This window comes from Bacteroides sp. MSK.20.82, from assembly GCF_019052485.1.
Taxonomy (GTDB): domain Bacteria; phylum Bacteroidota; class Bacteroidia; order Bacteroidales; family Bacteroidaceae; genus Bacteroides; species Bacteroides thetaiotaomicron.
Map to the genome: position 1 here is coordinate 1 of NZ_JAHQUN010000033.1, position 56,783 is coordinate 56,783.

Sequence of the window (56,783 nt, forward strand, 5' to 3'; positions counted from 1 at the left end):
AATTACAAACTTTTAAATCAAGAATCAGAAGATGTTTTCAACTGCTGATTCGCATTAATATTAAAAACCAAATGTATTTTCATCTAAAAAAACTACTTTTGTGTGATACTAAAAAAGATTATCATGAAAGGAACAAAAGGTTCAGAAACAAAAGCTTTAATAAGGGAGACTGCATTCAAACAGTTTCTGACAAAAGATTACAGCATGGTCCCCCTAAAGGATATAGAGAAAAGCCTTAATCTGTCAAGAGGCTGTACTTCTTATCATTATCCGACAAAACAGGAATTGTTTATAGATGTCATCAACGTTTATATTTTAGACGTGCAGCGGGTAAAACATGCGTCAGATAATCTGTCAGGTTTGTCTTTATTCGAATACTTCAATCAATATGTTGACAACATTGCAAAAGCAATGGATAGACTTTCTCAGTTTGTCATGCCGGAAGCTAATATTAATGGTACGCGTGCGTATATGAGTCTGATTTTGCAGGCTGAAAAATATTATCCCGGATTTCACCAGATGCTGAGTGAGATTGAAAAAAATGAGATGGCGCAGTTAAGACAGGTTGTTGTCAAAGCACAAAAGGACGGTGAGATACGCAGCTCTTGCAATACAGATTTGCTTGTTCAACAAATCAGATTGATTTTCTTGGGTAAATCATATCAGGATGCATTAAGAAATGGATTGGATGTGAATTCCTTAAGAGAACAATTGTACTTTATATATTTTCTAATTAAAAACAAGTAAGAAAATGAAAAATGATGTTTTTATTACGGGAACATCTTGTTATTTCCCTAATAAACCGGTCTCTAATGAGGACATGGAAGAGTTTTTAGGATTGATTGCAGGAAAACATTCAAGAGTTAAGCCTGTCATCTTAAAGCAGAATGGTATCAAACAACGTTATTATGCACTCACAAAAAGACAGGAAATAACGCATACAAATGCGGAAATGGCGGCTGATTCAATACGGAAGCTGTTACAGGATTCTTCTGTTTCGGAGTCGGATATTGAATTGTTGGCATGTGCAACCTCAAGTCCGGATCAGATGCTTCCGTCCCATGCTTCTATGGTTCACGGATTGCTGAAAAACAAGCCGATGGAAATCTTTTCTGCTTCAGGTATCTGCTTGTCATGCCTTCAGGCATTTAAAACCGCCTTTTGGGGTATTTTATCAGGAGAAAAAAAGAATGCGATATGTAGTACTTCAGAATTGACTTCGGCTACACTGCTTTCAAAGAACTATGATATTGAATATGAAAAATGTGCCGATATAGGAACACAGCCCTATATGGCACTGGAGAAAGATTTTTTGCGTTTTATGTTGAGCGATGGCGCCAGTGCTGTATTGCTTCAGAATCAACCGGGTAAGGAAAAGACTTTAAAAGTTGAGTGGGTGGAAATGACTTCATTTGCGAATGAATTGCCCACGTGTATGTTTATGGGAGCAGAGAGTAAAGATGACGGGGAGTTGAAAAGCTGGAAATCATTCAGCAGTCAGGAAAGGATAGACCGTTCACTGTTTGTTGTAAAACAAGATGTAAAACTGCTGGGAAACTATGCTGTACGATATTGGGCTAAGCACATTAAGTATTGTCTTGAGAAACATAATGTATTGCCGGATACAATTTCCTATGTTCTTCCTCACGTTTCTTCCATGTTTTTTTATGATAAAATAATAAATGAGCTTGAACAAGTGGGGATTGGAATCGACAAGAGCAAATGGTTCACTAATTTGCCGGAAGTCGGAAATATTGCTTCAGCAGCCATATTTGCGATTCTGGATCAATTCTGGAAGACACATAAGCTCATGCCGGGAGAAAAAATACTGCTGCTTGTCCCTGAAAGCGGACGCTTTTCTTATGGAACAGTGCTATTAAGTGTCGTATAAATTTGGAAATAAACGATAAATAACGTATTTTTGCGCTGTTAAAACGACATAGTATAGTATCATATATCATCTTCCAAACGAAAAGTGGAAAATTTCAAAGAGATAAGATGGAATATGACGGCTTGCGCTATATTAAAATATATAGCACAGGTGCGTCAGCATCATCTCTAGGTATTCCACTACCGCGTTGGGGTGTTGATTGCGTCTGTGCTATTTTTTATAATATAGGCAGTAGGATGGACCCGAATTTGAAACAGCGGATTATAGAGGAGGCATACAGGTTATTCATCACAAAAGGAATGAAGCAGACCTCATTCTGTGATGTGGCTGTTGCCGTGCATAAATCCAAAGGGGCTGTCATACACTACTTTCCTTCCAAAAAGAAACTGATTGATGCGGTTGTCAGAATGCGTTTTTTCCCCGACTCGCAGATTTCTTGTGAAATGTATTCCTTGGCTGACAAGGATTGGAATGAGTTTTTAAGGCAATACAGGAATCCGATAGAACGGGTGATAAACAGTTTTCCAAAACATCTGAATGGCAATCTCCTGATATGTTATATGCAGTTTGTTTCCTCCGCCCATGAATATATGGACGAATTTCCACAAATGTATCAGCAACTCCTTATCCGGGAACAGGACTTTCTTTCCAATGTGGCTTATGGTCATAAAATAAGTTTGAAGGATGCCAAGGCGTTCAGCAGACAGGCATTGAACACTTCTATTGGTAAGACTTTCTTGGGGATGTTCTCAGAAATTTAAGCCCGCATTCCTTTCCTTTTCCTCCCTATCAGTTCATTCCGTTGTCTTTTAGACTGATAAATGATAAAACTTTACTTGCTGGAACCTGTTTTTTTTCATTATTCTTGGAAAAGGCTTATCTTTGCAAAATAAACCGACTAGTCGGTTTATTTTGCAAAGAATTTTAATAGAATATAATGAATTAAAAAGTGAATAATTGGAAAGTAGGAATAAATTGTTGAAATCTTTGCGCCTGCAACCGCTTCTTGCCAAAATAGCGGTAGGATATATGGTCAAGATTGTAATCATAAGTGGTATTGCTTACGTTGGCATCTGCGAATGGAAAGAGACTAAGGCCAGGGAAATGGAAGTACGGATGATTAACCGGAAAAAGCATGAGATAAATGATATATATGTGAGAATGCTCAGGCTTTCTTTCTTCTGTGAAACCTTTATGGAGTGGAGTGAGCAGGATTTTTTATTATTTCAGAAGCAGAGACGGCACATTGACAGCCTGTTGTGTAGCTTGAGGTACTCCTCTTCCGGCTCACATACAGACAGCATCCGTAATTTGTGGAGCGACAAGGAGCGGTATATGCGGGAAATCATATATTGGGTACACAGGCAGGAGGAAGCCGACCGGGAAATTGCAGCGCAGATTCCGGCCATTGCCAGACAGAGTGAACGGGAAAATGCCCAAAAAGGGGGATTCCTGAAGAGGTTGTTCGCAAAACGCCACAAGGCGGATTCTCCTTCTGCCGCCTCCATGCTTCATGAACTTAACCGGAGCGTGGTGGGCAGACAGCAGACGTATGCCCGGAAGCTGGCAGAACGGACGGACAGCTTGGATGGGATGAACAGAAGGCTGAACGTGCAGTTGCGGCAGATGATTGAGAATATGGACGGAACGGTACAAGCGGAATTGAAGAGACAGGAAGAAGAAGTTGCGGAAGCCGGGAAACGGTCATTTGCCACGGTCATCGGTCTGACGGCATTCATGGTTTTGCTGCTGATATGGTCTTACATGGTGATACACCGGGATATGATGCGTATAAACCGTTATAAAAAAAGGCTGGAAGGCACAGTCCGTCAATTGGAGCAGACCGTTCTTGAAAACGAGGAGCTGATTGAGGCAAGAAAGAAAATCATGCTGGCCGTAACCCATGACTTGCGCGCGCCGCTTGCTTCTATCAGCAGCTATGCGGAATTGCTTTCCACGGAAAGAGAAGTGTCGAAGTGCAGGGAATACAACCGGAACATACGGCAGGTGGCGGGACACATGTCTTCCATGCTGAATTCCCTGTTGGGATTTTTCCGGTTGGAAAGTGGCGGAGAAAAGGCCGTTCCTGTCCCGTTCAGGTTATGTTCCGTCACCGAGATTTTGGAAACGGATTTTATGCCGCTGGCGGCAGGAAAAAACCTTTTGCTAAACGTGCTGAGTGCCGGAGATGCGGTTGTTATAGGAGATAGGGACAGGATAATACAGATAGGAAGCAACTTGTTGTCCAATGCAATCAAGTTTACGGAGCGGGGAAGTGTAACGGTTCGCACACAATTTGACCAGGGCGTATTGACGCTTATCGTGGAAGATACCGGCACCGGAATGGACGATGAGGAGCAGACACGCATTTTCACTGCATTCGAGAGGCTTCCCAATGCGATTGCGGAAGAAGGGGTCGGACTGGGACTTTCAATAGTAAAAGGTCTGGTCGGATTGTTGAACGGCAGGATTGAAGTGGCAAGCCGGAAAGGGTTGGGCAGCCGGTTCACTGTCTGTCTTCCTCTGGCTGTGGCAGAGGAAGCGATGGCGGAGAGCGGCAGGAGCCGGATTTCCGTACGGTCCTATACGGTACTGGTATTGGACAATGACACCGTTTTGCTGGCGGCAATCAGGGAAATGTTTGCGTATCACGGGGTGGCTTGCACGGTATGTGAGAACACGCGTGATATGATGGAGCATGTCCGCAGCCGTAGTTATGACCTTTTGATTACGGATTTGAAAATGCCCCGGACAAACGGATTCGAGGTGTTGAATCTCCTGCGCATGGCCAATGTGGGAAACTCACGGAGCATTCCGGTTATCGCGAGTACCGCATCGGGAAACTGCGATACGGGGGATTTGTATGCGGCAGGATTTTCGGGCTGTTTGAAAAAGCCGTTTTCCGCCGAAGAACTTTTGCAGGTATGTACGGAATGTCTGGGAAGTGAAAGGCAGTCTGAACAGATAGACCTCGATGCCCTGCTGAAATATGGGAACAGGAGGAAGATGCTGGATACCCTGATTCGGGAGACAAGGAAGGATATGGAGGCTATGGCTGAATGTGCAGAAAAGAATGATCATGAGGCACTGAAAGAATGGATACATCATCTGACAGGCTCGTGGGAGATCATTCATGCCGGCAAGCCGCTGCGTGAGTTGTTTGCACTGCTTCAGGATTCGGGAGAGTTTTCTGTGGACGAGTTCGGGCGGACTGTACAGCAGGTATTGGATAAAGGAAAAGAAATAATATGTTTGGCACAACAGGCTAAGAAGGCTTATGAGAGTAATTGTTGTTGAGGACAATGTCTTGTTCTGTAATTATATCTGCAATTTTTTGCAGAAGGCGGATTTGGATACTGTAAGGACTTACAGGCTGGCACAGGCTAAGAAGGTCATTGGGACATCCGTCCGTGAGGATGACATCGTATTGGCGGATTTAAGATTGCCTGACGGGGAAAGTACCACGCTGTTGCAGTGGATGAGGGAGAACGGCTATATGCACCCGTTCATCATGATGACTAATTATGAAGAGATACATTCTGCGGTTCATACCATGAAGCTGGGTGCGGAAGATTATATCCTCAAACCGCTGGTTGAAACCAGGCTGCTGCCCGTCATCAAAAAAATAAGGACGGTGAACGAGGCTTTCACCAAGGTAATCTATGAACGCAAAAGCACCCCTTTTTGCGAGTTGAACCGGTACATTCACATGGTAGCGCCGACGGATATGACGGTACTGATATTGGGAAGCACCGGAACGGGAAAGGAACACCTGGCAAAAAAGATTCACAGGCAGAGCCTCAGATCCGGCAAGCCGTATGTAACGGTCGATTGCGGCAGTTTGTCCAAAGAGCTGGCACCTTCCGCCTTTTTCGGTCATGTCAAGGGGGCGTTTACCGGAGCCACAGAGGAAAAGGCAGGATATTTTCAGGAAGCGCAGGGAGGCACCCTGTTCATGGATGAGGTGGAGAACCTTTCGATAGAAACGCAGCGGATGCTGTTGCGTGCCATGGAGGAACGGCGGTATCGTCCGGTAGGCGGACAACGGGACAGGCTGATGGATGTGCGCATCATTGCGGCCACCAATGAGGATTTGCAGGAGGCTGTTGCGGAAAAGCGTTTCCGGAAGGATCTGCTTTATCGCTTTCAGGATTTTACCATCACCGTACCTGCATTGCATAATTGCCTGGAGGACATACTGCCTTTGGCGGATTTTTTCCGGGAGCAATCTTGCGGGTTGCTCCGGAAAGAGGTCTTGGATTTTGACGAACCGGCAAAGAAGATGCTGCTGGGATACAGTTGGCCGGGAAATGTACGGGAATTGAAGCAGGTCATTCATGCGGCGGTATTGATATGCAAAGGAAAACTGATTACCCCCAATTCCTTACGGCTCCAATATACGGGAGAGTCCGTTTCTGACCCCATGGGGAAAGAGAAGATAGACAAGTGTTTGCAGAAAGATGAAAGAAGAAACATAGAGCAGATCAAGACGGCTCTTTCCATCTCTAAAGGGAACCTGACACAGGCAGCGGCCTTGTTGGGAATCAGCCGCCCGACCCTTTACAAGAGAATGAGCCTGCACGGAATTTCCAGATAGGTTTGTTTGCGATACAGTTTTCCCCCTCATCAAAGGAAAATCGAATTTGTCTTGCCGGCCGCATTTGCCGAATCTTTTCGTGGAAATTTTCCTTGCGGCTTCGCCGTGGAAAATTTTCACGAAAAAGAATGCGGCGGCAATCCAGATTCGATTTGAAAAACGATTACAGGGGCAAACTGCGACCGACGTGACGCATGGATAAAGGATATGGGCTGCTTGAAGAGGCCGTGTTTCATAATCCATGAAATTCCACATATCCAGCCGGAATACAGGTCTTATGAAAGTCTTGCTGTAAAAAAGCGGAAGGCATGAGAAGACAGGGGGCTTCAGCTCCCTCTGTTCTGCATGGTTTTGTCTTGCCTGCCCGCCCGCTCTTTTTCTGGTGTCGGATGCGCAGGCTTTTTCCCTTCTGCCTCACGTATCTTCTCTCTTTCCGTTTATTCACTTCCCTTCTTCTCCGTTCACGGTTTAGCCGTTGGAAACAGTTATGTTTATGACATCTGACGACATTTGATGACATCTGATGACACCTTTTTGAAAATCAGCATATTATTTGGAAATACCCCATACCTTTGAAGCGTCAAAGCAATTCATTAACCCCTAAAAGAAAAGGTATGGCACAAGAAAAGACCCCGAACGAAAAGCCCAAACGGACCCGGAAGCCGAAGGCCGGAAGTGATGCTCTTCCGGTGGAACAGATTACGGAATTGATGCTGGTTCATAACAAGAACGATCCGAAATTCGGAGTACAGGCTGTCAGTGAAATTGACAAGGACGGAAAAGCGAAGACGGTTCCGGCGGACGAGAAGAATGAAAACTCATTCCTGAAATTCGACAAGAATTCGAGTATTCTCGAAAACTTCATCAAGAATTTTTGGAGCCAGCTCAAGGAACCTACCCATTTCCGCCTGCTCCGCATGACCTACCACGACTACAAGGTGAACAAGCAGGCCATCAGGGATTTGTCGGAGGGAAAGCAGACGGATGCGGTGAAAGAGTTCCTCAAACGCTACGAAATCCGTCCAAGAGAAAACAAGAAGGAACAAAGTGTAAACCCAAAAGAAAAAACAGCTATGGCAGACAAAGAGACACAACCGCAGGAACCCCTGCAACAGAGCGAAGTACAGCAGGCGGCACAGCAACAGCAGCAGCCCCAGGCTCAACAGGCAGCGCAGGAGTCGCAAGGACCGCGTTACCGGTATAATGAGAACATGGTCAACTGGGAGGAGTTGGAAAAGGTCGGAATCTCAAAGGCTTCGCTGGAACAGCAGGGACTCCTTGATTCCATGCTGAAGGGCTACAAGACCAACAAACTGGTGCCCCTGACCATCCATCTTTCCGGTTTGCTGACAGCCAAACTGGATGCAAGGCTCTCACTCATCCCGCAACAGGACGGACAGGTGGGACTGGCCATTCACGGCATACGCAAGGAACCGCAGTTGGAACGTCCTTATTTCGGGTTTAACTTTAACGAGGAGGACAAGAAGAACCTGCGTGAGACCGGCAACATGGGGCGTGTGGCGGAACTCAATCTGCGCGGCAGTGAATATACCCCCTGTCTGATTTCCATTGACAAGAGCACCAACGAGCTGGTTGCCGTCCGTCAGGAGCACGTTTACATCCCGCAGGAAGTGAGCGGGGTCAAACTTACCGCAGAGGAAATCAGGCTGCTGAAGGAGGGACAGCCTGTCAAAGTGGAGGGCATGACTTCCAAAGCGGGCAAGGAATTCGATGCCACACTCCAGTACAGTGCCGAGCGCAGGGGACTGGAATTCATCTTTCCGAAAAACCAGATTTTCAACGAACGTTCCATCGGAGGCGTACCTCTCTCGCCCACCCAGATAAAAATGCTCAGCGAAGGACATACCATTCTGGTGGAAGACATGAAGTTCAGGAACAGGAATGACACCTTCTCGTCCTTTGTAACGATAGACAAGGTAACGGGGCGCCCGAACTACACGCGGCACAATCCGGAAACCGGAGAGATTTATATTCCAAAGGAAATCTGCAACGTGCAGCTGACCGCCGAAGACAGGGAAACCCTGCGCAAGGGACAGCCGGTCTATCTGGAAAACATGATCGGGCGCAACGGGGAGGAATTCTCCTCGTTCGTCAAGCTGGATATGAATACCGGCAGGACGATGTATTCACGCACGCCGAACGGATTCAACGAGCAGCAGGCACCGCGTATTCCGGCGGAGGTTTACGGGCACGTGTTCACGGCACAGGAAAAAGCGAACCTCCAGGATGGCAAGACTTTGCTTGTCGAAGGGCTGAAAAACAACGGGCAGACCTTCAGTTCCTACCTGAAAGTCAATCCCTATTCCGGGCAGTTGCAGTATTTTCAGGAAAATCCGGACATCCGCAGGGACACTTCCCGCCGTGCCGCACAGACGGAGACCGCACAGGGACAGCAGCAGGAGCAGAAGAAGGGTGCATCGCAGGCGGTATAGACCTGCCCGGAGAGAAACAGAATCAATCATACAAACCTAAAAAAACGAATCGTATGAATACGGATCAGAATACCCGTCATATTTATAAGACGGAAGATATCGACTGGGACGGTCTGAAGGCCGCAGGTATCAGTAAGAAACAACTGGAAGCGGAAGGCAACATGGAACTGTTGCTGCAAGGAAAGGAAACGGGCATCATTCCGCTGAAACTCCATATTTCGGTCCTCAGCCTGACAATGGATGCCACGCTGAAGCTGGTACCCGACGGCAACGGCAGGCCGGTCATGGAAATAAACGGTCTCCGTCAGAAGGAGGAGGCAGTTTGACCGGGAAACAATAAGTATAACTCACGTTCCGTGCCGTTCCTGACGGTACGGAACATCAAAAGGAAAAAGAATATGATAGCGATAGTGACTGACAAGCCCAATGTGGGCAGAGAGATAGCAAGGGTTTTGGGAGCTGACAGAAAAGAGAACGGATATATGAGCGGAAACGGATACATGGTAACATGGACATACGGCAACATGCTTTCCCTGGCGATGCCGAAAGATACCGGTACGGCATGGGTGGAGCGGGAGAACTTCCCCCTGCTGCCGCCTCCTTTTCTGACGGTACGGCATGTAAAGACGGACACGGGATGGAATCCCGACATCAATGCGGTGCTCCAGTTGAAGGTGATAGCCGGGGTGTTCGATGCGTGTGACACCATTGTTGCGGCAACCGACGCTTCCCGCGAGGGGGAAATGCTGTTCCGGTATCTTTATCGTTTTTTGGGATGCAGGAAACCTTGCCTCCGCCTGTGGATCTCCTCCTTGACGGACGAAGCCATTGCCAAAGGAATGGAAAACCTTCGTCCCTGCAGCCTGTTCGACAACTTGTTCTTGGCGGCAGACAGCCGCAACAAGGCCGACTGGCTTCTTGGAGTCAATTCGAGCTATGCCGTCTGCAAGGCGGTCGGTTTCGGCAACAACTCGCTTGGAAGGGTACAGACCCCTGTATTGGCAGCGATAAGCGGACGGTACCGGGAAAGGGAAAATCACATTCCCGCAGACAGCTGGCCCGTATTCGTCAGCCTCTGCAAGAACGGGAAGATAATAAAGATGCGGCATGTGGAAGATTTCTGCAACCGCCGGGATGCCCTGGAACTTTACGAGGACTGCAAGGCGGCAGGATATGCCCGTATCACGGCGGTCAACAGCCGGACTGAGGAAATCACCGCACCTGCCCTTTATAACCTGACCGGGCTTCAGAAGGATGCGAACCGTTACCATAACCTGACAGCCATACGGGTGCAGGAAATTACCCAAAGCCTGTATGAGAAAAAACTGATCTCCTGCCCGCGCACTTCCAGCCGTCTGCTGCCCGGAGACGTGTATGACATGTTGCCTCCGGTTATGGAAAAGCTGCTGTCCGGCAAGGAATTCCGTCAATATGCCGGTATAGTCGACCTTGCTGCAAGGAAAGGCGTAACCGGAAATCAGGACACGGCGGAGCATCATGCCATTGTCATCACCGGCATACAGCCGGGGGAACTGGACAGGGAGGAAAGGCTGGTTTACACCCTTGTTGTCGGCAGGATGCTTGAAACGTTCATGCCGCCCTGCAAGGTGGAATATACGACGGTTGAAGCGGTCTGTGCCGCACGCAAGTTCCGCATCCGTACATACCGTATTCTGGAAGCGGGGTGGCTCGGTATCTTTCAGAGGGAACGGCTTGTCGCGGAAGACAACGACCTCTGTCCCGTACCCCCTGAACTTTTTCGGGAGGAGAAGCTGCCGGTAACGGGATGCAGCCTTATACACAGGAAATCGCTGCCCGCTGCCCCTTATACGGATGAGGAACTGGCGGACTATATGGACAAGACCGGTCTGGGAACCGCATCCACGCGCACGAATATCATCCGTACGCTTCTGGAGCGTAAATATATCCGGTATTCGGGCAAATACATTATCCCGACCCCGAAAGGTCTTCTTTTATATGAAACGGTACGCGGAATGAAAGTGGCTGACGCCTCCCTCACCTCCGGCTGGGAAGCGGAGCTGGCACGGATTGAACAGGGAGAACTCACACAGAAAGAATTTCTGGATGGCGTATTGGAAACGGTAAATGAGGTTACCGGTGAGATTTTCCAGAAACTTTCGGAAGATGGACAGCCGCATGGTTCCATATAGACGGCTGGGCGGAAGGTACGGAACAGAAGAGGTGCAGACTGGGGTCTGTGCCTCTTTTTTATATATGTACAAGATACGTTTTTCCGCTTTTAAGCGGCAAAGGTCTTGGATTGCCTCGTTTTTGCCGCAAGGCGGCCCCTTTCAGGGGCTGGTCGGCTAAAAGAAAATCATCCTCGCTTCGCTGCGGTATTTTCTTTTGCCAAGCCTTGCGCAAAAAGGCAATCCAAGGGCCGGAGGCCTATAAAATCGGGAAAACATATCCCGATGGGATTATTCATTCTTAAAAATTTAAAGACATGAAACTGAAACTCATCGAAAACATCTGCAGGCAAGTGGTCGCACTGGTTCTGCTTACGGGAATATGCCTGCTTTACTGCAAGGGCGTCATTCCCGTGTACCTGTCTGTCCTGTTCCTTATGTCCGGAACACTGGTCCGTCTCGCCTTCAGGACATTCACCTTTGTCTTGAAAACAATCCTTGTCCTGATTGTCATGGGCATGCTTGTATAACCATCAAATACAGAAGATATGAGAACTTACACATTTACCTCCTCGGCTCCGGTCATGCCGGCTGCATGGCCTGCCACAAACCGGACAACACCTGTCAAAAGACAGCCTCCCTGTACGACAGACGGGCCCAGACGTATCGGCTACTATCTGGAACCGTTGAAAGGCATCGCCTCGAATCCGGACAGGCAGAGAATCCTGAAGGATTTTTTCAAGGAAACTTATGTATAACATTTTAAATTTTACCATTATGTTTTTTCAAGCAATCAACCAAATGATTACGGCAGGCACAGACCTGAGTATCAACATCAGACGGGTAAACGACAATCTGACGGTAGCCGTCGTTCCCAGACGGTCGGGAGTAAAGGCCGGAGAACGCATTGTCCCGCTCATCCTGAACGGTACGCCGGAAGAACTGGATGCAGGATTCCTGCAGGCTGTCGGTGCACCCGTACAGAAAGCGCAAGGTATCCTTACCAACCTGGAATCGTTCGAGAAGCAGGCAGAGCAGGCGGTTTCACAAAGCAAAACCTCCAAGCCTACGGTGGAAAAGGAGTCCAAGGAAGCCCGTGAAAAACGGGAAAAGATGGAAAAACTGCTGAAGAAAGCTGAGGATGCCACGGCAGGAAAGCATTATTCCGAAGCATTAACCTGGCTCAGGCAGGCTAAGGTACTGGCACAGCCGGACAAACAGGCGGACATTGACAAAAAAATGGCGGAAGTGCAGAAGAAGGCATCCGAGGGAAGTCTGTTCGACATGGTACAGCCGCCGGTAACTGCTCCACAGCCATCCTTGCAGCAATCGGCTCCACAACCGATGGCAGCCCCGACGCCACAATACCGGAGCGGAGAGCAAGTTCCGATGTTCATGCCCGAACAGCCTGCTCCGGCTCCGCAACCCGTTGCACAGCCGCAAGTACAGCCCGTACAATATAGGCAACCTGCACCGCAACCGGTTCCTCAGCAGGCTGCTCCACAACCGCAAGACATCCAGTTCCATCAACCGGTACAGGTGCCGCAACCGCAATTGGCGGACAATCGCTGGATGCAACAACCGGCTCCGTCACAGTATGCAACGGTGCAGGAGGCTGCAATGTATAACTTCGACAAGGATTACGAGGATGACCGGGAGCTGCTCAGGGAGGACCCTTATGCGGAATATCCGGACTTTCCGAAGGAATGCCGCATGACGGATATGGCACAAATGGATATGGTATATTGTTAAACCCTATAAAAGAAAAATAATATGGCACTTGAAATCAAAGGATTGCAGAGAGTATTCAAATTCAAGAAGGACTCCGTGGAGCTCGTGTTGGATGATCCGAACAGCGAACTGTCCGTAAACGAGGTGATGGACTTCTATTCCATGACCTACCCTGAACTGACTACGGCAACGGTACATGGTCCTGAGTGGGAGGACGACAAGGCGGTTTACCGCTTCAAGACAACCATCGGAGTGAAAGGGTAAGCGGTATGAACAAGAAAAAAAAGGATAAGGAAACATGCAGACAGCTTTCAGAACAAGCCAAGGATGGACTGGCACGGCTGATTATTCTCTCAGTAAGTTCGTCCCACATCCGAAGGGGAACCTCGGAACGGAAAAGAAGGATACTTCTGCCACCGGGAAGCACAATGCTTTTCTGACCGGTAGAATCACACCCCTTGCACCGGATTATTGGCATCAGGATATGGATAATGATTCTCCGGTCAATCTCACGACTCCGGAAAATTTTGACTATCTCTACCGGTCGGCATCAAGATATGCGGAACTTATGGGCATAAAACTCCCTTTCCGATACAGGAAAGGGGGGTGCCCCCGCCTGAATATTGCCGAGTTGTACAGAGTTATGGAAGAGTGTGTACCGGAGTGTATCAATCTGGAAAAGAAAAGCGGAAGGCTGCATTTCTGTCTGTTCCGCCATCATGACTGGCCGGAACCTGCTTTGTTTTGGATTCCGGTTGATTTTACGGAACGGCTTCCGGTACCATTAAAGGACATTGTCAGGGAGTTCATCCGGCAATTTGTCCGGCATCACGGGCTGTACGATGTTACCGAGACATTTTATTATGACTTGGCCATAGAAGAGCTGGAAGACTGGGGAAACCGGGATTCCGATGCTTCCCCGAAGGAGATCAGGGCGAACAGACGACTGGCGGATTCCTATCAGTCTGGAAAACGGATGAAAGCACTCAGACGGATGTCGGGCAAACCGTTCTGCAAGTCTTTGGAAGAGGCTGTGCGGAATTACCGGACAAAAAAGGAAAAAGAGCTGAAGCTGTTGGAACTGATAGAGGACGGCATGGCATTGATTACTCCGGAAAGCCCGGTCCTGACAGGCTACCAGTACGATTGGGCTTATGAAGAGGAATGCGATTTTCCCCCGGTGGGAATGGAAAGCCAGGTCATGCTGGTCTATTCTACTGGTGATACGCTGATGGAGTGTGTCAAGGAGTATATGAATTCGGACTACCGGGAGGTCTATGCCCTTACTCCGGTCACTTACAAGCTACTGACACCGGAAACGGACTGTCTTTTTCAGATGGATGACTATCCGGAAAGGCTTTCCAGATGGTTGGTGCGTTTTACAGACTATATTGATGACAACTTTTAAAACGAATGAAATGAATGAACTGACTAAGAAACTTCAACAGGTGATGGTTCCCAAAGCGGCACTGATTGCTTACGAATACAGTGATGGCCGCTATGGACACGGGACATATTATCTCGAACTGCATCCGATCAACGACAGAGGCCGGATGGAGGCTGCCGTCCCCGTTACGTATGAATTTATGGACTCCCTTGTGGAATACTATACGGATAACCGGCAGGATGTACCGCATGGGAAAATCCCCGCCAATATGCTGTGGTGCGATACACGCAAGGGACACGAGAGGTACATCTGGTACAATCCTCCAGGAAAACGGCAGATGTTCTTTTCCGAAAGGCTGAATATTCCGGACGGGACATTCCATGTACCCGGTGTCATTTACAGGGTTTCCGGTGACAGACTGGAAATTTTTGCCTATAAGGGAGAAGCACCGGCAGAAGACAGCCCGCTTTTCCTTGCCCCGTTTTTCAATGTAACGGGAAGCAGTGTCTGTCTGGGAAATGCCTCGTTGACTCCTCCGGAAAACATGACTTTCTCAAAACTCCTTGAGTATTGGGAAAAACGCTTCTGGCTCAGTGAATTTTCCCATTTGGGAGGAAGCAGGAATCCCACCGAAAGCAATCTGGTTTCGGTGACGGAAAAGGCACGGACCAATCCGTTTGACTATAACGAATTGAAACCTATGGACAGACAACTTAAAGACTTATTGGTATGAAAAAGATTCATTATACAGACAGATACCTGCTCAATCCCCACCATCCCGTAACCGTTTTCGTAATCGGTGCGGGCGGAACCGGATCGCAGGTGGCCACCAATCTGGCAAGAATGAGTATCGCATTGCAGGCACTCGGACATCCGGGCCTGCACGTGACGGTTTTTGACCCCGATACTGTCACGGAAGCGAATATCGGACGCCAGTTGTTCAGCGAATCCGAGCTCGGACTGAACAAGGCGGTGGCACTTGTAACCCGTATCAACCGCTTTTTCGGCTTTTCATGGGAGGCAAAAAGGCAATGCTATCCGTCAGGAACATCAGATTCCGTTTTGGCGAATATCATCATCACCTGCACGGATACCACCCGTTCACGGACCGGTCTGTGGCGTTTTTTGAAAAAGCATAGGGAACGTTCATACGATGACGAGAAATCACCGATATACTGGATGGATTTCGGCAATGCCCAGACCACCGGACAAGTACTGATAGGTAATGTCAAAAGCAAGATACCGCAGCCCTCCTCCACTGAATACCTGCCTATACCCAAGATGAACGTCATAACGGAGGAAGTCCCTTATTCCACCATCAGGGAGAAGGATTCAGGACCGAGCTGCTCGCTGACTGAGGCATTGCAAAAACAGGATCTCTTCATCAATTCCATGTTGGCACAAATCGGATGCGACGTCCTGTGGCGCATGCTCAGGGAAGGAAGAACGTTCTACCGGGGAGCCTATCTCAATCTTGACACGTTACGGGTAAACCCCATCCCGGTATAGAACACAAAAAGGCGTTTTCCTATTGTCTGGGCAGACAAAGGGAAACTGCCTTTTTTATATTTCCCTCACTTTCTTGTATATATGTGAAACTATTTTTGTATAGTTTTTGGAATTATCCCTTATTTTTCATTACTTGCAAACGAAACAAAATTGTGGTTTATGGCTGGATACAAAACAATAATGAGAACAGGCAGCATTTATAATACAAATTCTGACGGTGTGCCTTTTTTCACGGATGTCTTTGAGGTGGAAAGTATGGAATACTCTTTCGACAGAGGGATCAGCGATAACGGCAAACCTTCCACTCCTATCATTGGCGGTATGGTTACCGTTGCATTCAGGGGATTTCCTCCCCAATATCTTCATAAATGGATTCTTGGAAGTGAAGAAAGGATGAATGTGCAGCTGGAGGTCTTGAATCTATCGGAAGCAAGAATACCCGAAGAAACATTGCAGTTACTTAATGTAGCTTGCATTGCAATGAAGTTTTCTTATGAAGGGTTTGGCAAACAAGGTCTTGTCACAACCATACTCACATTGCAAGGTGAAGATGTTACATTAGGCTCGGACTCTCTGTTTTATGAATGGCAGGAAAGTCGGGATAAACCGCAACGGACAGCAACCATATTCAACTCGACCTATAATGCAGACAAGGCAATTCCCATTGTTGTTGACCCATGTATCAAGGCATTTATGGAGATTGACGGGGACAGAGAACTGAATTCGTATAGTCTGGACTCTTTCTCCATAGAATTTATGCAACGTGTGAATCACAAAGGAGAACCCGCATGGGAAGAGAAAGGAGGATTGTTTTCCATATCACTGAACCATCCTTCAAATTTTCTGTTCAACCATTGGGCTATGTATAAATACAAGCAGCAACACTCCGGTTACATCATTTTCAGGAATCCTGATGGGCTGTCCAGTGCCGTTCTTTCCATTCGTTTTGAGAACGCATATTGTATAAGCTATAAAAAATCCGTATCAACTGCAACCGATGGAATCCTTTTGGAAATGATTTTCACACCGGAGTTCCTGAAGTTCGGAAATATAGATTTCAATAATGGTAAATGGGCAGAAGAGTGATATGGAACATAAGAATACAAATGACAAGAATGAATACCACTTCCAGCTGCCGGAAGTGGTAGTGAAAGGTAAAATGCCGGGATGGATGCGCAGGCAATTGGGTATGGTGCTTCACCGTAATCCTGCATTGTTCAGAAAATGCATGAAAAATGCCACTTCATTAGAGGAAGAACAGTTTTATTTTAATCTGGCTTTCAATGCGGCAAGGGAAGAAACCAGTCAACAGTTTGTTCAAGCCGCTTTGACGGCAGCAGGGATTATTTCCGCCATATCCACCGCAGGAGCTTCACTCGGTTTTACTTCCTTGGGAAAGGTTGGTGGCAGATTATGGGGAAGTTCTGTTTCCCATAATGCAACCTTGACATCACGGCTGACAGCAGCTATGAAAGATATCGGCACTAAAGGAGTGCGTACAGTTTCAAATGCCATAATGAGAAATGCTCCAGGACAGCATACATTGTCAAACATTACAGCAAAAATGCTGTACCCAAAACATACAACACTGAAAATGATACTGAAGGCAGGAGTGGGTAATGCTTCTTGGCAGTATGCTTATAAAACAATTTATAACATTTATATTGAAGATATGAGTTTCAAAGTCGCACAAAAGGAAGCTATGAAATCAATCAATTTTGTAGAAGTAGAAGCTAGTGCGTTGGGATTGCCACTTGGTTTTAGTTCTGCGTTATCGTCTGCCTTTAATTACAGTATAGAAAAACAAGAAAGTGTTTTTGATTCAATTTCTACAGAAAGGTTCCTTATTAATTGGGGATTAGGATATGCTTTCAGTAAAGTGGAAAGCAAGATTCCTTTTGAGATACAGAACAAAAGAGAAATAGTTCTTTCAGTAGGACTGAATACGGCAACTCAAATTCCACATTTAACAGAGACAGCAATGCAAACGGTCTATCGAGGATTAAGATTTGGGGAGATCTTAGATCAAGGGGCTATCAAGTTAGAATTTTCATTAACTCAAGATTTTTTTCAGAACAAGATTGATATTATTTTTCCAAAAACTAATAATAAAGAAACAAATGGTAAATAAGTATATAAATTGGATAAAAGATAATTGTTGGATAATAGTAGGTATCTTATTGGCTGTAAATATGACTTACATCTATTTTTCTGATAAATATTACTTTTATAGTTCCGAAAATGTACGCTATACTATAGCTAAGTACAAAGGTAGTAAATACTTTATAGGGAAAACTTCTACTATGCGTTATAGTTTTTCATATGAAGTCTATGGAAAAAACTATAATACATATACAGAAGCCACTCTGAGCAATTATAATCTTGCAGAAGATAGGCTACTGATTAAGTATTCTGAAAAACAACATGAATATGGTGATGTTATAAAAACAATTGTTCCTAAATGGGTATTATCCCCACCCAAAGACGGATGGAAACAATTCCCTCCCGACATAAACTGGAAAGGTGCTGAGCTGGATACAGCGTATATGAAGAAAATGAATATAGAGATACCATGATTGGTAGTGCCGTGCAGCTTTTCAGCTGCACGGCACTTGCCCATTTGTCTGTCATGACCTGCTCATATCGGTTCAGCTTTTCATAAAGTTTGCCCAATGTTTTTCACCTATATCTTATGGCCATTAATTTTGGCATCATTCTTTTCAAAGTACCGCCGATTAGGGAAAGGGAAGCTTCTTCTTTGCTGTCAGTAGCATAACTTTTCAGGGATGGCATTCACGCTTTTATCTTTTTTTTCCCACGTTTCTGTAAAAACTCCTGTATTTCCGAGCTTCTGTAGAAGTTTTTCCCGTTATCGTCCGTCTGGTAATAACGAATCAGCCCTTTTTCCCTGTAACGGGCGACTGTCCGCAATGACACGTTTAGCAGTTTGGCAATGTCATAGTTGTCCAAAAGCTCGTCTCCGTTCAGGCAGTCCTTCACGCGTCCCATCCTGTCCAGTTTCTTTTCTATACGGTCAAAACCTTCCACTATGGTCATTATCATTTTTTCAAGCACTTCATTGTCTATATACATCATGGCAATTTTCTCCTGTCTTTTTAAAGGTTATTACTGGAATACCCTTTTCTTGTGCGCACTTTCAAGAGTATATGCCATGTTCAGTGAAAAATGTATGCCACATTATCCGTTTATATTGGACGGGGAATTATATAATGCTGCAAATCAATAAAATACAGATATAAAAATAGTATAGGGGAAATTGAAATGTAAAAATTCGAGGTGTAAAATTGTAAAATCCGAATGTAAACTTTACAATTTACAGGTCGTCAGACCTTCTCCGGATCAGGACTGATAGATGGCGTTTCCATACCAGGCGTTTTACTTTTGTCGGCGAAGGCATCTGAAAGGTACGGGCAAGAAATACAGCACCTTCCACTTTGGCACCGGCCCTTTCCAGATTATGGGCGTATTCCATCAGGCTGGATCCGCTGGTCAGCAAATCATCGACAATCACCACGCGCTTTCCGTACAGATCGTTTGACATCATATAGTTGGCGGTATTTATTTCAGAGCGTTTTTCTGAGGTGTGTTTACACTCCCTGCTTTCCGTAATGCATATTAAATCCAGTCCTGAACGGACATAGCCATGCGTTTCCAGAAAACTGGCAATACCTGAGAAACGTCTGTAATAGCGGTCTGATGTGCTGCACGGCATAAACATGGCAGTAATATCCTCATCAGTGGAAAGAAGCAGGAATGCTTGTGAAAAATATTCCGTACAGCTGTCTTTTCCATCCTTGAAATCATATACTTTTTGCACGAATGCCAACTGGTCATCACAAAGCCAGCTTTCAAAGCGTTTGGGAAAATAATAGCCGGCAAACACGCAGCGAATGCTCCCGAATGAGAACAATCGCAACGGACGGACTTTATCAAACAGCTCAGGACAAGTCAGCGCATATAACAGCGGTGCATGAGGATTTCCTGCTATGATGGCTTGACGTAGCGGTTTCTCCCTGTCTTCCCGCTCATCGTAGGCTGCTGCATATTGGCATAGCACCTTGCCGCACTTTTTCCTCCAGTATTGTCCGTATATCCAGAGAACGATAGCCGCTAGTAATAATGTTGCATTGATTATCAGTTCCATATTTCCTGTTTTTTTATTTTCGGACAGATTGCCCGGGATAAAAATACTGTTTTTCCGGTAAAGAAACAGACTTTTAGCCATTCTTTTAATTTGCTTCCCCAAACAGAGCGGTCTCTGACATCTGATGACATCTGATGCCGTTTGATGACATCCTTTTGCCCACGACTTTTACTTCCCGTATTTTCGTGCCGGACAAAAAAAGCAGAGTTTATGGAGTTTGTATGTATCGAAGCTAAGGCATTCATGGAAATGAATGAGGCTTTGGAAGCCGTTGAAAAGAAAATGCGTGAAACATGCGGAGGAGGCATCTGTAGTATGGATGACTGGATTGATAACCAGGAAGCGTGTATGCTTATGAATGTCTCGCCCCGAAAGCTGTTGCAACTTCGGAGAAGCAGGATTATCCCTTACAGCCATATAGACCGCAAGGTATATTACAGGCGTCAGGATATTATACGTTATTTGGAAAACAGTATTCACCATGTAACCCCCGAATCCTTATGACTCAATTCATACTGACTAAAGAAAGCCCTGAGATTATACGTTTTTTTCGGAACATAAGCACCCTGTCCAAAATGCTGGATGATCAGGAAAAAAGCCTTCGTCCGGTTCTGAACGGAGAGCGTTACATTACCGACAGCGAGTTGGCGGAGAAATTGAAGCTGACACGAAGGACGCTGGCTGATTACAGAATGAACGGCAGGCTGCCCTATTACAAAATAGGAGGCAAACTTTTATATAAGGAAAAGGACATTCTTGTTCTGTTGGAAAAAAACAGGGTGGAAACATTTGATCATTGGTAATATGGGGCATAGAACGAAGCGGTTTTTTCAATGGTCGGGAAAAATGGGCGAAAGGTTTTGAAAACCAAAGGGTTTAGGCATGATCGGGAAAATGGGCTGAATATTTCGAAGCGGTTTTTCTCTTTACATGGGATTACATCTGCTTTACGTTTGAGGGGCTTTTCTTCGGATATTCGGGGGATTGCTTTACATCGGGCTTGCAGATGGGGCTAAAACGGCCTGGAAGGGCTTTGTTTTCGGCTGTGTGGCCGTTTTATGGCTGGGTTGATGGATTTTGTTATATGATGGTGTGAACGGCTGTATGGCCGTTTTTTTATGTCTATTTTCAAATATGATGCCTTGAAATTCTTCTAAATAAGCATTATTTGGTATATTTGCAGCATAATATAAACGAGTATGGCAAAAGTGATTCATGTGCATTTGCTGCATAAAATAGACGGGACGAAGCAGAAAGACTGGTATTTCAGCAGTATATCGGCTGTTTATACGGTTCTGACAGCAGATCAGGTGGGGGCAACCAAGAATTACCTGCTTCATGCCGGACTGTCTGGTAACGGCACAATATGCACGAAAAAGGCTATAATTAAGCAATCTACGCTCATTTCGGGCGGTAGTAAGGGCAATGGTTAGAACGATATAATAACGCCGTTAGAAAGGCTTGTAGGCGTTATTTCTTTGAATGCTGATTGGGGAGCTTATGGCTCCCCTTTTTTTATGTCTGTACGGGTGGTATTTTTAGTTAGGGGTTACTATTGGGGTTACTGTTAGGGGTTACTACTTCTTTAAGTTAGGGGTTACTTTAGGGGTTACTTTTTCGGATTTTGGAGGGTTCGCCCGAAATAGGAAAGAATGTAGCAAATGTAAATAAGTGCCGTTTTTCGCTGTTTTCAGATAGGAAAAACGACACTTTTTTTATTGATACACATTATATATATAGCGCGAAACATTTGATTTACAGTTGTTTTTGTGTCCTGCTACCCTGAAAATTCCTTGAAAAGTGTGTGCGTGCGTCTTATTGTGCATGTTGGGTGATATGACGCATGTGCTTCCTCATTAGAAGAACTTGCTGATGCTTCCAATGACTTCAAAGACATTCATGATGCGTGATTTGTCGAATTCCTGCTCATCGTAGTCCTCTGTATTAATGGGAATGAAGCGCAACTTGCTTGGATCCGGCGACCTGCGCAGTATTTTGATGGTACGGATGGTGTCCAATACCACTGCATAGATCTCTCCATACTGGATGTCGTTGAGTGTGCATTGTCGCAGGGCGATGATGTCGCCATGGTTTATTTTGGGTTCCATGGAGTGCCCGGTGACATTGCACCAGAGGCTGGCTTTCTCGAATCCCCTTATTACAATGTTGGTGGCAGGTATGTTTACCTGTGAATTAAACACTTCATCAAAGCCGCCGATGAAATCCACATCGTAATACGGTGTGCCGATGCCTGGGTTCATGGACGTGGTTGGCATAGCTGAAGTGGTTGTATCATTCGATATTTGAATATCGGTAGAACCATCTTTTATCATACTTCCTTTGCTGGTAAGAAGCCATTCGATATTTACATCTGGAGCATAAGCGAGAAATCTTGCTATGTTATCTTCGCTGATTCCATTATTTTGTTGTAGAATTCCCCTTGTAACCCCCGATTCTTTATAGAATTCATAGGGGGTTACACCTTTGTTTTCTAAGTAAAGCAAGATATTTTGCTTTATAGGCGATTTTTCTTGTTGTTTTTCTTTCATAATCGAGAAATCTTGTCTATATTTGCAGCGTGTTTAAGATGTAAACAGCGCGCCAAATATACAAAAAAGGCGTGTGATTAGCGAATTTTAAGGATTAAAGAAAATGAACGAAGAAATAAAAGAATGGCAGACACAGAGCGTGAAGCACAAGGTTGCTTACGTGTTGATGATGGACGGTATCAGCTTCAGATACACCGAAGAGAATGGGATTGTGTTTTCAGCCCCCGATTTTTATGTGAGGAACCTTATTCGCCGCTTGATGAGTTGCTACGGCGTGAGTTTGAAACCGATTATAAACGAATTTAAATAAGTGAGACTATGACACAGCAAGAATTTATGGAACGGACGGGAATAACTCCTACAGCAGAGGATTTTGATTACATCCATGCGGTTTATTTGAACACTTCGATGAACAAGGATGAGTTCTGCAAAGATTTCAAGAAACATGGGGACAGCCGGATTATCCGTGATGTTCATGTACGGGTGCTGAACTATGAGATGAAATGTGAACGGCAAAAGGAAGTTATCGGCAACCTGACCGACTTCCTGATTGGCAAGGCGCATGCGTATGACGATACCGATTTCCGCAAAGAAGCGGTAAGGCTGGCCGGTGAGGTGGAAGTGGTGAAACGGACCATCGAATTGGGGCTTCCGCTTTGGGATGAAGACAGAAAGGTTGTCCTTTCGATGATAGAAGAACAAGGCAAATAGATTGTCGGATAACTGGCAGCCCGGAAAGACGGGCAGGGGCGGCAGGCACGGCCGGAGAGTTGGTAAATCGACAATGAGAAAGCGTAGAAAGCCGCCGGGGTTCGATTCCCCGCGCCCCACGATATTAACCTCTAAAATTTAGATTATGGCAAAGAATTTCAATCCGAGAACAGCAGAGAGTCTGTTCAAACAGAAGTTGCGCACAATGATAGGCAATACGGCACATACGCAGAATATTGCTGACCAGGCGATGGAGCTGGCTGGACAATTCATGACGGAGGATGAGATAAGCAACTCGGATGCCTACCGGGTGATAGAGAATGTGAGCTGTGTGTGTGAGGAAGCGATGCAGGTGCTGGTCGAAGAACTGCAGAAAGGGACACGCCTTCATGAAATACTGACGGGTGATTAGGAAATAGCGGAAGCCGTTGAAAACCTTTGAACGAACGATAACGATTAAAAAGTATGACGATATGAGAAAGCAGATTTTGACAGATAACGAGACCAAGACCTTCTTGATGAAGACATTCGGATGCAGCCGTCAGGCTGTGTGGCAAGCACTGAATTTTGTCCGTGACAGCGATCAGGCGCGCCGGATACGCACTCTTGCCCTGAAGCGAGGCGGCAAACTGACTGACGGGAACTTCATTCCGAACTGCGAAACCACCTTCGAGGAGTGCGAGAAGACCATGACCTGCACTTTCGGTCCCCGTGTAAAACTCGTGGTCCACAGAAAGACCAATGATGTGGATGTGTACGTGGACGGAAAACGGACTGAAACCTACCAATGTGAATTTGTATCGGATTTCATGCAGCTGCAGCACGAGACCCAACAGATGGCATCTGCCTTATAAATAGAAATGAAATGGAGTATTATGGAAAGATATTGTGCATATCCTACAATGACCTGACTTACGATGACCGACCGGTGATGGTGAACGGAAAGGCAGACTATAGCAGAAGCCGCACGCTGAAAGGAGTTCATCCTTCCACTCTTTCCGAAGAAGAACTTGCTCCCATCATGTCGATACCCAATTACAAGAAGTTAGCGGCAAAGGAGAAAATCAATGTAGTTCGATCCGGAAGAGGTCTGGGAGGTTACGTTTTGGTAGAAATAGCCACCATGCCCCTACGGTTTCAGGAAAGGATAAAACTAAAATACGGAGATATGAAAGAAGACGTAATAAGAAACTGGCTCGGCAGCCATTATCACATCGATGCGAAAGCCCGGGAATTTTACACCCGGTTTCGTTTTGACAACGGAGATGCACTGCCACCGGAACACATCCAAGAATATACGGTAAACGCTTCGGTAATTGAGGCAGTGATGCGTGCCATGGAGGATGCCACGTTTATGCGAAAGGCCATGAAGGCAGGACCGGTGAACTGGGGAGAACTGGCTGGAGCCATCAGTTACTACCAAGCAGAGTTCGGACATACCTTGCCTGTCAGTTCCAACCGCTTCAAGAAGCGTGTGAATGACTTCAAGGCCAACGGCTATGAAAGCCTTATCAGCCGCAAGTTCATGAACCAGAACCGCCGGAAAGTGACCTATGACATTGAACGCCTGCTGCTGAGCATCGATGCCCAACCGGAGCAGCCCTTCAATACCACCGTGTGGGAACAGTACAATCTATTTGTGCAAGGAGAACTGGAGCTATATGACCCCGAAACCGGCGAGGTGTTGAATCCGGCAGACTTTACCGACAAGGATGGAAATCCGCTGGTATTGAGCCCGGCCACAGTAGCCAACTACCTAAACAACCCCAAGAACAAGGCCCTTCGCGGTAAGCTGCACATGAGCCAATGGGATTTCAACAACGCCTACCGCCCCTACCATCTGCGCAGCATCGGTGAATATTCCTTGAGTAAGGTTTCGCTTGACGACCGCGACCTGCCGCGCCCAATGAAGGACGGCAACCGCGTGAAAGCCTATTATGCCTACGATGTGGTGAGCGGTGCTGTAGTGGGATATGCCTACAACCGGTACAAGACAGGCGAGCTGTTTTTGGACTGCATGCGAAACATGTTCCAGACTCTGGACCGGAACGGCATGTATATCCCCGCCGAGTTGGAAGTGGAACACCACCTGGTAAGCGACTTTGCCGACGGATTGATGCAAGCCGGTACCGTCTTCCCCCTGATCCGCTGGTGTAACCCCGGGAACTCGCGTGAAAAACGTGCCGAGCACAAGAACCGCGAAAAGAAATACGGTGTGGAGAAACGCACGCAGGTAGGCATTGGCCGCTGGTGGGCCAAGCTGGAAGCCAACCGCCCGAAGGAAGAAAAGGTGTATGACGAAAAGAACAACACCTACAAGGTGAAGACCTATAGTTATGAAGAACTGGTAGCCGATGATATACGCGCCATTGAGACCTTCAACGCACAGCCTCACCCCAACCAAAAGCGCTATCCGGGCATGAGCCGTTGGGATGTGCTTTGCGCCCATCAGAACCCGAACCTTGCCCCTTGGGACAAGGCCGTTCTTTACCGGTTCATCGGGCAGCATACCGAAACAACCATCCGGCAGAACACCTACTGCACGGTGATGTACAACCAATACGGACTGCCCAGCCCGGAAATCATCGAAAAACTGGAGCCGAGAAACTACAAGGTAGATGCCTATTATCTGCCCGATGCCGACGGAACCATCAGCGAGGTATATATCTACCAGAACGGACGATATATCGCCACCTGCAAGGCCGTAGCCCGTTACAATGAGAATACAGCCGAGCAGACCGAAGCCGACAGGGCAGCCTATACCGAACAGGCCAAGTATGTAGCCAAATTCGACAAGATGATGAAGGACGGAAAGATCAAGCGTGTGGGCATCCTTGCCAAAGAGGAAGCGAAACTGATAACAGAGGTACAGGCTGAAGCCGTTCCCCTTCCTGCACAAGCCGAAGAAGACGATTACTCAGCCTATATGGACATCAGTGCTTTCGAGCATGATGCAGTAGCCAAGATATAATTAACGACGTTAGAACGAATTTAAAACAGCATTCAAATGGAAATAACAAATGAAGTAAAGCAACGTATTGTGGCAGCGATAGCCGCCGACCGTGAAAATTATCCCAGTGACAACCGCCATGCTACGGCACTGGGCATAGCCCCAAGTGTGTACAATACCATCAAGCGGGGCAATTATGAAAAGCAGGTCAGTGATGCCAACTGGGTAGGCATAGCCCGAAGACTGGGCGTGCAACTGCGCACGGAAATGCCCTGGCTGGCAGCCCAGACCCCGACCTACGTGTTTGTGAGCAAGCAGCTGGAAGTGTGCCAGGGCAGCGGTCTGAGCGCCATCCTGTGCGATATGCCCAATATCGGCAAGACTTTTACGGCCAAAGCTTATGTAAAGCAGCACAAGCACGCCGTATATGTGGACTGCAGCCAGGTAAAGACCAAGTTGAAGCTGATACGCTACATTGCCAAGGAATTCGGTGTGACCAGCAACGGACGCTACAGCGACGTGTATGAAGACTTGGTAGCCTACCTGCGCACGATTGATACGCCCCTGGTTATTCTGGACGAAGCCGGCGACCTGCAGTATGAAGCCTTTTTGGAACTGAAGGCCCTGTGGAATGCCACCGAACGCTGCTGTGCCTGGTATATGATGGGTGCCGACGGGCTGAAGGAAAAAATCAACCGCGCCATCGAAGGAAAGAAGGTAGGCTATACCGAAATGTTGAGCCGTTACGGAGATTCGTACAGCAAGGTGACCCCGGATGATGCACAGGAACGAGAAAAATTCCTGAAGGCACAGGCTGCCATCGTGGCCAAAATCAATGCCCCGGACGGGGCTGATATAGCCAAGATTGTTCACAGCACCGGAGGCGGCTTGAGGCGCGTTTATACCGAAATCGAAAAATTAAGGAGGGTGCAGGCATGATAAGCAAGATAGAAATGCAAGCGATGGATGCTGTTATCGGTATCCATCGCGAGATGAGAAAAGCGAATGAGATAGACTGGGAACAGCGCAGATATGAAATTGCCAAAAGCATGCTTCCGGTAGTAAGAAGCAATTCATCAGGTATAATGTCTATAAAACAAGTTGCCGGACTTGCTGTGGACTATGCTGATGCTCTTATTGAAGAATTGAAAGGAGGTAGCCGTGAAACTGAAGAGAGCCTACAGCCCCGGTGAGGTGCTGAACATGAAGATTCCCCGGTTCGAGTTTTCCGGGGACTGGCAAACCTCGATAGGCAACCCTGCCAAGAGTGGCGTGTGGATTATCTGGGGTGCCAGCGGAAACGGTAAGAGCAGCTTTGTGATGCAGCTGGCCAAGTACCTGTGTAGCTTCGGACGCGTAATTTATGACAGTTTGGAAGAAAGTACCGGTTTGTCGTTCCAGATGAGCCTGAAACGGCACAAGATGGGTGAAGTGAAAAAGAAGCTGATTATCCTTGACCGGGAACCGATGGAGCAATTGGAGGAACGGTTACGGCGCAGAGGCAGTCCCGGAATCGTGATTATCGACAGCTTCCAATACAGCGGCTTGAACTACAAAACCTACAAGGAGTTCAAGGAACGTCATCCCAAGAAACTGTTTATCTTCATCAGCCATGCCGAGGGACTTCATCCGGCAGGTAGAAGCGCCCGCAAGGTGGAATATGATGCCGATGTGAAAATCATGGTAAGCTGTTTCAAAGCCTGGTGCAAAAGCCGCTTTATGGAAAAGCCCGGTGAGCCCTACGTGATATGGGAAGAAGGTGCTGCCAAAACATTGAAGGACGATAATATGGAGGATTATTTGAATGATGGAATGGGAGAATAAGCTGTACCAGATACTCCTGAAAGGACAGGAGGCGGAGGCCGTGGTGGACGATTGGGTAGAGCGTAACATACAAAGCGACCTCCGTCTGCGCAGGGCCAAGACAAAGGGACACGTAGTGATAGAAACCAGGGATGTGATGTTTGCCCGGAATATCCAGGTATGGCATCCGTCCTGCCAAATAAACATTAAAGATTTGAAGTGATGGAAAAGAAAGAAGAAAAGAAAGTGTGCTGCATCTGCGGCAAAGAGTATGAGGGCTACGGATACAATCCGTTCCCGGTGAAAGAAGAAGGCTGCTGCTGCCAATCGTGCAACTACAGTGTGGTGGTTCCGGAACGGTGGAAACGACACAAGGCTTTTCAACATGGTGAAGCGACCGATGCCGGGAAAGTGTACATCAGCGGAGCCATCGCGCACTATGATATGAATGAGCGCAAGGAAGCCTTCAGCCGTGCCGAGGAGAAACTGATGACACAAGGCTATGATCCTGTAAACCCTTTCAAGAACGGATTGCCGGATGAAGCCCATTGGAGAGTCCACATGCGGGCCGACATTGCCCTGCTGTTGGCTTGTGACTATATCTACATGCTGAAGGACTGGGAATTGAGCAAGGGAGCCAAGCTGGAACTTGATGTGGCCAGTTCGTGTGGCATTAAAGTGTTGTTTGAATAACCTTTTAGTTTTTGAATTATGGCAAAAGAAATTACGGTACTTGTAAAGTTTAGAGGATCAGTTCCTGAAGATGCAAGCATTGCTGACATAGAGGAACAAATAGATTGCAGCCTTGAGAACAGCCTTCGTTTGAATTTCTCGGATTCCAAAGAAGATGATGATGATTTGAGAGAACCGTGGATAGAACGTGAGGATATGTATATTACGGAAAAAGGATTCCAATTATTAATAGAATAAAGATGGCACAGGAAGTAACCAATTTCGCCCGATTTTACACATTGTTCAACAAGCTGCCCTGTACAGGAGACCGGGAAGGGCTAAAGAAGCAAATCGTTCTGCAGTACACGTGGAACCGTACGGAAAGCCTCCGTGAAATGACATCCAAGGAATATGAAGCCTGCTGCTGTGCCTTGGAGAAACTGACCGGGCAGGATGAATGGCGGCAGAAACTTCGCGAGGAACTGCGACGGAAACGCAGCGTCTGCCTGAAGCTGATGCAACAGTTGGGTATAGACACCACCGACTGGAACCGGGTGAACGAATTCTGCAACAACCCCCGGATAGCCGGCAAGCCCTTTGTTCAGGTTAGTACAGCCGAGCTGGAACAACTGGCCATCAAACTGCGGGCTATCCAACGAAAAGGAGGTTTAACCGATAAATAGAGCAATATGGATAAAAAAGCACATGAAGCGCTTGAGCGCATAAGAAAAGACGTGACCCTTACGACATCCGATATGGAGAACCAGGATGCAGCGGAGTTTTTCAACGAACTGGCCGACTGGGCGTATGCCAATGGGGAGGCCATGCTGATAGACGATGAACCGGAAAAGCAGGATGATTATGAGGATAGATGACCAAGACAAGCTGATAAAAGCGGGGTTCTGTATAATACGAAAGGATGATTATCCAGGCCCGAGGATAAAGATGTGTACCGGCATAAACGGTGGCTGGAAGACATACAAGAAGTTTGAAACCAAAGCAGAAAGAGACAGGACATTCGCTTTGCTGCTGAAGGATGACAAAGTAATAGCTGATTAACAACTAAAATGATTTAAAATGGAAAAGAACAATCAAAGTGTGGACATCAAGTCCCTGAGTAAAGAACAGCGAGCAGCCCTCATGGCCCAGCTGCAGCAAGAAGAGAAAGAAGACCGCATCGCCCGTCGTGAAACTTACGAGGCATTACGCGGTGAGTTTATGCACGAAGTAAAGACCAACGTCCTTGAGATGGTGAATGCCGTGACCGGGTTCCGCGGATGGCTGGAAAAAGAAGCCGATGCCTTTACCAAGGTGATGAAGGAATACGGCCAGGTGAAAAGCGACGAACAGCGCAGCTACACCATTACGGACGGTGACTTCCGTCTGGAGGTGAAAAGCAACAAGGTGAAAGGCTTCGATGAACGAGCCGACATGGCAGCCGACCGTCTGATTGACTACCTGAAGCGCTACATGCAGAACAGCGAGAAAGGTTCTGATGATCCGATGTATCAGATGGCCCTGACCCTGCTGGAGCGCAACAAGATGGGCGACCTGGACTACAAGAGCATTTCAAAGCTGTATGAACTGGAAGATAAGTTCGATGAAGAGTATGCAGACATCATGCGCCTGTTCAAGGAAGCCAATGTAGTGCAGCGCAATGCCACCAACTACTACTTCAGCCGCCGCAACCCTGAAAACGGCGTATGGACCCGCATTGAACCCAGTTTCTGCCGTTTGTAGCCGAAACCCGTTAACCCTGTAAACAGAAAGCGCCGCAGTTGTTATAATTGCGGCGCTTTTGTTCTTAAAATAGATGGAAATCAGTTATTTTTGTAAGAGAAATAAAATGTATGGGCAAAGGACGGGATAAAGAACTGATCAAGCTGCGTGACGAGGCACTATGCCGTCGTTACTACTATTGGACAGAAATACAGCGGTTGCGGTTCGACGATGCTTTAAAAGTGTTGTCGGAGCGCGAATTCTTTATATCCGAGGAACGTATCATGACCATCATCCGCCGGAAATCACGTGAGGGAACAGACTATAATCTGAAGCCTGTACCCAAGGTGAAAGCCCCCCGTCTGACTGCCGCCCAGCTGGAACTATTCCCCATAAGATGACGGCATGGCCGATTCATCGTGCAGTGTGAATGAGAACGTCATTTCATATACCTTGATGTAATGCGGCATGGCATACGAACGGCTTTTCTCGCGTACCAGCGGCGAAGCGTTGTCCGTGCATTGCAGACACTGCAGCGACTTGTATAATTTTTTGGCCAGCTGCTGCCTTTCCCTCACCTTGTCATACGTGCCGGATGCGTAGCTTGTATCGTCGTAACAATCGATGGCCAGCCGGACGGTCAGTGCGGATTCGCTTTTCTGTGCCCCGTATCCGAGGTCGTGCCAGTCGGAGTTTGTATTTCCGATTAATACACAAGGGAAAGTGACCGGGTACTGGTCTTCTTCTGCTCCCATTTCCAATTGTCCGTAGTCCTCGTCGATGAGAGAGAGTTCCGGCATTTCCTGTGCAATCTGTTCCATGATTGCGATAAAAATTTCGTCCATATCGTTATTGGTTTAAAATGTTGGTAATTTCTTGGTCCACCTTTTCCCGGATACGCCGGTTCAATTCTTCGCTTTCGCCCATGAACTGGCGCTGCGGGATGCGGATGTGCAGTTTCTTTTTTTGGGTAAGCGCCATGTTCCTCCAGAACTGTGCCTGCGGATTCAGTTCCTTCGGCTTGGAACGTCGTTTGACGCGTTTCTTTTGCCCTGTGCCGGCTTTTTTTCTTTTTCCCGAAGCCTTGTAGAACTTGGCCCATGCAAAGCGCCTCATGCGGTCTGTGACGGTGACATCGATTTCCCCGCCCCAGTTGTTGATGGGTGCATAGACCACCTCGTTGAATACCCTTACCCGGTAGTCTGCAGGTGTATATCCGATTGATTTGAACAGATGCTTCCTACCGGAGAGCAGCGTGCCGTAGTTGCTGGCGGCATCGGAACCTCCCGAGGACAGCCGTTTGGCTTTGGGCCAAGGGTGAAGACCGCCATTGACAAATCCACCCTGCCGGAAGTTGTCCTGAAAATGGTCTTTGGCCATTCGTCCTACCATGACCGGCATTTTGCGTCGCATCATGCTATCTAGTCTGTCACGTTTCCGCTTTATCAGTTCTGCAAAATCTTTTATGTCCATAATCATCAGTAATTCAAGAATAATTTATAACTTTGCAACCAAGGCTTTCAATATGCCTTTTATGCGTTATGAATATACCGGAACAAGTAAAGAACGAGGCGCGTACGCTTATTGAGCAATACGGTGACACCTTCGAATACCTTGGTATTTATGAAGGCCAGGAAGCCTATGTGTTCAAGTTTCCGGAAGACTCCTGTACCGGTTATCCTTTCGTCTATCTGTATGACGGTAAAGACGCGACCGAAATAACCGGTCCGTTATCCCTTGACGTTATCGATTCATGTATCGAAAATATCGAGGAAGGAGACATCGAATAATTTATTGTCAATTCTCAGGACTCCCCTGCAGCTGTGGGAAGTCGCAGCTCCTATTTCACATAAATATTTCACATCTTTCCATTCCATTCCGGAACCGGCAGAATTGTCGCTTTGGGGTTCTATGTACCTTAGTTCGCCGTCTGCGAACCGTTGCAGGATTGTAGCATGCCCGCCCCCGCTTTTCCAGCCGATACTCAATTCATACACGCCTTCTTCCTTACATACCTCATTGAAATACTCCATGTACCTTTTAGGGGTCATTTTCAGGTACCCTTTGTGCGCAAGCCAGCTGTTTATACTTATATGTTGCGCCGGAGTACCGTCGGTGTTTTTCCAGACTTCAAAAGCACGTCCATTACTCAGGTATTCAAGTTTAGACCCTGCGACATTGCCTTTGGCGGTAATATCCCATCCACGTAATCGTAAAGCGTATGCCGGTGCGCAAGTCTGGCAGTTGATACTGTATGGAGTATCCCGTTTTTTATCGTAATCGCTGTTCTTCCGGTATCTGTTTCCCCTTTTATCACGATATATCCCGTTAGGATCAGGAATATACTCGTCCACGTGTTTGGGATTCGCATTCTGTTTATCCGCCTTATCCACATCCATAGGTTTTCCTTTTTTGATTTTAAGAGCCTTTTCCATTTCGAGGTTGTTCCGGGCAATGGCCATTTTTTCCTCCCCGGTAAGGTAGTCCGGCATTTCCGCAATCATCTCGTCAATACGGGCCATAAGTTTATCCACCGCTTTTTGGGCACCTTTGTGGGCTTCTGCCTGATATGGATGATTGTCGGAAAACAGTTTGCCGTCCGTTCCCGGATTGTTATCCAGTCCGGGCTGGGGCTTGTTCTTGTCGTCTTCGTCCGGAAGTGGTGTCGGCTCCTCGTCGGTGGCAGTGAGGTCGCATTTGCAGTTCCACCGGTCGCCCGGTCGGTGGATGTTCCAGAACGTGTCATCAATCGGCCGGATGGTATTCCAGAACGGGCGGTGGTCAGCCCCCGGATGAATGGAGGTGGACGGTAGCCATTTGAGGTTGGGCAGAATATCGCGTTCGCGCAGGAACTGTTGCCAGTCAGCCGCCTGATGCGCCCGGATGACCGCCGTATCATACTCCGTCCGCAGCCAGTGACGAACCTGATGGGAAGCAATGGGCAAGACTTCCTGTACCCATTTGTCGAACGGTTTTAAAATGCCGTTTGAATCCAATAAAAGTCGTGCCATGTCATTCTGCATACGATGTACCTTGAATGCCGAGAATACGGCATTGTTCCGGAGTATGGCATTTCTGAAATCCTCGTCCGGAGTAATGGCCTTGGATTTGCTGAACCCTTCCTTTGCCGCCTTGTCCATCTTTGCCCATATTTCATTGAACAGGTTGATTTCGATTTCGGTTGCCGGATGAAAGTCCCTGCTGTATATGTTCAGCAAGGCACGCCGCAGCACCTCTTCGGAGAAGTCAAACTCCATGGAGATGCTGCCATTATCAGCCGCATACAGTCTGTCGACTACCAGTCTAAAGCTGCCCCGTCTGCCGGGGCTTTCACGAAAAAACCTTTGAGCCAGTTCCGGAAGTTTCTTTTCTGTTTCGGTGTCGGTTCATCATCCCGTCCCTTATTCGCTGGCTCCGGCTCCTTCTTCGGGCTTGTAATCTGGTCGGCTTGTTCAGCCGTCTTTTGTTCCGCCTTCAGCTGCTCGTAATTGGCCGGTTTGTCGATACCGAATTCCTCATAGAGATAATCGTCGTCGATGGGGATGTTGAAGTTCTTCTTCAGCTGCGTGAGGATGGATATTTTGGTACCGGCATCCGTTTCTTTCGGTTCCGGAAAGCAGAATGTCCCCCCTTCAGTATTGATGCCCATGCGCAGCAGAATGTCCGTCATGTCGTAATTCAGCACGTTGAGCACGTATTTCCGGTCAGCCTCCAGTACCTTGTCCTCTACTTTCTTATGAACCGTACCCAAAGCCTGTGTGCCTTTTTCGGACGATTCGGTTGTCAGCGTATTGCCCAGTATCAGTTTGGAAATTTCGTTGTTGCACCGTTCGCAGAGGCGTTCATAGACATCGGCAGACCCTGTTTTGTTTCCGGCTTCCGTAAGTTTGAGTTCCGTGTCCTTGGCATGAAAGAACTGCGCCAGACTTCCGGCGTTGGCCGCATCCTCCATGGCCCGCTGGCGGGACTCGTCGTCGTCGGAGTCATAGATATATTCCTGTATGGGCATGCCGAATACCTCGGAGAACTGTGCCCAGTCGCCCGTGGTGTTACGTTTGTAGATGACCCAAGGTGCAGCCTTGGCCAACAGCCCCAAATCGGACGGTGAACCCACAAAAAGCAGGTCGGTATATTCATTCCAGGAATGGCCGGTAATGTCCGTCTGGTGGCGCAGGATGAGTTCCCTGACCGGATCCACATGCTTGCGCGGTACCAGGTCATAATCCACCCACTCCTGCAGCTTGTAGAACTGGCAGAGCGAGAAGCCCCAGAATTTCGCATCAAGGATGTCACCCACCAGCCGGTTGAACCAGGGCGACTGTATCTGTTCGTTGATTTTATCGTCGGGCTTCCCGTCCACCCGGAATTCCATGTTGGAGCACAGCACGGCATTCTTTCGCTTTTCGAGCACACAGGAAAGGTGGGTATCCATCAGAATGTCCTCGTAGAGGTCATAAAGTTTGTAACGTCGTGAGAAATCGACATTCTCGGCTGCCTTGACGGCTGCCATGTAGTCGGAAATGTCCAGCCCGAAGCGTTTGGGCTGTGTGAGCACAATCACATTCGGTCTCTTCTGCCCCGGCAACGTGAAGTTTCCCCCTACGGTGATGATGCCGGCTTTGTTGTTTTTTCTGTTTTTCTTTTTCATGATGCTTGCTTTTTACCAGTGGTTCGTTCGTTTGCGGTTGCTTTGAATGCGGAAATCCGACCTGCCCGCCCTTTGTTCCTCGGGCAGCAGCGGAGCCCCTTCGATTGAAATGTCCTCGTCGGCCACCGCCTTCATCCATTCCACCGCCCGTTCGTAGCGGTCCTTGCGTACCTGGGAAAGTTTCTGCGGGTTGTGGATGCAGAAGATGTGATAGACAGCCATGTCAATGACCATCATCAGCACGAGCTGGTTCCGGTTGTCCCCGGTGGCTGCAAAAATCTTGTTGCAGTCGTAGCGTTTGCTCAAATAACACCGCATTTCGGCAATGGCCCTGTCTTCACATACTTCAATGACCGTTTCGTCCTCTCTAACCAGTGCGTCGAGGATGTCGCGGTGGATGCTTGCATCGTAATCGGTGAGTTCTACAAACTTGCTCATAATTTCTTGAATTTGTTTATTGTAGTATTTTTATTGAATAGAAGCATGATAATTAGTGCTAAAGAGACCTTTAACAGTTGCTTTTTACCGGCAATAATGATATTGCTGCGATTTAACCCATCGTAAGTCATGATACTGTACCAATTATTATAAGGTGATTGTACTTTGTAAATAGATGTTTTATGAATTATCTTTTTCATTTATCTGTTGTTTTAAAGTTGTCATAATCTTTTCTTATTCCGCTTTCTTACATCCTTCCGTGAGCGGAATACGGGCGGTTCAATGCGCCTGATCAGTTCGTCGATGATGCGGTTTGCCCCTTCGACCCCATCCGGTCCATCGGCCGGGTAGCGCATGGTCAGGGTGAACAGCTTGAACTGGTCCTCCAGTTCCTTCATGTGCGGATTGTCCCGTTCAGCCTCGTTGAGGATAAGGTTTCCTTCGCGGTTGAGCGGTTCAAGGTTGGCCTCGATACGCGTAGCCTTGTCCGTCTTCTTCTCCTCGTCGCCCCGGATGAACAGCGCAATCTTCTGTTCTCGTCGCACCTTTGCCACCAGCGGTTTGAACACCTGCTGGAAGAAAGGGTCCTGCAGCTTGTTGTTCTCCATGTAGCAATAGACATTGGTCTTGCCCCCGACAAATTCAAGCATCCGGACATACCAGTCAATGAACTCCGCATTGAGTGCCTGCGCCAGGAAAGTCTTGATGACATAGAGCCTGGTGCCCAATTTGCCACAAAGCGAAACCGTCTTGAATGATTTTCCTTTCTTCCCCTTGCTTTCACCCGGTGCCGGGTCGCCATACACCACGAGGAACTTGAATTTGGAGAGAGGCGGTATCTTGCCGTATGAAATGTTCTCGAAGACCTCGCCCTCGGAAATGGGGTTGTTGTAATATTCACCCTGTGCCGCCTTTTTGGATATTTTGGACAGTGTACGGTCAATGTCCTTTTCCGAGTTCTTTTCCGGCCATGTGGAAAATCCGTTTTTGTCGCGGATGTTCACGATGTCCCAGGAGTCGGCCATTTCGCCCGCCCTCACCACGCAGCAGTCCTTGGCAATGATGTTGCCACAGAAGATGACCAGTGTAGGTTCGGAAATGGACCGCGTGGGGTACAGTGCATTTTCCCACCAGTCCCAGCGCTTCTGGATGATGTCCGGATTCTTGGTGTCCTCGTCCGTATCAAAGTCATCGACTAGCAGCACGTCGGGACGTATGGCCTCGTTACGCGAACCACGCGGTGACTGCCCGGCACCCAGTGCCCGGAACGAAACCTTCCCTTTGGTGGTGAATTCGTCCTCCGTCCACGAGCCCGGCAGTTCCTGTTTGCCGTAGTATGCCATGATGCGTCCGTTGGCTTCGAGGTTTGCCCGGTAGGGATCAAGCAGGCGCACCGCATTGTCCTTGCTGTTGGAGGTCAATATAACATTCTTTTTGCGTCCGGTAAGCGTGAGATACATGACGATGAACATGGTGACGGTGGATTTGGCCAGCTCACGGCTCCATGACAGCACCTCGAACCATTCATCGTGTGCAATGATCCGCCGGATAGCCTTTTTCTGGAAGTCGGCAAATTCATATTTGGCATAATTCGGGAAAAAGAACCTGATCCATTCTATGGGGTGCCTTTCGAGGTAAGCCCGGTGTTTTTCCCGTTCGGCTGCCGTCATGTTCCGGTCAACCGGTGTTGCCCTTGCGATGTCTTCTTTGTACTTCTCCCAATCGAGGAGAGCGAGTCTGTCAGTCTGTTTCATTGTCTATCCCTTTATAATTTATCTTTAATGTACGCATCGGCCAGCCGGGTGATTTCCTTGGCCTTTTCGAGGTCGGCCGCCCGTACCCAGTCGATGAGCCCGGTTAAAACACTGATGATGTCGGCAATGCCTACTTCCTGCTCCATGTTGCGTATGGCCGCCGACAGTTTCCCGAGGATGTCAGCCTCCTTGGATGAGGGGAACCGTTCCCCCTCGGGCCGTTCGGCGATGGCCTTGTTTATTTCGGCCACCTGCCGGTAGAGGTTAGCCACCTGTTCCTGCCTTGTGAGCGTAAGCCCCACCTTCTGTTCCTCCCACTTCCCGGCCCGTACCCAGTTGGACACGGACACCCGAGACACCCCCACACGGTCGGCGATTTCCTGCTGTGTGAGGTTTTCCTTGAGGTACAAAGTTTTTGCCCATTCCTTTTTCTGGGCATTCGTCAAATCTGCCATAAATCGTCCTTTTTAGTTGTAAATCACGTTACAAAATTGCATGAAAAAGCGGGGTTTGTAAAAGCGCGTACGCATGATGACGGGTTACAGCGTTATGATAATGCCAGAAAACGTTATGATGCGGACGCGGTTTCTTGGTGCCATGGGAATGTTCTATTTTCGCACCATCGAAAGGCGGGGAAACCGCTGGTAAAGACATGACGATGAGCAGATTTTTCAATATTACAACGAGTGACGACGGCACCAGTACGATATTCCTGTACGGGGACATCGGAGACTATACGGAGGTGCAAAGCGGGCGCATAGCCCAGGAACTGATGGAAGCCGAACGCGTGAGCCGACGCATCCATGTGCGTATCAACAGCAACGGCGGGGAAGTGTACAGCGGCATTGCGATATTCAACGCCCTGCGCCATAGCCAGGCCGACATCCGCATTTATGTGGATGGCATAGCCGCCAGCATGGCCAGTGTGATAGCCCTTTGCGGCAAGCCCGTAGAAATGAGCAAATATGCCCGTCTGATGCTGCACAGTGTGAGCGGCGGGTGTTACGGCAACAAGCAGGACCTACAGCGTTGCATGGAAGAGATAGAAAGCCTGGAAGGCAGCTTGAGTGAAATCTATGCCGAGCGGCTGGGCATGAGCAAGGAAGAAGTGAAACAGACCTATTTTGACGGCGAGGACCACTGGCTGACCGCCCAGGAAGCCCTGGATCTCGGTTTCATAGACGGCATTTATGATGCAGACCCCGTGCCGGCCGACAGTACACCGGCGCAGATATATACTTTATTCAATAACCGGCTCGTTGAGCCACAAAAAAACAGAGAAGACATGAATCTGGAAGACGTAAAGAAACGCCCGCGCTTCAAGGACTGCGCGAGTGATGCGGATGTGTTCCGCCTGATGGACCAACTGGAGGAAGAGGCAGGCAAGGTACCTATCCTTACGAAAGAGAACACCGACCTGAAGGCCAAGGTGAAGACCTACGAAGACAAGGTTGCAGCCGAAGACCTTGCCGCCCGCAAGCAGCTGCTTGACGCAGCCGAGCAGGACGGCCGCATCGATGCGACCACCCGCCCCATCTACGAAAATCTTTTGGCCAATGACCGCGAGAACGGCGAAAAGGCCCTGGCCCAACTGCCGGTAAAGCGCCGTGTGATGGAAGACCTGCATCTGGAACCGAATGGAGATGAGAGTCCCTGGGCCAAGCGCATGCGAGAAATTAAGGACAAACGTAAAAAGTGATTGAACTATGGCAATAATTGTAAGAAACACGAATTACAGCGGCGAGGTACTGGAACAGTTGCTGACGCTTGCCGCTACGAACAACGAGATTGTGGAAAAGGGGCTGATCATGGTGATTCCCGGTGTGGAAAAGAAAATCAGCCTGCCGCGCCTGAAGACCGGCAAGATGCTCCAGAAGCGCAAGGAGAACCCCGGCGTGGAGGATTCGAAGGGCAACTTCAACTACGACGAAAAGAGTCTTGACCCGGTGGACTTCATGGCCTTTACGGTGTTTAACCCCCGCACGTTCGAGAACATCTGGCGCAAATGGCAGCCGAAGGGCAACCTGGTATTCTCGGAACTTCCGCCCGAAGCGCAGAACGCCCTGCTTGCCGAGTTGGCCAAGCGGGTACAGTTTGAACTGGGTGACCACTATGTGAACGGTGAATATGGGGATGATGACGACCACTTGTTTAACGGCATCCTGACCCAGATGGCCAAGGACAGCGAGGTGATTGTGGTGGACAGCGCAGAATCGACCATGCTGGGCAGACTGAAAGCCATGCGTGCGAAGATTCCCGTGGCCATCCGCAACAACCCGGACCTCCGCATTCTGATGAGCGTGAACGACTTTGACAAGTATGATGACGAGCTGACCCAGCGCGAGTCCAAGAACACGAGCGAAACCGATGTGAATGCCCGCCGCTACAAGGGCATTACCATCGAGACGCTTGCGGCCTGGCCCGATGATCTGATTGTGTGCACCCTCTGTTCGCCCGATGCCGGCGGCAACCTGTTTGCGGCTGTGAACCTGCAGGACGATGAAGACGTGATTCAGATTGACAAGATTTCGAACGCAAGCGAACTGTATTTCTTCAAGATGCTGATGAAGGCTGACACGAACATTGCCTTCGGCGAAGAAGTGGTGGTGCTGGACAAGCGAAGCAACCCCGTGTTCAAGGCGAGCGAGAAGAAGATTTCGGTAAGCCCTACCAGCGTGACCCTTGAGGCTACCGGTGGCAGCGAAGAAGTGACCGTGACCGCGAGTGGAGAATATGAGATTGGCAGTGCCCCTGCCGGCTTCAAGGTGGAAGCTACGGATAACGGTGTGAAGATTTCGGCCGGTACGAACAGCGGCAATCAGAAAACCGGTACACTGACCCTTACGCTCAATGCCGATCGCAGCAAGACGGCCAAGATTACCATTACCCAAAACCAACAAGGATAAAGCGCTATGGGAAGACTGAAATATTTGGTGATTCACTGCACGGCCACTCCTGAAGGCCGTGAGGTAAGCAGCGCGGACATCCGAAAGTGGCACACATCACCCGTGAGCCAGGGTGGCCGAGGTTGGAAACAGGTAGGCTACACCGACCTGTTCCACCTGCAGGGAGGTGTGGAACGTCTGGTGAACAACAACGAAGATGCGAAGGTAGATCCGTGGGAAGTGACCAACGGAGCCAAGGGGTACAACAGCGTGAGCCGCCACATTGTGTATGCCGGCGGTGTGGCCAAGGACGGCAAGACCCCGAAGGACACCCGCACCGGCTGCCAGAAAAAGGCACTGGAGAAGTATGTGAAGGACTTCCATCGCAGATTCCCGGATGTGCGCATTGTGGGACACAACGAACTGGCGGCCAAAGCCTGCCCCAGTTTCGATGTACAGAAATGGCTGAAAGAAATAGGTATTAACCAATAATAAAAGAAGCAATCAATGAAACGAATTATGCTGTTTATGATGCTGATGCTGGGAACAGTATCGGCTGTGATGGCCCAAGGGGCCGATGTTCCGGCAACGGACTATGACGCAATGATTGGCACCTTTGCCGGTTTCGTCGGCGGTGTGGTGGTGCTTACTGAAGGGTTGAAAGGTTTGTTCCCCAACATGAAAGGCTGGGTGACGCAGCTGGTGAGCTGGTGTGTGGGCCTGGTGTGCGCGATGCTACTGTGGTGGCTTGATGCCGGATTTGTGAGTGATGTGAGCTGGGACATTGCCTTGCTCTATGGTTTTGGTGCCTCACTTGTAGCCAATGGGGTAGCCGACACGGGACTGGTGCAATGGGTTATCGGACTATTCCGAAAGAAACGCGAGGAAGCAGAATAAAAGGTTGACTGACTAAAAAACGGGTGGTATGGACTTTAGCGAGATCATGAACATTATTCTTAGCGGCGGCCTTGTGGGCACTGCAGCAGCCATCGGTTCCCTGCGTGCTACGGTGAGGAAAGCGAAAGCGGAAGCGATGAAAGCCGAAGCCGACGCAGAGGGTGTGCGTGTGGATAACGCAGAACATGCCACCCGCGTTTTGGTGAGCAATATTGTGGTACCCTTAAAAGAAGAACTGAATGCAACAAGAAAAGACCTGCAGGCCAACAAGCGCGAAATGGCGCGACTGCGCAAGGCCATTGACACTGCCAACAGTTGCCGCCATCATGATGACTGTCCTGTGCTTGGCGGGCTGCGCAAGCAGCAGGAAGAGCACGACGGTGGAGAAGACACAGACGGAATCGGCAAGCGCCGACAGCGCGAGCGGAAGCCGACGGGCGGGACTGGTGATGGCGGGGATACCGGCGAGTTCGGTGAAGCTGACCATACCGGCGGACAGCCTCCGTAAGCTTCCTGAAGGTGCCGTGTACCGTGGCAAGAGCGGACAGGCCAACCTGACCGTAGGCAGTGACGGCAAGGGAAACCTTGTGGCCGAAGCCTCGTGCGACAGTCTGCAGCAGCTGGTGCTGTGGTATGAAGAAGAGCTGACGCGCATCCGCAGCGAGACCAGGAACGAAACTTTGAATGACGTTCAAACGGAGGAAAAACGCCCTCCGAACCGGATACGGGTGTTTGTTACAGGTATATTGGCCGGCTTATTGGCCGGTGTGTTATTAACCCTCAAAGTAAAGAGACAATGAACAAGAATTTTATTTATGGCATTGCCAGCGTGAAATTTGGCGATGAACTGATAGGCTACATTGAGAAAGGCAGCTGGGACTGGGGCGGCCAGAAACCGGAGAGCGTGGACATTGAGGCGGAACAGGTGCCGGATGCCCCGGTGCTGACGCTGCTGCAGAAGAACGGTACAATCAGCCCCACGTTTAACCTGATTCAGCTGAACTACAAGAACCTGAAGGCTGTGCTTGGCGGCAAGCTAAGCCCGGATGAAGAAACACCCACCTCGTGGGAAGCTCCGGAGGATTTGATTCAGCTTTCGGGCAAGTGGGAAATCAAGTTTGTGAGCGGGCAAACGATGACGATACCCAACGGCTTGATTCTGGCCAACCTGGGCGGTAAGTTGACGCTGACGGAAGTATCGAAGGTGGAATGCCAGCTGAAAATCAACAAACCTACGGAAGGCGGTGCCCCGTATAAGATTGCTGATGCTGCAGGCTAAATTTGAGCGGAAATGGACAAACGATTGGAACAACTGATAGAAATGGAGTGTGCGGACGCGCTGCTGGACAGCGGCGTGTCCGTTCCTCTTAAAAGGTGGAAGCTCCCGTGGCTGAAACGCCCGCTGGAGGTGCGTGTGACGATGAAGCGCCCGCGGCTGCGCGGACAGATTCTGCTGGCGAGGGAATACCTGAAGATGGGCGTTGCGCCCGGCTGGCAGCCAAAGGACAAGACCGAGGAACTGGCCTTTGTAGCGGAACATGGCAAGGCTGTGAGCCGTTTGCTGGCCTATACGGTATGCCGGGGGTATGTGTCGTGGCATGTGGGTATCGGTGTGACGGCATGGGTGCTGCGTAACTTTGTGGAGTGGAAGTATCTGATGGCGCTGTTCAGAACGTTTGAACGATTGATGGGCACGAAGGATTTTATGCGTATTATCAGTTCGGCGGCGCGGGCGAATCCGATGACCCCGAGACTGAGCCAGGCAAGGATGGGGAGTTAAGGACCCGGTATGAGGGTTCCCATAGCCCTTTCGGCTTCGTGTGGCAGATTGCATCGGCAACGGGCTGGAGTGTGGACTACATTCTGGACGGTGTGAACTGGCAGACACTGATACTGATGCTGAGCGACGCACCGCGATATGTGCGGCAGAAGAGAGGCAGCGGTAAGTGTGACAGCCACCCGGAGCGCAGCGCCGAGGATGAAGCGAACGATATAGTAGGATTTTTTCAAAGCAAACTGGAATGAGTAAACCTGTAGAAGTTGAATTTTTGATGAAGGATAACCTCACGCCCGGCATGAATAAAGCCGAGCGTGAGGCACTGGAACTGCGTAATACTGTAAGGCTGTTGGAGGCTGAACTGGAGAGGTTACGCCTTGCAGGTGAGACAGCTGCCCCCAATCTGGACCAGAGTGCCAATATTGCGCAGATCCATGCGCTGGAAAAGCAGCTTGAGGAACTGCATGCCCAGTTGAAACTGCTGCAGGAGGAATCGGAATCCGTGCAGGTCACCCCTGCAGATGTACCCAATGCACAGCGGCAGTTCAACGGTCTTCACAACAGCATCCAGCAGATGGCGCGTGAAATGCCTTCTTTGGCCATGGGACCGCAGATGTTCTTTCTGGCCATATCCAACAACCTGCCGATTTTTACGGACGAACTGGCCCGTGCCCGTAAGGAATACGATGAGCTGCAGAAGTCAGGCAAGAAAGGCACACCGGTATGGAAACAGGTCCTGTCCTCGCTCTTTTCCTGGCAGACGGCCATGACCACCGGCATCATGCTGCTGGTAATGTACGGTGACGAAATCTGGGATTGGACGAAAGACTTGTTCAGTGCCAAAAAAGGCGTGGATGAATTCAACATATCGCTGAAGGAAATGACCGAGATCGAGAAGGACGGCCGTGCCCAGATGGTGCGTACCCGTTTTGAACTGAAATCGGTTATCAATGAAATAAAGAACTTCACCGGCAGCAAGGAACAGGAAAAGGCCAAGGTGGAGGAACTGAACCGCAAGTACGGGGAATCTTTCGGATATTACCAAACTTTATCCCAATGGTATGATACCCTTATCCAAAAGAGCGAGGACTATGTACAGGTTCTGCTGCACCAGGCCAATGTCCAGAACCTTGTAAAAAAAGCTGCAGAAGCCGATGAAGAGGTGAATAAAATCAAGGCGCAGAAACCGGAAGAGGCTGAAAGTGCCATGGGCTTTTTCGGGAAATGGGGACAATATATCATGCAGTCAAGCATGGCAGAATCCGGGCAGTTCTATGACGCACAGGCTGCCATCAAGAAACATGATCAGGAAGCTTATGACATACTGCTGAAAAATGCCGAAAACAAACGCGACGGTTATCTGAAAAAAGCGGAGGAAGAGGTAAAAAAAGCGGCAGAAGCAGCCAAAAAAGGAAATATCGGCGGACATACCGACCCCGAACAGTCCGGGAAGAATCCGGAAGCAGAAGCCAAGCAGCGGCTTGCCACAGAGCGCAGGCTGGCGCAGGATCTTGCCGCCCTGCAGGCCGAGAACCGGAAGGAAGAGATAGACCGTATGCAAGCCGGTACCGAAAAGAAACTGGCACAAATCGAATATGACTATAACGCCCGGAAAGAAGAGATAAACCGGCAGGAAGCCGACTGGAAGCGTGAGAACAAGGAAGCCGGTCTTTCCACCGGAGATAACGGACTTACCCGGGAGCAACAGGATGAACTTGAAAAAGCCCGTGCCTCAAACACCGAGTCCCGGAAAAAAGCGGAGGCGGACGTGTACAGGGAAGAGGCGGAAGCCATGCGTGACTATCTGAAGGAATACGGGACCTTCCAGCAGCAGAAACTGGCCATCGCTGAAGAATATGCCGAGAAAATCCGCAAGGAGGAGTCCCAGGGCGAAAGGCTGACTTTGGAGAAGCAGCGTGATGCGGCTGTGCACAAAGTGGACATGGAAGCCCTTACCCAGAAGATAGACTGGGGAGCAGCGTTCGGGGATTTGACCGGCCTGCTTGCAGACCAGATGAAGAACCTGCTTGGCGAACTTAAGCAGTATGTCAAGACGGATGAGTTCAAAAAATCAGGAGCCGCAGACCAGCAGGTCGTTTACGATGCCATTGAACGCATTCAAAGCATGCTCCCCGGCGGCAACGGTACATTGGATTTTTCCCGGCTGCAAACGCAGATGCACGCTTTGGGGGATGCCGTCACACGTGTGCAAAATGCGGAACTGCAGCAGGAAGCGGCATTCGCCCGGTTGAAAGCGGCGCAGACCGATTACAACAAGGCTCTTGAAAGCGGTAACCAGGCAGAAATAGAACGTACCAAAATCGCTCTTCAAATGGCTCAGTCGTCCAGTGCTTCAGCTGACGAAGAATACCTGAACGCCACCTCTGAGATGAAGGCGCTTGCCGGGGAGGTGAAAAGTGCCTCGCAGGACACGGTTGACGGATTGAACATGGTATCCGACGGATTGCACGGCTTTGCAAGCGGAACCTTGCAGGGATCATTTGAAGGAATACAGAATATGCTTACCGGTCTTTCAAAACTGAATATCGGAGGCAAGGTCGGTGATGCCATCAGCCGGATGTCCGAGACCCTGTCAAGTGCCGGAGTCATCGGGCAGATCATATCGGCCATTCTGTCCATATTGGATTTGCTGAAAGACGGTATTGGTCCGGTTATCTCATCATTGATAGATACCATCTTCAATGCGATAACCGGGATACTTGACAATATCCTCAGCGGGGACCTGTTCAAACAGATAGGAGGTTCACTTGTGAAAGGAATCGGAGGACTGCTGAATACGGTGTCTTTCGGAGGTTTCAACAAGCTGTTCGGCATCGGCGGAAACGCCAGGGAAGTGCAGGCGGCTATAGACCGCCTTACAGACCGGAACGAGAAACTGCAGACTTCCATCGAGGACCTGACCGATACCATCAAGGCGAGCAAGGGGACTAAATCGGTGGAAGCTTACCGGGATGCGTACAAGATGCAGCAGGAGACGAATTCGAACTACCTGCAGATGGCGATGACACAAGCCGGCTACCATGGTAGCCACCACAGCTGGAACTACTACTGGGGAGGTTTCAACCAAGCACAGATAGACAAACTGAGCGGACAGATCGGCCGCCAGTGGGACGGGAACCTGTGGAGCCTGAGCCCGGAGGAGATGAAGGCGCTGCGCAGCAACGTGGACATGTGGACGCAGATACAGAATACCGGTAAGGGCGGCTATGGCGGGCGACTGACCGAGAAGCTGGATGACTACATAGACCAGGCCGGCAAGCTGGAGGAACTGACCGACCAGCTGTATGAAGGGCTGACGGGCATTTCATTCGACGGTATGTACAGCAGCTTCATTGACAACCTGATGAACATGAAGTATGGCGCGAAGGATGCGGCGGAGGATATATCCGAGTACTTCATGCGGGCGATGCTAAGCAACAAGATCGGTGAACTGTACAGCGAAAAACTGAAAGGCTGGTGGGAGAAGTTCGGCAAGGCCATGGAGGACAACGAACTGACCGAGGCGGAACGGAACGCGCTGATGGAAGAGTACATGCAGTATATGGATGAAGCCCTTGCGCTGCGTGACAACCTGGCTGCCGCCACGGGCTACGACAAGACCGAAGCCGGCGGCACCAGTCAAAGCGCGAAAGCGGGCGGCTACACGGCCATGACGTATGACCAGGGCACGAAGCTGGAGGGGATGTTTACCGGCGGTTTGCAACATTGGTCGAGCATGGACGACCGGCTGGAAAGCGTGTCGGAGAAGATGGACACGGCCGAAGGCCACCTGGCCCGGATAGCCGAGAACACCGGTGTGAGTGCCGGCCACCTGGGCGAGATAAAGGATGAGATAAAGAAAATGATACGTGACGGACTAAAAGTGAAGTGATATGGGCAATATACTGAGCGGACTGGTGCTGGTGAACGGCACGGACATCTGGACGGAATACGGCGTGTTCCTGGTGGAAGAGCGGCGCGGCGGCATGGAGAACCTGACGGCCATCCTGACCCCGAGCAAGGCCAAGAAGGATACTGCCGTGGACATACGGGAAGAGGACGGGGAGAAATACTCCGCAGTTCTTAACCCCAAGAACGAGGCGCGGGACGTGACGCTGCACTTTGCCCTGTACAACAAGACCCAGGCAGGCTGGATGAAGCAGTACTTTGCCTTTGTGAATTTCCTTAAACAAGGAAAAGACGGCTGGCTGGACATCCGTTTCCCCCAGCTGGACCTGCAGCTGCATGTGAAGTATGCCGACTGCACGAAGTTCACCCCGCTGACCTATCTGTGGACAGAAGGTGTGCATGCCGGAAAGTTCAAGGTAAAGTTCCGGGAACCGAAACCGATTATATAACCATTCAAACGCTATTAGAATATGCTTCTAACGATATATGACAAAGCCGGAACCAAGCGTGCGGACGTGGCTGTGAACGACAGCTCGACGCAAAGCAAGGAGGTGCAGGGAGAGAATGTGCTTTCCCTGTCGTTCAGCTATTATGCTTTCCTTCCCCTGGACGTGAACGACTACACGGACTATCTGGACGAACGGTACTGGCTGACGGAACGCTACACCCCGAAGCAGGTGAATGAGGGTGAGTGGGACTATGACCTGAAGCTGTACGGCGTGGAGAGCTTGATCAAGCGGTTCCTGGTGCTGGAGACGACGGACGGGGACACCAACCCCCTGTTTACCCTGACGGCCACGCCCCGCGAGCATGTGGCCATGGTGGTGAAGGCAATCAATGACGGCATGGGCCACATTACCGACTGGAAAGTGGGTACGGTGGAAGGTACGGAGCTGATCACGATAGACTACGAGGGGATGTACTGCGACGAAGCGCTGAAAGCCATCGCGGAAAAGGCCGGCGGCAAGGTGGAATGGTGGGTTGAGGGGCAGACTGTGAACGTGTGCCGCTGCGAACACGGGGAAGAAATCACCCTTGGCTACGGCAAGGGGCTGACCTCCCTGGAAAGAGATACGAGCAACACGGCCAAATTCTATACGCGCCTGTTCCCGGTAGGCTCGACCCGCAACATCGATGCGGAGAAATACGGCAGCCCGAGATTGATGCTCCCCGGCGGAAAGAAGTACATCGAGCAGGGCGTGGATGAATACGGCATCTATGACCATTACGAGCAGGATGCTTTCAGCGGCATCTTCCCCCGTCGGGTCGGTACGGTGAGCTCGGTTCGCAGCGAGGAGGTGGCAGACGATGAAGGGAACAAATTCACCGTCTATTATTTCCGGGACGGGGAACTGGACTTTGACCCCAACCTGTACGAGCTGGCCGGAGAAACCAAACGTGTGTCGTTCCAGACGGGCGACCTTGCCGGACAGGGAGAAAGCGATGACCACTACTTTGAGGTGAACTACGACAGCTCGGCACGTGAATTCGAACTGATCACCATCTGGCCCTACGATGACGACACCCAGCTGCCGGGCGGCAAGCTGGTGCCCCGAGCAGGCGACACCTATATCCTTTGGAATATCCGGATGCCGGATGAGTATTACCGGCTGGCCGAAGAGGAGTTTGCGGTTGCGGTGGACGAGTACAACAAGGAGTACTGGCTGGACATTGCCGCCTACAAAGCCCCGACAGACCCGGTATACATCGAGGAGCACGGCATCGACCTGTTTGTGGGCAGACGGGTGAAGCTGGAGAGCCGGAAGTATTTCCCGGAAAAAGGCTACCGTCAGAGCCGTATCACCAAAATCAGCCGCAAGGTGAACGAACCCGGGCAGATGGACATCGAGATAAGCGATGCGCTGCAGGTGGGCAAGTTCGACAAGGTGACGGACAGCATCGGTGCGCTGAAAAGCTATACGAAATCAAAGACGGAAGGCGCATCCCTTCCGGACATCATACGGAGCTGGGACAAGACGCTGCCCACGGACAACAACCTGTTTTCCGCCAGGCGCAGCCAGAAAGAGTTCCTGAACAAGAGCAAGCCGGATACGGCCAAGGAGTCTATCCGCTTTCTGAAGGGCGTGACCTTTGGCGAGGCTGCCGGAGGCAAGCCCTGCGGCAGCGTGGACGGTGAGGGCAATGCCGAGTACCTGACCGCCGTGATCCGTGAACTGCTGCGCAGCGTCAGGTTTGTTGACGGGCTGACCGGTGAGGGCTGGCAGATCTGGATAGACCAGCTGACGGGACTGACGAACCTGACCGTGGACAAGATTACGGCCCGTCAGAGCCTGGTGGCGATGGAACTGCTGATACAGCAGATCCGCAGCGTGTGCGGGCAGATTGTGGTGTCGGCTGCCAACGGCAAAATCAAGGACGTGGTGAAACAAGGCGACAACTACCGCATCCTGTTCGAGCAGGAAAGCGGCTTTGTGGCCCATGACCAGATGCGCTGTGCCGTTACGAGCGGTTCAAAGCTAAAATCCTACTGGGTGGAGGTGGCCTCGGTGATAGCCGGCGGTGTGCTGGTCCCGGTAAGCGAGTTTGGCGGGGTGAAGCCGGAGGCAGGCGATGAGTGCGTGCTGATGGGCAACACCGAAAACCCGCTCCGGCAGAACCTTATATCCATTGCGGCCACGGAGGACGGGCAGCCCCGTATCGACATCCTGGACGGTGTGAAGGCCAAGCACTTCAACGGTTGCCTGCGCTGCCGGCTTGGCAATCTGGACGGGATAAAGAGCGACGCTTTCCCGGCAGACAACCAGCCGCACGGCAACGGCCTGTGCGCGGATAACGCCTATATACGGGGCACATTCATCCTGATGACGGGTGAGGACATCCTGACGCGATTTGAGATAACCGAGGGCAAAATCCATTCAGCCGTGGAAGGCTTGCGCAAGGAGATACGCGAAGAACAGAGCTATCTGGACAACAGCAGTTTTGCCGACGGCATGGACAAATGGAAGACGGGCAGCAAGGCCACGCTGTTCACCCTGGGCGGACGCTGGATCTGGGCGAACGGCGGTCCTTACGGCACGAAGCCGGACGGGCATGCCGAGATACGGACAGACGGCAAGGTGCCTTATGCTTATATCCGGAACAATTACATCATGCAACGGCTGAAAGACTTCCGTCTGGTACCGGAGTACCGGCAGACGAACAGCCAGGGCGAACGGGTGCCCGGCGTGGTGTATCTGTCGTTCAGCTACCGGGTTATCAAGGCCGGAAGGTTGAAAATAGAATTTGTGAACGCCGACAAGACCGGGTTTGAGAACTTCAACATGTTCGGCCATGAAGAGGACCTGCCCGTTGGCGGTGAGAAGATGTTCACGCTGGACGGACTTTGGAACGGCACTGGCGACTTCAAGCTGTCGTTTACGGGCGTGATTTACATTTCGCTGCTGGTGTTCAGCACCAACAAGGCGGACGCACTGGCCTATAAGTACCGTACACTGTTCGAACAGAGCGACCGGCTGGTAAAGATTTCAGCGGCGGTCTTCGACAAGGACGGTAATGCGCTGAAAGAGACCGGGCTTGTCATAAAGCCTGAAGGTTCCGGTCTGTATGCGCAGGACAATACAGGAAAGATTGCCCTTATCGGGGTGAGCGTGGAGGAAGAGGACGAGTACGGAAATACCGTGAGCAAAATCAAGCTGACAGCCGACCATATACAGCTGGAGGGACTGGTAACGGCCAACGGCAACTTTAAGATACTGGAAGACGGCAGCATTGAAACGACCAACGGTAAGTTTACCGGAGAGATAGACAGCAGCAAAGGGAAAATCGGCGGCTTTGAGATAGGGAACGGCCGTATCGGTTCTGTGGCCGACTCTCACGGGAGCGGTGGCGGTCTTGCCATTTATGATGATTTTTTCCGTGTCGGCGGCAGCAAAGGATATGTGATGTTCGGTGATGATGTGATACCGTCTTCTGCAGGAGGAGCTTTTACCGCTGTCGGTCGTATCGTGAACTCAGCCCCCAATATATACGGGAATTACGGCTTCGACCAAGCGAACTATGGATTGTTTATAGATGTTACCGGCGGTACGAAGAACTACGGTATCAGCAGCAATGCGGCATTACTTGCCCCGGCGTTTATCAATACGAAAGCCAAGCTGCTTACCTTCGGAAGTGGAAACTACACGGTGGATTTCTCACAACACAATATCATTTTGATGTATTACAATGAACCCAACTACAGTAAGGTAGAGGTTACGCTGCCGTCGGAAAGTTCTGTGGCATACAAGTTCGGCATGAGTTACTTGCCTACCGATTTTGCAGCCATTGTCACGTTCAGGGTCAGACCCGGTTCAAAGAATATCATACTAAAAGGTATCTATAACCACAATGAAGATTTGCAAAACTACGAGATGGCATCCGGGGACTCCGTAACGGTACTTATTACAAAAGCGGACGGATTCCGTTACCAGATATTGAATCATTCATCCTAAAAAACAGATATATATGAAAAAGTTAGATTTCAGGAATTTCAGCGTTCCCACCGGAATAACCCGTCAGACGAGGGAGGTTTTCGATGCACGTGAGCAGATAGCCGATTTGCTGTATACGCGTGTCAGTGGCATCAAGGCCCATCGGCTTGCGTTCAAGATTTTCGAGAGTACCGGCGAGACCGAGTTCAGCGATGAGGAAACCGGGATGATACACATGGCGGTGGAACGCTATTGTCTTCCCAATGTGATAGATGCCCTGAACGAAATCCTGGGCGGGTCAGAAACCGATAAAAACGAATGAGTATGGCAGAAATGACACAAGAAGAACTGGTTCAGGAAGTGCTGGACCGTGTACTCCAGAGTTCTACCGGCGTGGAGGACTTGGAGACCGTCACCTCGCTGAGCGGTGTGAAATCACTGCCCGGGGAGAAGGACGGCAAGATGGTGAACGTCCCCCTGGAACTGATAGGGAAGCCTGCGAGCGATGCCGCCGCCCGTGCCGAGGCTGCCGCCAAGAAAGCGGAAGGAGCCGTAGCCGGACTGGAGGAAAAGACCCAGGCCGCCACGGAAGCGGCCACCAAGGCCAACGAAGCGGCAGCCAAGGCAGAAAACGCCGCTGCCAAGGTGGAACAGACTACGGCAGCAGCCATCGGCGGGGCTACCGCACGCTTTTCCTCATGGATGGAAACAGGCAACGTTTTACCTGACAAGAGTACCAAACCGGGCGGCAGCGTAGTGTATGTAGCGGATGCCGGGAAGTTCGCCTACCACATGGACTCCACCCTGTACGGGGACTGGGATGTGGCGGGTGTGCCTCCTGCCGGCATATTCATGAATGCGGACCGGACAGCCATCCTGCCGGACAAGCTCTACCTGCTGGGTGATGCCGTATATACCGGAACAGGCGGCAGCCTGAGACTGCTGGCCTACCGGCATGAGGTGATGAGCGGGGAAGCTTACGAGGCGCTGCAGGACAAGGATGCGAATACGCTGTATCTGATTTATGAGGAGGATTGACGATGATAACCATAGGCGGTAAGGAAATAACGGCTGCGTATGTGGGGAAACGTGCCCTGTCGGCAGTCTATGCCGGGGCAAGACTGGTGTGGTCTGCGATAAGCAGCTGTTTCGGACTTGGATACTGGAAAGGCGACGAGCCGTGGAACGGATCGGACGCATGGAACGGTAGCAGTAAAACTGATAAATGAATGATTATTATAAAAGGACAGTATTATGGCAAAAAGGAAAATAAGCGGAATCATCAACGCGACTGAACATCCGATGAATCTTGAAACACCATGGAATCAGAAACAGCCGGACGGCACCTATCATGCCTATGCAGGCGATGACATCGAAGCGTTCCTGAAGAAGGAACTGTCAAACCGTACCCCTACCGAGGAACTGGTGAGCGGCGAGACGAAACCTCCTACATCCGGAACGGTGTTCGATGCGATGGTGGGTACGGTGACGGACGTGGATGTGCAGGACAGCGAGGACGGCACCCAGTACGTGATGACCGTCAAGCAGAAGGACAACCAGGGCGGCGAGAGCTCGAAGGAAGTGCGCTTTTCCAAGTACACGGACGATGACAAGGTGGTGGTGAACATCGACCTGACGGACAGCGGCGGTGCGGGACTTCCCGCCTCGCAGTATCTGGCACTGGGCAGCGGCTTTGTGGTGAAATACTCCGTAGGTGTGGGCACTGCCGGTGGCGGTACGGTGGACGGCTACAGCGACCTGAAAGCCCGCGTGATCGTGAAACGCGGTTCGACCGTCATCAGTGAGTTCCGGGATGCGGAGTTTGTGGGCGTTACAGCCGGACAGAGCTATACCTTTGACGCTTCGCCCTACCTGAAGGATGCCACTGCCTATACCGTACAGGTGGAAGCGCAGGCAACTTACCAGGACGGCACGCTGATGAAGACGGCCACGGCCAAGGTGACCATGGTGGCCATGGAGCTGGAGACCACCTACTCGGCGGGCAACGGGCTGGCCGACGGGGGATATAAAAATGACGTGAACATCCCCTTTACTGCCAAGGGCACGAGCGGTGAGAAGAACATCTACTACCGCGTGAACGGCGGACAGGCCTTTACCCTCGGTCTTTCGGCCGGCAGCGGTGTGCAGCAGAAGAACGTGACCATCCCCCTGACACAGATGCAGGAGGGTACGAACGTGGTGGAAGCCTACGCGCAGCATGAGAACTCCGGTGTGGTGAGCCGGGTGCATTACATTACGCTGCTGAAGGCAGGCGGAGGTGTGACAGCGTATGCCGGCCTGATGTTCAGCCACCGGGCAGCGGGGTTCCAGCGTGACTGGAAACACCCGGTGCTGGAGGCAGAGCAGTTCACGGCATGGAACTTCACGTATGCCGGCTATGACCGCGATGCGTATACGGCCCGTGTGAAAGTGACCGACCGGGGCAGCGTGGTGAAGGAAGACCTGCTGCAACGCGGTGAGACCGGCAGCTACGGACGGACGAACGTGAACGTGGAACCGTTGGACTACCGTGTGTCATGCGGCGATGCCGTGCTTGAGGTGCAGGTGAACACCACATCGCACCCGGACATTGAAGCCACGCTGGCACCGGATGCCGTGTGTACGTTTGACGCCTTCGGGCGAAGCAACACGGAAAACAACCCGGCAAGCTGGGTGAGCGGTGACAAGCGTATGGAGTTCCGGGACGTGCTGTGGAGCGTGAACGAATATGGTGCCGGTAGCGGCTGGCACAAGGACCGCCTGCTGCTGGCCGGTGGTGCAGGTATGACCCTGACCGCTGACGGCGGTTACCGCCCCTTCAACGAGGCGGAGAAGCCCGAAGGGTTTGCCATACGCGATGTGGGCATGACGCTGGAGATAGAATACAGCACGGCCAACGTGACGGACACGAATGCGGAGCTGATCACCTGCCTGGGGCAGCTGGACAACGGCAACCGGTACGGGCTGATTGTGACCCCGGAAGAGGCCAAGTTCCTGACCGGTGTGGTGACCGAGGCGATGGATGCCGGACAGGTGCTGCGCTATGAGGACTCGGTGGGTACGAAGTTCCAGCCGGGCACGAACATCCGCATTACCTATGTGTTCTACCCGAACGTGCAGACGAACGAACAGCGCACGCTGATCGGCTTCTATGTCAACGGTGAGGAAAGTGCCGCCTCGAAGTGGCTGGACAAGGTGAACTTCAACATCCAGAGCCAGCTGGAGTTCAAGTCAACGGGTGCCGACCTGAACGTGAAGAGCGTGCGCATCTACAACAAGGCGCTGACCTCGGACGAGGTGCTGAACAACTACATCGTGGACCGCAACCACCTGGAAGATGCCGACGGGGAACCGGGCGTGCGCTCGCTGGATGAGGACAACCGCGTGCTGAACGAGGGGGACACGGTGAGCATGGAGAAGCTGATGGGACTGATGAAGAAGCGCCGGAACTCGATCCTGGTACTGATAGGTACGGGCAGCGTGGGCAGTGAGGTGCCGAGCGAGAGCGACACGCTGAACGTGATGGATGCGCTGGCCCAGCTGAATAACAAGAAGGCCAACAAGCTGTGCCGGGAAGTGAGATTCTACAACGGCGAGAACCGGGCGCTGGACTGGATAGCCCGTGACATATATCTGCGCATTCAGGGAACCAGCTCGGTGAACTATGCCCGCAAGAACCTGCGCTTCTATTTCCAGAAGACAGCCAGTGGCTACACGGCACGGATGAGCTACGGCGAGATAGACGGCAACGGGCAGCAGAGCAACCCGACAGCCACGGAGGGCAAGAAGAACCTGTTCCGGCTGCGGGGCAACTCGGTGGGCGCGAAACTTGCCTGTGCGAAATGTGACTTTTCCGACTCCTCCATGACGACCAACACCGGTGGCGCGAAGTTCATCAACGATGGCATGAAGGAGATGGGTATCCTGACCCCGGCCCAGCAATATGCAGCCGACCATAGCGATACGTGCGGGCAGGATATACGCTCGGCCATTGACGGCTTGCCCTGTGACCTGTTTGTGGCCAGGAGCGTGGATGAGGATCTGACCTATTACGGCCAGTACAACATGAACAACGAGAAGAGCGACAGCTACCCGATATTCGGCCAGGACAAGACTATCGGCGGCGAGCAGTGGGGAACCGGCGACACCCTGAACTACCTGCAGGCAACCGGCGACCAGCCGAAGGAATACCTGCCCATCTGCATCGAGACGCTGAACAACTCGAATGACCTGTGCCTGTTCCGCTGGCTGCCGTCCACGGAGCCCGACCATACGGACTTCATGGATTTCAACTTTGACGGCGGTTTCGAGTTCAACCATCCGAAAGACGTGTTCTGGAACGATGGCGGAGGTGATGCCGAAGAAGAACCGAACATCAAGGAACACCTGGGCACCGGTGACAAGTACGACAAGATGTACAAGGCGCTTGACCGCATGATGAGTTTCCTCTATAAATGCGTGAAGGAAACGCCTGCCGGCAAGAATCTGACCTATAACAAGGAGTCGCACACGTTTGACGGGGTGGACTATGAGGATGACGGCAACAGGTTCCCGACCGCGAAATGGGTGAGCCCGACCTTCAGGAAGGAAGCCGGGAAGTATTTCAACCTGCCCAATCTGGCTGCCTACTACCTGTATGTGCAGTTCAACCTGGGCGTGGACCAACTGGCAAAAAACATGCTGGTGCGGACGTGGGACGGCGTGATGTGGTGGATTACCTATTACGACGGGGACTGTCAGCTGGGTTCGGACAACAAGTCGTTCCTGACCGGGAAGTATGACGACAACCGGCAGACGAAGCGCGACGGTGCCTACGTGATGCAGGGGCACAACAGCTGGCTGTGGAACCTGATACTGGGCAATATGGGCAATCTGCTGGAAGAAGTGATGACCAAGGGTGTGAACGGCGGAACCAGCTTCATGAGTGCCTTCAGCATCCAGAAGGCCGTTGACCATTTTGACACCGAACAGATGAAGAAGTGGTGCTCGCGCCTGTACAACAAGTCCGGTATCTTCAAATATATCTACCCGTTCTTGAACGAAATGCCGGTGGGTGCGGACGGCGCGAAACAGACCTATCCGCAGATTTACGGTTTGAAGGGTTCATTGAAAGCGCACCGGAACTACTTCATCCAACGCCGGTACGACCTGAAGCAGGTGGAGTATGGCTATGTATCCACGTTGGGTGCCCAGTTCTACCAGAGTACGGCATCGCTGGACAAAGCATACAAATTGAAGCCGATGCAGTACCGGCTGACCATCCCATACCGTGTGCAGCTGTCTACCAGTAACGGCGTGCAGGCCGACAGCGGTGTGGTGGATGCGGACGTTCTCCACTCGTTGCAGCTGACCCGTGCCTTCGGTGAGAACGACCCGCTGAAAATTATCGGTGCAGCCAAAATCAAGGAGCTGGTATGGCACGAGGATGCGTTCGCAATCGGCTTCAACTTCGGTCTGCTGACCTCACTGGTAAAACTCGACATGAGCGTGGAGAAAGCCAGCGGTTACCGGAACGGCTCGTTCATGGCTTCGACGAACGGCATGCTGCTTCTGGAAGAAGTGAACATGCGGAACAACCGGCTGGCCCGGAACGGGGACAACGGGAATGTGGCTACTTTAGACTTGAGCTGGCAGGGACGACTGAAGAAACTGGACGTGAGGGGTACGGGGCTGACCTGTGTGAAACTGGCCACCGGTGCGCCCGTTGTGCAGTTATACCTGCCGGACACGATTGAGGAACTGTTCCTGGAATATCTGA

Annotated in this window: 63 protein-coding genes and 1 pseudogene (1 of these 64 running past the window's edge); 53 read left to right on the top strand and 11 right to left on the bottom strand. The window is 50.2% G+C overall.

The window, feature by feature from the left end; genetic code table 11:
- The first annotated feature begins 123 nt into the window (after nt 1–123).
- From KTR07_RS20100 to KTR07_RS20185, 18 genes are all read left to right on the top strand, one after another.
- Entirely contained in the window at nt 124–747 is a 624-nt protein-coding gene (locus KTR07_RS20100) for a TetR/AcrR family transcriptional regulator (RefSeq protein WP_007832805.1), read from the top strand.
- Between the two features lie 4 nt (nt 748–751).
- Nucleotides 752–1,891 (top strand): beta-ketoacyl-ACP synthase III, encoded by a 1,140-nt coding sequence (locus KTR07_RS20105; RefSeq protein WP_005802583.1) that lies wholly within the window; start codon nt 752–754, stop codon nt 1,889–1,891.
- Nucleotides 1,892–2,127: 236 nt separating this feature from the next.
- The gene (locus tag KTR07_RS20110) at nt 2,128–2,652 is read left to right on the top strand and encodes a TetR/AcrR family transcriptional regulator (protein WP_117943186.1); all 525 of its coding nucleotides are present in this window, start codon (nt 2,128–2,130) and stop codon (nt 2,650–2,652) included.
- 196 nt (nt 2,653–2,848) lie between these two features.
- Nucleotides 2,849–5,188: a hybrid sensor histidine kinase/response regulator gene (locus KTR07_RS20115; RefSeq protein ID WP_217290544.1), complete on the top strand. Its 2,340-nt coding sequence runs from the start codon at nt 2,849–2,851 to the stop codon at nt 5,186–5,188.
- Nucleotides 5,169–6,488 carry a sigma-54 dependent transcriptional regulator gene (locus KTR07_RS20120; protein WP_004288700.1) on the top strand — a complete coding sequence of 440 codons (1,320 nt, stop codon included), beginning with the start codon at nt 5,169–5,171 and terminating at the stop codon, nt 6,486–6,488. Before KTR07_RS20115 ends, KTR07_RS20120 begins: the two co-directional genes overlap by 20 nt.
- A 614-nt stretch (nt 6,489–7,102) precedes the next feature.
- Nucleotides 7,103–8,941 (top strand): DUF3945 domain-containing protein, encoded by a 1,839-nt coding sequence (locus tag KTR07_RS20125; RefSeq protein ID WP_057098227.1) that lies wholly within the window; start codon nt 7,103–7,105, stop codon nt 8,939–8,941.
- 53 nt (nt 8,942–8,994) lie between these two features.
- Nucleotides 8,995–9,267, top strand: a complete 273-nt coding sequence (locus KTR07_RS20130) for a DUF4099 domain-containing protein (protein WP_119193985.1) — start codon at nt 8,995–8,997, stop codon at nt 9,265–9,267.
- Nucleotides 9,268–9,339: 72 nt separating this feature from the next.
- Nucleotides 9,340–11,112 (top strand): DNA topoisomerase, encoded by a 1,773-nt coding sequence (locus KTR07_RS20135; protein ID WP_217290790.1) that lies wholly within the window; start codon nt 9,340–9,342, stop codon nt 11,110–11,112.
- A 296-nt stretch (nt 11,113–11,408) separates the two neighbouring features.
- Nucleotides 11,409–11,621, top strand: coding sequence for a hypothetical protein (locus KTR07_RS20140; protein ID WP_005858548.1), 213 nt, complete (start codon nt 11,409–11,411; stop codon nt 11,619–11,621).
- A gap of 18 nt (nt 11,622–11,639) precedes the next feature.
- Nucleotides 11,640–11,849: a hypothetical protein gene (locus KTR07_RS20145; protein WP_005858546.1), complete on the top strand. Its 210-nt coding sequence runs from the start codon at nt 11,640–11,642 to the stop codon at nt 11,847–11,849.
- Between the two features lie 19 nt (nt 11,850–11,868).
- Entirely contained in the window at nt 11,869–12,843 is a 975-nt protein-coding gene (locus tag KTR07_RS20150; RefSeq protein WP_036631737.1) for a PRTRC system protein E, read from the top strand.
- 21 nt (nt 12,844–12,864) lie between these two features.
- Nucleotides 12,865–13,086 (top strand): PRTRC system protein C, encoded by a 222-nt coding sequence (locus KTR07_RS20155; protein ID WP_005858542.1) that lies wholly within the window; start codon nt 12,865–12,867, stop codon nt 13,084–13,086.
- Between the two features lie 34 nt (nt 13,087–13,120).
- Nucleotides 13,121–14,230: a hypothetical protein gene (locus KTR07_RS20160; RefSeq protein WP_151853339.1), complete on the top strand. Its 1,110-nt coding sequence runs from the start codon at nt 13,121–13,123 to the stop codon at nt 14,228–14,230.
- A gap of 10 nt (nt 14,231–14,240) precedes the next feature.
- Nucleotides 14,241–14,942, top strand: a complete 702-nt coding sequence (locus KTR07_RS20165; protein ID WP_057098230.1) for a prokaryotic E2 ligase family D protein — start codon at nt 14,241–14,243, stop codon at nt 14,940–14,942.
- A complete protein-coding gene (locus KTR07_RS20170; RefSeq protein WP_146265065.1) occupies nt 14,939–15,718 on the top strand; it encodes a PRTRC system ThiF family protein in 780 nt (259 codons plus the stop codon). The genes KTR07_RS20165 and KTR07_RS20170 overlap by 4 nt, the downstream gene beginning before the upstream one ends.
- A 159-nt stretch (nt 15,719–15,877) precedes the next feature.
- Nucleotides 15,878–16,804 (top strand): type VI secretion system tube protein TssD, encoded by a 927-nt coding sequence (gene tssD, locus KTR07_RS20175; RefSeq protein ID WP_151853338.1) that lies wholly within the window; start codon nt 15,878–15,880, stop codon nt 16,802–16,804.
- 1 nt (nt 16,805) lies between these two features.
- The gene (locus tag KTR07_RS20180; RefSeq protein WP_151853337.1) at nt 16,806–17,849 is read left to right on the top strand and encodes a hypothetical protein; all 1,044 of its coding nucleotides are present in this window, start codon (nt 16,806–16,808) and stop codon (nt 17,847–17,849) included.
- Nucleotides 17,839–18,294, top strand: coding sequence for a hypothetical protein (locus KTR07_RS20185; protein ID WP_151853844.1), 456 nt, complete (start codon nt 17,839–17,841; stop codon nt 18,292–18,294). Before KTR07_RS20180 ends, KTR07_RS20185 begins: the two co-directional genes overlap by 11 nt.
- Nucleotides 18,295–18,313: 19 nt before the next feature.
- On the opposite strand, the pseudogene KTR07_RS28815 reads toward KTR07_RS20185, so the two are convergent.
- The 3 genes and pseudogenes from KTR07_RS28815 to KTR07_RS20195 form a co-directional block, all read right to left on the bottom strand.
- Nucleotides 18,314–18,490: pseudogene (locus tag KTR07_RS28815) on the bottom strand (NYN domain-containing protein); the annotation flags it as partial.
- A 21-nt stretch (nt 18,491–18,511) separates the two neighbouring features.
- The gene (locus KTR07_RS20190) at nt 18,512–18,814 is read right to left on the bottom strand and encodes a helix-turn-helix domain-containing protein (protein ID WP_151853419.1); all 303 of its coding nucleotides are present in this window, start codon (nt 18,812–18,814) and stop codon (nt 18,512–18,514) included.
- A gap of 238 nt (nt 18,815–19,052) precedes the next feature.
- Complete coding sequence (locus tag KTR07_RS20195; RefSeq protein ID WP_192914061.1) at nt 19,053–19,883, bottom strand: phosphoribosyltransferase; 831 nt, start codon at nt 19,881–19,883, stop codon at nt 19,053–19,055.
- 210 nt (nt 19,884–20,093) lie between these two features.
- Between KTR07_RS20195 and KTR07_RS20200 the strand changes: the two genes are divergently transcribed.
- The 3 genes from KTR07_RS20200 (at nt 20,094) to KTR07_RS20210 (ending at nt 21,316) form a co-directional block, all read left to right on the top strand.
- Nucleotides 20,094–20,387: a helix-turn-helix domain-containing protein gene (locus KTR07_RS20200; protein ID WP_004288683.1), complete on the top strand. Its 294-nt coding sequence runs from the start codon at nt 20,094–20,096 to the stop codon at nt 20,385–20,387.
- Complete coding sequence (locus KTR07_RS20205; RefSeq protein WP_151853417.1) at nt 20,384–20,686, top strand: helix-turn-helix domain-containing protein; 303 nt, start codon at nt 20,384–20,386, stop codon at nt 20,684–20,686. Before KTR07_RS20200 ends, KTR07_RS20205 begins: the two co-directional genes overlap by 4 nt.
- Before the next feature lie 396 nt (nt 20,687–21,082).
- Nucleotides 21,083–21,316: a hypothetical protein gene (locus KTR07_RS20210; protein ID WP_007562558.1), complete on the top strand. Its 234-nt coding sequence runs from the start codon at nt 21,083–21,085 to the stop codon at nt 21,314–21,316.
- Nucleotides 21,317–21,739: 423 nt separating this feature from the next.
- Here KTR07_RS20210 and KTR07_RS20215 read toward each other — a convergent pair whose 3' ends face one another.
- Complete coding sequence (locus KTR07_RS20215) at nt 21,740–22,432, bottom strand: LexA family transcriptional regulator (protein WP_007760219.1); 693 nt, start codon at nt 22,430–22,432, stop codon at nt 21,740–21,742.
- A 103-nt stretch (nt 22,433–22,535) separates the two neighbouring features.
- On the opposite strand from KTR07_RS20215, the gene KTR07_RS20220 reads away from it, so the two are divergent.
- From KTR07_RS20220 to KTR07_RS20295, 15 genes are all read left to right on the top strand, one after another.
- Complete coding sequence (locus KTR07_RS20220) at nt 22,536–22,742, top strand: hypothetical protein (protein WP_007760221.1); 207 nt, start codon at nt 22,536–22,538, stop codon at nt 22,740–22,742.
- Between the two features lie 8 nt (nt 22,743–22,750).
- The gene (locus tag KTR07_RS20225; RefSeq protein ID WP_195373676.1) at nt 22,751–23,143 is read left to right on the top strand and encodes a hypothetical protein; all 393 of its coding nucleotides are present in this window, start codon (nt 22,751–22,753) and stop codon (nt 23,141–23,143) included.
- Between the two features lie 145 nt (nt 23,144–23,288).
- Nucleotides 23,289–23,555: a hypothetical protein gene (locus KTR07_RS20230; protein ID WP_195373674.1), complete on the top strand. Its 267-nt coding sequence runs from the start codon at nt 23,289–23,291 to the stop codon at nt 23,553–23,555.
- Nucleotides 23,556–23,616: 61 nt separating this feature from the next.
- Entirely contained in the window at nt 23,617–23,997 is a 381-nt protein-coding gene (locus KTR07_RS20235; RefSeq protein WP_007758937.1) for a hypothetical protein, read from the top strand.
- Nucleotides 23,998–24,008: 11 nt separating this feature from the next.
- Nucleotides 24,009–26,114, top strand: coding sequence for a hypothetical protein (locus KTR07_RS20240; RefSeq protein WP_195373672.1), 2,106 nt, complete (start codon nt 24,009–24,011; stop codon nt 26,112–26,114).
- A 36-nt stretch (nt 26,115–26,150) separates the two neighbouring features.
- Complete coding sequence (locus KTR07_RS20245; RefSeq protein ID WP_195373670.1) at nt 26,151–27,032, top strand: AAA family ATPase; 882 nt, start codon at nt 26,151–26,153, stop codon at nt 27,030–27,032.
- Entirely contained in the window at nt 27,029–27,286 is a 258-nt protein-coding gene (locus KTR07_RS20250) for a hypothetical protein (RefSeq protein ID WP_117887347.1), read from the top strand. Before KTR07_RS20245 ends, KTR07_RS20250 begins: the two co-directional genes overlap by 4 nt.
- Nucleotides 27,255–27,917 carry an ATP-binding protein gene (locus tag KTR07_RS20255; protein WP_195373668.1) on the top strand — a complete coding sequence of 221 codons (663 nt, stop codon included), beginning with the start codon at nt 27,255–27,257 and terminating at the stop codon, nt 27,915–27,917. The genes KTR07_RS20250 and KTR07_RS20255 overlap by 32 nt, the downstream gene beginning before the upstream one ends.
- The gene (locus tag KTR07_RS20260; RefSeq protein WP_117741854.1) at nt 27,898–28,119 is read left to right on the top strand and encodes an RNA polymerase subunit sigma; all 222 of its coding nucleotides are present in this window, start codon (nt 27,898–27,900) and stop codon (nt 28,117–28,119) included. The genes KTR07_RS20255 and KTR07_RS20260 overlap by 20 nt, the downstream gene beginning before the upstream one ends.
- Nucleotides 28,119–28,589: a DUF4406 domain-containing protein gene (locus tag KTR07_RS20265; RefSeq protein WP_195373666.1), complete on the top strand. Its 471-nt coding sequence runs from the start codon at nt 28,119–28,121 to the stop codon at nt 28,587–28,589. The genes KTR07_RS20260 and KTR07_RS20265 overlap by 1 nt, the downstream gene beginning before the upstream one ends.
- A gap of 18 nt (nt 28,590–28,607) precedes the next feature.
- Nucleotides 28,608–28,826, top strand: coding sequence for a hypothetical protein (locus KTR07_RS20270; RefSeq protein ID WP_195373664.1), 219 nt, complete (start codon nt 28,608–28,610; stop codon nt 28,824–28,826).
- A 2-nt stretch (nt 28,827–28,828) separates the two neighbouring features.
- Nucleotides 28,829–29,251: a hypothetical protein gene (locus tag KTR07_RS20275; protein WP_117887351.1), complete on the top strand. Its 423-nt coding sequence runs from the start codon at nt 28,829–28,831 to the stop codon at nt 29,249–29,251.
- Between the two features lie 178 nt (nt 29,252–29,429).
- Nucleotides 29,430–29,627 carry a hypothetical protein gene (locus KTR07_RS20285; RefSeq protein ID WP_007562529.1) on the top strand — a complete coding sequence of 66 codons (198 nt, stop codon included), beginning with the start codon at nt 29,430–29,432 and terminating at the stop codon, nt 29,625–29,627.
- Between the two features lie 18 nt (nt 29,628–29,645).
- The gene (locus KTR07_RS20290) at nt 29,646–30,308 is read left to right on the top strand and encodes a DUF3164 family protein (protein ID WP_217315484.1); all 663 of its coding nucleotides are present in this window, start codon (nt 29,646–29,648) and stop codon (nt 30,306–30,308) included.
- Between the two features lie 110 nt (nt 30,309–30,418).
- Complete coding sequence (locus KTR07_RS20295) at nt 30,419–30,688, top strand: hypothetical protein (RefSeq protein WP_007562525.1); 270 nt, start codon at nt 30,419–30,421, stop codon at nt 30,686–30,688.
- Here KTR07_RS20295 and KTR07_RS20300 read toward each other — a convergent pair.
- Together KTR07_RS20300 and KTR07_RS20305 are read right to left on the bottom strand one after the other, a co-directional pair.
- Nucleotides 30,671–31,132, bottom strand: a complete 462-nt coding sequence (locus KTR07_RS20300; protein ID WP_007562523.1) for a hypothetical protein — start codon at nt 31,130–31,132, stop codon at nt 30,671–30,673. The genes KTR07_RS20295 and KTR07_RS20300 overlap by 18 nt on opposite strands.
- Before the next feature lie 4 nt (nt 31,133–31,136).
- Entirely contained in the window at nt 31,137–31,760 is a 624-nt protein-coding gene (locus KTR07_RS20305) for a hypothetical protein (RefSeq protein ID WP_195373660.1), read from the bottom strand.
- 68 nt (nt 31,761–31,828) lie between these two features.
- Here KTR07_RS20305 and KTR07_RS20310 point away from each other — a divergent pair, with 68 nt between their 5' ends.
- Nucleotides 31,829–32,077, top strand: coding sequence for a hypothetical protein (locus tag KTR07_RS20310; protein WP_117748475.1), 249 nt, complete (start codon nt 31,829–31,831; stop codon nt 32,075–32,077).
- Here the strand turns inward: KTR07_RS20310 and KTR07_RS20315 are convergent.
- From KTR07_RS20315 to KTR07_RS20335, 5 genes are all read right to left on the bottom strand, one after another.
- Nucleotides 32,039–33,544: a toxin glutamine deamidase domain-containing protein gene (locus KTR07_RS20315; protein WP_217315485.1), complete on the bottom strand. Its 1,506-nt coding sequence runs from the start codon at nt 33,542–33,544 to the stop codon at nt 32,039–32,041. The two genes, KTR07_RS20310 and KTR07_RS20315, sit on opposite strands and share 39 nt — an antisense overlap.
- Nucleotides 33,545–33,582: 38 nt before the next feature.
- Nucleotides 33,583–34,935, bottom strand: a complete 1,353-nt coding sequence (locus KTR07_RS20320; protein ID WP_195373658.1) for a DUF935 family protein — start codon at nt 34,933–34,935, stop codon at nt 33,583–33,585.
- Nucleotides 34,936–34,947: 12 nt separating this feature from the next.
- Nucleotides 34,948–35,373 (bottom strand): phage protein Gp36 family protein, encoded by a 426-nt coding sequence (locus KTR07_RS20325; protein ID WP_117899862.1) that lies wholly within the window; start codon nt 35,371–35,373, stop codon nt 34,948–34,950.
- A 221-nt stretch (nt 35,374–35,594) separates the two neighbouring features.
- Nucleotides 35,595–37,127, bottom strand: a complete 1,533-nt coding sequence (locus KTR07_RS20330; protein WP_195373657.1) for a hypothetical protein — start codon at nt 37,125–37,127, stop codon at nt 35,595–35,597.
- Between the two features lie 11 nt (nt 37,128–37,138).
- Nucleotides 37,139–37,582, bottom strand: a complete 444-nt coding sequence (locus KTR07_RS20335; RefSeq protein ID WP_007562513.1) for a helix-turn-helix domain-containing protein — start codon at nt 37,580–37,582, stop codon at nt 37,139–37,141.
- A gap of 203 nt (nt 37,583–37,785) precedes the next feature.
- Here KTR07_RS20335 and KTR07_RS20340 point away from each other — a divergent pair, with 203 nt between their 5' ends.
- The 16 genes in view from KTR07_RS20340 to KTR07_RS20415 are tightly spaced (at most 38 nt apart) and all read left to right on the top strand, a layout consistent with a single transcriptional unit that may run on beyond the window.
- Entirely contained in the window at nt 37,786–38,826 is a 1,041-nt protein-coding gene (locus tag KTR07_RS20340; RefSeq protein ID WP_195373656.1) for a head maturation protease, ClpP-related, read from the top strand.
- 7 nt (nt 38,827–38,833) lie between these two features.
- Nucleotides 38,834–40,033 carry a BACON domain-containing protein gene (locus KTR07_RS20345; protein ID WP_217315486.1) on the top strand — a complete coding sequence of 400 codons (1,200 nt, stop codon included), beginning with the start codon at nt 38,834–38,836 and terminating at the stop codon, nt 40,031–40,033.
- 6 nt (nt 40,034–40,039) lie between these two features.
- Nucleotides 40,040–40,504 (top strand): N-acetylmuramoyl-L-alanine amidase, encoded by a 465-nt coding sequence (locus tag KTR07_RS20350; protein WP_195373654.1) that lies wholly within the window; start codon nt 40,040–40,042, stop codon nt 40,502–40,504.
- 15 nt (nt 40,505–40,519) lie between these two features.
- The gene (locus tag KTR07_RS20355; protein WP_007562505.1) at nt 40,520–40,909 is read left to right on the top strand and encodes a hypothetical protein; all 390 of its coding nucleotides are present in this window, start codon (nt 40,520–40,522) and stop codon (nt 40,907–40,909) included.
- A 28-nt stretch (nt 40,910–40,937) separates the two neighbouring features.
- A complete protein-coding gene (locus tag KTR07_RS20360; RefSeq protein WP_217315487.1) occupies nt 40,938–41,417 on the top strand; it encodes a hypothetical protein in 480 nt (159 codons plus the stop codon).
- Entirely contained in the window at nt 41,383–41,709 is a 327-nt protein-coding gene (locus KTR07_RS20365; protein ID WP_317194602.1) for a hypothetical protein, read from the top strand. The genes KTR07_RS20360 and KTR07_RS20365 overlap by 35 nt, the downstream gene beginning before the upstream one ends.
- Complete coding sequence (locus tag KTR07_RS20370; RefSeq protein WP_217315488.1) at nt 41,706–42,188, top strand: hypothetical protein; 483 nt, start codon at nt 41,706–41,708, stop codon at nt 42,186–42,188. The genes KTR07_RS20365 and KTR07_RS20370 overlap by 4 nt, the downstream gene beginning before the upstream one ends.
- A gap of 12 nt (nt 42,189–42,200) precedes the next feature.
- On the top strand, nt 42,201–42,689 hold the full coding sequence (locus KTR07_RS20375; protein WP_195373650.1) for a hypothetical protein: 489 nt from the start codon (nt 42,201–42,203) through the stop codon (nt 42,687–42,689).
- A 38-nt stretch (nt 42,690–42,727) separates the two neighbouring features.
- Nucleotides 42,728–42,934, top strand: a complete 207-nt coding sequence (locus tag KTR07_RS20380; RefSeq protein WP_195373648.1) for a hypothetical protein — start codon at nt 42,728–42,730, stop codon at nt 42,932–42,934.
- Complete coding sequence (locus KTR07_RS20385; protein ID WP_217315489.1) at nt 42,931–46,578, top strand: viral A-type inclusion protein; 3,648 nt, start codon at nt 42,931–42,933, stop codon at nt 46,576–46,578. Before KTR07_RS20380 ends, KTR07_RS20385 begins: the two co-directional genes overlap by 4 nt.
- Nucleotide 46,579: 1 nt before the next feature.
- The gene (locus KTR07_RS20390) at nt 46,580–47,044 is read left to right on the top strand and encodes a hypothetical protein (RefSeq protein ID WP_195550614.1); all 465 of its coding nucleotides are present in this window, start codon (nt 46,580–46,582) and stop codon (nt 47,042–47,044) included.
- Between the two features lie 21 nt (nt 47,045–47,065).
- Nucleotides 47,066–51,046, top strand: coding sequence for a hypothetical protein (locus KTR07_RS20395; protein WP_217315490.1), 3,981 nt, complete (start codon nt 47,066–47,068; stop codon nt 51,044–51,046).
- A 13-nt stretch (nt 51,047–51,059) separates the two neighbouring features.
- The gene (locus KTR07_RS20400; RefSeq protein ID WP_005798244.1) at nt 51,060–51,347 is read left to right on the top strand and encodes a hypothetical protein; all 288 of its coding nucleotides are present in this window, start codon (nt 51,060–51,062) and stop codon (nt 51,345–51,347) included.
- On the top strand, nt 51,344–52,063 hold the full coding sequence (locus tag KTR07_RS20405; RefSeq protein WP_007571287.1) for a hypothetical protein: 720 nt from the start codon (nt 51,344–51,346) through the stop codon (nt 52,061–52,063). The genes KTR07_RS20400 and KTR07_RS20405 overlap by 4 nt, the downstream gene beginning before the upstream one ends.
- A 2-nt stretch (nt 52,064–52,065) precedes the next feature.
- Entirely contained in the window at nt 52,066–52,254 is a 189-nt protein-coding gene (locus tag KTR07_RS20410) for a hypothetical protein (protein WP_007562482.1), read from the top strand.
- 25 nt (nt 52,255–52,279) lie between these two features.
- Nucleotides 52,280–56,783 carry the 5' portion of a hypothetical protein gene (locus KTR07_RS20415; RefSeq protein ID WP_217315491.1) on the top strand. Its footprint extends 2,054 nt past the window's final position, so 4,504 of the gene's 6,558 nt are visible here — the first part of the coding sequence; the start codon lies at nt 52,280–52,282; its stop codon lies off the right edge, out of view.

Coding starts and splice junctions, on each gene's coding strand:
- KTR07_RS20185 (WP_151853844.1), top strand. CDS start 17,839: ATGGTAAATAAGTATATAAATTGGATAAAAGATAATTGTTGGATAATA.
- KTR07_RS20125 (WP_057098227.1), top strand. CDS start 7,103: ATGGCACAAGAAAAGACCCCGAACGAAAAGCCCAAACGGACCCGGAAG.
- KTR07_RS20195 (WP_192914061.1), bottom strand. CDS start 19,883: ATGGAACTGATAATCAATGCAACATTATTACTAGCGGCTATCGTTCTC.
- KTR07_RS20390 (WP_195550614.1), top strand. CDS start 46,580: ATGGGCAATATACTGAGCGGACTGGTGCTGGTGAACGGCACGGACATC.
- KTR07_RS20355 (WP_007562505.1), top strand. CDS start 40,520: ATGAAACGAATTATGCTGTTTATGATGCTGATGCTGGGAACAGTATCG.
- KTR07_RS20310 (WP_117748475.1), top strand. CDS start 31,829: ATGAATATACCGGAACAAGTAAAGAACGAGGCGCGTACGCTTATTGAG.
- KTR07_RS20120 (WP_004288700.1), top strand. CDS start 5,169: ATGAGAGTAATTGTTGTTGAGGACAATGTCTTGTTCTGTAATTATATC.
- KTR07_RS20335 (WP_007562513.1), bottom strand. CDS start 37,582: ATGGCAGATTTGACGAATGCCCAGAAAAAGGAATGGGCAAAAACTTTG.
- KTR07_RS20190 (WP_151853419.1), bottom strand. CDS start 18,814: ATGATGTATATAGACAATGAAGTGCTTGAAAAAATGATAATGACCATA.
- KTR07_RS20225 (WP_195373676.1), top strand. CDS start 22,751: ATGACACAGCAAGAATTTATGGAACGGACGGGAATAACTCCTACAGCA.
- KTR07_RS20240 (WP_195373672.1), top strand. CDS start 24,009: ATGGAGTATTATGGAAAGATATTGTGCATATCCTACAATGACCTGACT.
- KTR07_RS20235 (WP_007758937.1), top strand. CDS start 23,617: ATGAGAAAGCAGATTTTGACAGATAACGAGACCAAGACCTTCTTGATG.
- KTR07_RS20155 (WP_005858542.1), top strand. CDS start 12,865: ATGGCACTTGAAATCAAAGGATTGCAGAGAGTATTCAAATTCAAGAAG.
- KTR07_RS20200 (WP_004288683.1), top strand. CDS start 20,094: ATGGAGTTTGTATGTATCGAAGCTAAGGCATTCATGGAAATGAATGAG.
- KTR07_RS20210 (WP_007562558.1), top strand. CDS start 21,083: ATGGCAAAAGTGATTCATGTGCATTTGCTGCATAAAATAGACGGGACG.
- KTR07_RS20315 (WP_217315485.1), bottom strand. CDS start 33,544: ATGGAGTTTGACTTCTCCGAAGAGGTGCTGCGGCGTGCCTTGCTGAAC.
- KTR07_RS20215 (WP_007760219.1), bottom strand. CDS start 22,432: ATGAAAGAAAAACAACAAGAAAAATCGCCTATAAAGCAAAATATCTTG.
- KTR07_RS20260 (WP_117741854.1), top strand. CDS start 27,898: ATGATGGAATGGGAGAATAAGCTGTACCAGATACTCCTGAAAGGACAG.
- KTR07_RS20110 (WP_117943186.1), top strand. CDS start 2,128: ATGGACCCGAATTTGAAACAGCGGATTATAGAGGAGGCATACAGGTTA.
- KTR07_RS20100 (WP_007832805.1), top strand. CDS start 124: ATGAAAGGAACAAAAGGTTCAGAAACAAAAGCTTTAATAAGGGAGACT.
- KTR07_RS20360 (WP_217315487.1), top strand. CDS start 40,938: ATGGACTTTAGCGAGATCATGAACATTATTCTTAGCGGCGGCCTTGTG.
- KTR07_RS20165 (WP_057098230.1), top strand. CDS start 14,241: ATGAATGAACTGACTAAGAAACTTCAACAGGTGATGGTTCCCAAAGCG.
- KTR07_RS20320 (WP_195373658.1), bottom strand. CDS start 34,935: ATGAAAAAGAAAAACAGAAAAAACAACAAAGCCGGCATCATCACCGTA.
- KTR07_RS20400 (WP_005798244.1), top strand. CDS start 51,060: ATGAAAAAGTTAGATTTCAGGAATTTCAGCGTTCCCACCGGAATAACC.
- KTR07_RS20220 (WP_007760221.1), top strand. CDS start 22,536: ATGAACGAAGAAATAAAAGAATGGCAGACACAGAGCGTGAAGCACAAG.
- KTR07_RS20285 (WP_007562529.1), top strand. CDS start 29,430: ATGAGGATAGATGACCAAGACAAGCTGATAAAAGCGGGGTTCTGTATA.
- KTR07_RS20245 (WP_195373670.1), top strand. CDS start 26,151: ATGGAAATAACAAATGAAGTAAAGCAACGTATTGTGGCAGCGATAGCC.
- KTR07_RS20205 (WP_151853417.1), top strand. CDS start 20,384: ATGACTCAATTCATACTGACTAAAGAAAGCCCTGAGATTATACGTTTT.
- KTR07_RS20410 (WP_007562482.1), top strand. CDS start 52,066: ATGATAACCATAGGCGGTAAGGAAATAACGGCTGCGTATGTGGGGAAA.
- KTR07_RS20340 (WP_195373656.1), top strand. CDS start 37,786: ATGAGCAGATTTTTCAATATTACAACGAGTGACGACGGCACCAGTACG.
- KTR07_RS20300 (WP_007562523.1), bottom strand. CDS start 31,132: ATGGACGAAATTTTTATCGCAATCATGGAACAGATTGCACAGGAAATG.
- KTR07_RS20140 (WP_005858548.1), top strand. CDS start 11,409: ATGAAACTGAAACTCATCGAAAACATCTGCAGGCAAGTGGTCGCACTG.
- tssD (WP_151853338.1), top strand. CDS start 15,878: ATGGCTGGATACAAAACAATAATGAGAACAGGCAGCATTTATAATACA.
- KTR07_RS20130 (WP_119193985.1), top strand. CDS start 8,995: ATGAATACGGATCAGAATACCCGTCATATTTATAAGACGGAAGATATC.
- KTR07_RS20325 (WP_117899862.1), bottom strand. CDS start 35,373: ATGAGCAAGTTTGTAGAACTCACCGATTACGATGCAAGCATCCACCGC.
- KTR07_RS20230 (WP_195373674.1), top strand. CDS start 23,289: ATGGCAAAGAATTTCAATCCGAGAACAGCAGAGAGTCTGTTCAAACAG.
- KTR07_RS20395 (WP_217315490.1), top strand. CDS start 47,066: ATGCTTCTAACGATATATGACAAAGCCGGAACCAAGCGTGCGGACGTG.
- KTR07_RS20270 (WP_195373664.1), top strand. CDS start 28,608: ATGGCAAAAGAAATTACGGTACTTGTAAAGTTTAGAGGATCAGTTCCT.
- KTR07_RS20170 (WP_146265065.1), top strand. CDS start 14,939: ATGAAAAAGATTCATTATACAGACAGATACCTGCTCAATCCCCACCAT.
- KTR07_RS20145 (WP_005858546.1), top strand. CDS start 11,640: ATGAGAACTTACACATTTACCTCCTCGGCTCCGGTCATGCCGGCTGCA.
- KTR07_RS20250 (WP_117887347.1), top strand. CDS start 27,029: ATGATAAGCAAGATAGAAATGCAAGCGATGGATGCTGTTATCGGTATC.
- KTR07_RS20275 (WP_117887351.1), top strand. CDS start 28,829: ATGGCACAGGAAGTAACCAATTTCGCCCGATTTTACACATTGTTCAAC.
- KTR07_RS20370 (WP_217315488.1), top strand. CDS start 41,706: ATGAACAAGAATTTTATTTATGGCATTGCCAGCGTGAAATTTGGCGAT.
- KTR07_RS20350 (WP_195373654.1), top strand. CDS start 40,040: ATGGGAAGACTGAAATATTTGGTGATTCACTGCACGGCCACTCCTGAA.
- KTR07_RS20375 (WP_195373650.1), top strand. CDS start 42,201: ATGGACAAACGATTGGAACAACTGATAGAAATGGAGTGTGCGGACGCG.
- KTR07_RS20305 (WP_195373660.1), bottom strand. CDS start 31,760: ATGGACATAAAAGATTTTGCAGAACTGATAAAGCGGAAACGTGACAGA.
- KTR07_RS20330 (WP_195373657.1), bottom strand. CDS start 37,127: ATGAAACAGACTGACAGACTCGCTCTCCTCGATTGGGAGAAGTACAAA.
- KTR07_RS20160 (WP_151853339.1), top strand. CDS start 13,121: ATGCAGACAGCTTTCAGAACAAGCCAAGGATGGACTGGCACGGCTGAT.
- KTR07_RS20295 (WP_007562525.1), top strand. CDS start 30,419: ATGGGCAAAGGACGGGATAAAGAACTGATCAAGCTGCGTGACGAGGCA.
- KTR07_RS20290 (WP_217315484.1), top strand. CDS start 29,646: ATGGAAAAGAACAATCAAAGTGTGGACATCAAGTCCCTGAGTAAAGAA.
- KTR07_RS20385 (WP_217315489.1), top strand. CDS start 42,931: ATGAGTAAACCTGTAGAAGTTGAATTTTTGATGAAGGATAACCTCACG.
- KTR07_RS20135 (WP_217290790.1), top strand. CDS start 9,340: ATGATAGCGATAGTGACTGACAAGCCCAATGTGGGCAGAGAGATAGCA.
- KTR07_RS20180 (WP_151853337.1), top strand. CDS start 16,806: ATGGAACATAAGAATACAAATGACAAGAATGAATACCACTTCCAGCTG.
- KTR07_RS20150 (WP_036631737.1), top strand. CDS start 11,869: ATGTTTTTTCAAGCAATCAACCAAATGATTACGGCAGGCACAGACCTG.
- KTR07_RS20105 (WP_005802583.1), top strand. CDS start 752: ATGAAAAATGATGTTTTTATTACGGGAACATCTTGTTATTTCCCTAAT.
- KTR07_RS20345 (WP_217315486.1), top strand. CDS start 38,834: ATGGCAATAATTGTAAGAAACACGAATTACAGCGGCGAGGTACTGGAA.
- KTR07_RS20265 (WP_195373666.1), top strand. CDS start 28,119: ATGGAAAAGAAAGAAGAAAAGAAAGTGTGCTGCATCTGCGGCAAAGAG.
- KTR07_RS20405 (WP_007571287.1), top strand. CDS start 51,344: ATGAGTATGGCAGAAATGACACAAGAAGAACTGGTTCAGGAAGTGCTG.